At 63.3% G+C, this 57,671-nt stretch carries 51 protein-coding genes and 2 pseudogenes (1 of these 53 running past the window's edge); 26 read left to right on the forward strand and 27 right to left on the reverse strand.

Annotated features, from left to right (window positions below; genetic code table 11):
- The coding region (locus ACLBW1_RS12480) for a hypothetical protein (protein WP_447812176.1) at positions 1 to 206 on the reverse strand (206 nt) is incomplete at its 3' end.
- Between the two features lie 417 nt (positions 207 to 623).
- Between ACLBW1_RS12480 and ACLBW1_RS12485 the strand changes: the two genes are divergently transcribed.
- Complete coding sequence (locus tag ACLBW1_RS12485; protein WP_447812177.1) at positions 624 to 1,967, forward strand: LCP family protein; 1,344 nt, start codon at positions 624 to 626, stop codon at positions 1,965 to 1,967.
- Between the two features lie 18 nt (positions 1,968 to 1,985).
- Here ACLBW1_RS12485 and ACLBW1_RS12490 read toward each other — a convergent pair.
- The 4 genes and pseudogenes from ACLBW1_RS12490 to ACLBW1_RS12505 form a co-directional block, all read right to left on the reverse strand.
- Positions 1,986 to 2,207 (reverse strand): annotated as a pseudogene (locus tag ACLBW1_RS12490) (LuxR C-terminal-related transcriptional regulator); the annotation flags it as partial.
- Positions 2,208 to 2,373: 166 nt separating this feature from the next.
- Positions 2,374 to 3,456: a hypothetical protein gene (locus ACLBW1_RS12495; RefSeq protein ID WP_447812178.1), complete on the reverse strand. Its 1,083-nt coding sequence runs from the start codon at positions 3,454 to 3,456 to the stop codon at positions 2,374 to 2,376.
- Positions 3,453 to 4,667 carry a sensor histidine kinase gene (locus tag ACLBW1_RS12500; protein WP_447812179.1) on the reverse strand — a complete coding sequence of 405 codons (1,215 nt, stop codon included), beginning with the start codon at positions 4,665 to 4,667 and terminating at the stop codon, positions 3,453 to 3,455. The genes ACLBW1_RS12495 and ACLBW1_RS12500 overlap by 4 nt, the downstream gene beginning before the upstream one ends.
- Positions 4,634 to 5,311, reverse strand: a complete 678-nt coding sequence (locus tag ACLBW1_RS12505; protein WP_447812180.1) for a LuxR C-terminal-related transcriptional regulator — start codon at positions 5,309 to 5,311, stop codon at positions 4,634 to 4,636. The genes ACLBW1_RS12500 and ACLBW1_RS12505 overlap by 34 nt, the downstream gene beginning before the upstream one ends.
- A 309-nt stretch (positions 5,312 to 5,620) precedes the next feature.
- Between ACLBW1_RS12505 and ACLBW1_RS12510 the strand changes: the two genes are divergently transcribed.
- On the forward strand, positions 5,621 to 6,268 hold the full coding sequence (locus ACLBW1_RS12510; protein ID WP_447812181.1) for a nitroreductase family protein: 648 nt from the start codon (positions 5,621 to 5,623) through the stop codon (positions 6,266 to 6,268).
- A gap of 7 nt (positions 6,269 to 6,275) precedes the next feature.
- Here ACLBW1_RS12510 and ACLBW1_RS12515 read toward each other — a convergent pair whose 3' ends face one another.
- From ACLBW1_RS12515 to ACLBW1_RS12535, 5 genes are all read right to left on the reverse strand, one after another.
- Positions 6,276 to 6,794, reverse strand: coding sequence for a hypothetical protein (locus ACLBW1_RS12515; RefSeq protein WP_447812182.1), 519 nt, complete (start codon positions 6,792 to 6,794; stop codon positions 6,276 to 6,278).
- Positions 6,795 to 7,001: 207 nt separating this feature from the next.
- Positions 7,002 to 7,592, reverse strand: coding sequence for a DUF3618 domain-containing protein (locus ACLBW1_RS12520; protein ID WP_447812183.1), 591 nt, complete (start codon positions 7,590 to 7,592; stop codon positions 7,002 to 7,004).
- Positions 7,589 to 8,023, reverse strand: a complete 435-nt coding sequence (locus ACLBW1_RS12525; RefSeq protein ID WP_447812184.1) for a phage holin family protein — start codon at positions 8,021 to 8,023, stop codon at positions 7,589 to 7,591. Before ACLBW1_RS12525 ends, ACLBW1_RS12520 begins: the two co-directional genes overlap by 4 nt.
- Positions 8,020 to 8,808, reverse strand: a complete 789-nt coding sequence (locus ACLBW1_RS12530) for a hypothetical protein (protein ID WP_447812185.1) — start codon at positions 8,806 to 8,808, stop codon at positions 8,020 to 8,022. The genes ACLBW1_RS12525 and ACLBW1_RS12530 overlap by 4 nt, the downstream gene beginning before the upstream one ends.
- A 253-nt stretch (positions 8,809 to 9,061) precedes the next feature.
- On the reverse strand, positions 9,062 to 9,337 hold the full coding sequence (locus ACLBW1_RS12535; RefSeq protein WP_447812186.1) for a hypothetical protein: 276 nt from the start codon (positions 9,335 to 9,337) through the stop codon (positions 9,062 to 9,064).
- Between the two features lie 135 nt (positions 9,338 to 9,472).
- On the opposite strand from ACLBW1_RS12535, the gene ACLBW1_RS12540 reads away from it, so the two are divergent.
- Entirely contained in the window at positions 9,473 to 9,697 is a 225-nt protein-coding gene (locus tag ACLBW1_RS12540; RefSeq protein ID WP_447812187.1) for a hypothetical protein, read from the forward strand.
- A 21-nt stretch (positions 9,698 to 9,718) separates the two neighbouring features.
- On the opposite strand, the pseudogene ACLBW1_RS12545 reads toward ACLBW1_RS12540, so the two are convergent.
- Positions 9,719 to 10,274 (reverse strand): annotated as a pseudogene (locus ACLBW1_RS12545) (o-succinylbenzoate--CoA ligase); the annotation flags it as partial.
- A gap of 65 nt (positions 10,275 to 10,339) precedes the next feature.
- A complete protein-coding gene (locus tag ACLBW1_RS12550) occupies positions 10,340 to 11,719 on the reverse strand; it encodes a hypothetical protein (RefSeq protein ID WP_447812188.1) in 1,380 nt (459 codons plus the stop codon).
- 52 nt (positions 11,720 to 11,771) lie between these two features.
- Between ACLBW1_RS12550 and ACLBW1_RS12555 the strand changes: the two genes are divergently transcribed.
- A complete protein-coding gene (locus ACLBW1_RS12555) occupies positions 11,772 to 12,269 on the forward strand; it encodes a hypothetical protein (protein ID WP_447812189.1) in 498 nt (165 codons plus the stop codon).
- A gap of 135 nt (positions 12,270 to 12,404) precedes the next feature.
- Here the strand turns inward: ACLBW1_RS12555 and menE are convergent, their stop codons facing one another.
- The 3 genes from menE to ACLBW1_RS12570 form a co-directional block, all read right to left on the reverse strand.
- Positions 12,405 to 13,646, reverse strand: coding sequence for an o-succinylbenzoate--CoA ligase (gene menE / locus ACLBW1_RS12560; RefSeq protein WP_447812190.1), 1,242 nt, complete (start codon positions 13,644 to 13,646; stop codon positions 12,405 to 12,407).
- Positions 13,598 to 13,933, reverse strand: coding sequence for a DUF3349 domain-containing protein (locus tag ACLBW1_RS12565; RefSeq protein ID WP_447812191.1), 336 nt, complete (start codon positions 13,931 to 13,933; stop codon positions 13,598 to 13,600). Before ACLBW1_RS12565 ends, menE begins: the two co-directional genes overlap by 49 nt.
- A 115-nt stretch (positions 13,934 to 14,048) precedes the next feature.
- Positions 14,049 to 14,396 carry a hypothetical protein gene (locus ACLBW1_RS12570; protein WP_447812192.1) on the reverse strand — a complete coding sequence of 116 codons (348 nt, stop codon included), beginning with the start codon at positions 14,394 to 14,396 and terminating at the stop codon, positions 14,049 to 14,051.
- Positions 14,397 to 14,874: 478 nt separating this feature from the next.
- Here ACLBW1_RS12570 and ACLBW1_RS12575 point away from each other — a divergent pair, with 478 nt between their 5' ends.
- Genes ACLBW1_RS12575 through ACLBW1_RS12585 form a run of 3 tightly spaced genes read left to right on the forward strand, consistent with a single transcriptional unit; the run spans position 14,875 to position 17,551 of the window.
- Entirely contained in the window at positions 14,875 to 15,894 is a 1,020-nt protein-coding gene (locus ACLBW1_RS12575) for a sulfate ABC transporter substrate-binding protein (RefSeq protein WP_447812193.1), read from the forward strand.
- Positions 15,895 to 16,749: a sulfate ABC transporter permease subunit CysT gene (gene cysT, locus ACLBW1_RS12580; protein ID WP_447812194.1), complete on the forward strand. Its 855-nt coding sequence runs from the start codon at positions 15,895 to 15,897 to the stop codon at positions 16,747 to 16,749. It abuts the gene before it with no gap.
- Between the two features lie 10 nt (positions 16,750 to 16,759).
- Entirely contained in the window at positions 16,760 to 17,551 is a 792-nt protein-coding gene (locus ACLBW1_RS12585; RefSeq protein WP_447812954.1) for a sulfate ABC transporter permease, read from the forward strand.
- Between the two features lie 18 nt (positions 17,552 to 17,569).
- Here ACLBW1_RS12585 and ACLBW1_RS12590 read toward each other — a convergent pair whose 3' ends face one another.
- The 5 genes from ACLBW1_RS12590 to ACLBW1_RS12610 form a co-directional block, all read right to left on the reverse strand.
- On the reverse strand, positions 17,570 to 17,875 hold the full coding sequence (locus tag ACLBW1_RS12590) for a DUF3349 domain-containing protein (protein WP_447812195.1): 306 nt from the start codon (positions 17,873 to 17,875) through the stop codon (positions 17,570 to 17,572).
- A 7-nt stretch (positions 17,876 to 17,882) separates the two neighbouring features.
- A complete protein-coding gene (locus ACLBW1_RS12595) occupies positions 17,883 to 18,167 on the reverse strand; it encodes a hypothetical protein (RefSeq protein WP_447812196.1) in 285 nt (94 codons plus the stop codon).
- A gap of 27 nt (positions 18,168 to 18,194) precedes the next feature.
- Complete coding sequence (locus tag ACLBW1_RS12600; protein ID WP_447812197.1) at positions 18,195 to 19,430, reverse strand: anion permease; 1,236 nt, start codon at positions 19,428 to 19,430, stop codon at positions 18,195 to 18,197.
- A gap of 386 nt (positions 19,431 to 19,816) precedes the next feature.
- Positions 19,817 to 20,995, reverse strand: a complete 1,179-nt coding sequence (locus tag ACLBW1_RS12605) for an oxidoreductase (RefSeq protein ID WP_447812198.1) — start codon at positions 20,993 to 20,995, stop codon at positions 19,817 to 19,819.
- A gap of 185 nt (positions 20,996 to 21,180) precedes the next feature.
- Positions 21,181 to 21,579 carry a VOC family protein gene (locus tag ACLBW1_RS12610; RefSeq protein WP_447812199.1) on the reverse strand — a complete coding sequence of 133 codons (399 nt, stop codon included), beginning with the start codon at positions 21,577 to 21,579 and terminating at the stop codon, positions 21,181 to 21,183.
- Positions 21,580 to 21,702: 123 nt separating this feature from the next.
- Between ACLBW1_RS12610 and ACLBW1_RS12615 the strand changes: the two genes are divergently transcribed.
- Together ACLBW1_RS12615 and ACLBW1_RS12620 are read left to right on the forward strand one after the other, a co-directional pair.
- Complete coding sequence (locus tag ACLBW1_RS12615; RefSeq protein WP_447812200.1) at positions 21,703 to 22,755, forward strand: LLM class F420-dependent oxidoreductase; 1,053 nt, start codon at positions 21,703 to 21,705, stop codon at positions 22,753 to 22,755.
- 34 nt (positions 22,756 to 22,789) lie between these two features.
- Entirely contained in the window at positions 22,790 to 23,701 is a 912-nt protein-coding gene (locus tag ACLBW1_RS12620) for a sialate O-acetylesterase (RefSeq protein WP_447812201.1), read from the forward strand.
- A gap of 50 nt (positions 23,702 to 23,751) precedes the next feature.
- Here ACLBW1_RS12620 and ACLBW1_RS12625 read toward each other — a convergent pair whose 3' ends face one another.
- The gene (locus ACLBW1_RS12625) at positions 23,752 to 24,528 is read right to left on the reverse strand and encodes an SGNH/GDSL hydrolase family protein (RefSeq protein ID WP_447812202.1); all 777 of its coding nucleotides are present in this window, start codon (positions 24,526 to 24,528) and stop codon (positions 23,752 to 23,754) included.
- Positions 24,529 to 24,750: 222 nt separating this feature from the next.
- Between ACLBW1_RS12625 and ACLBW1_RS12630 the strand changes: the two genes are divergently transcribed.
- Positions 24,751 to 25,401 carry a class I SAM-dependent methyltransferase gene (locus ACLBW1_RS12630; protein ID WP_447812203.1) on the forward strand — a complete coding sequence of 217 codons (651 nt, stop codon included), beginning with the start codon at positions 24,751 to 24,753 and terminating at the stop codon, positions 25,399 to 25,401.
- A 12-nt stretch (positions 25,402 to 25,413) separates the two neighbouring features.
- Here ACLBW1_RS12630 and ACLBW1_RS12635 read toward each other — a convergent pair whose 3' ends face one another.
- Positions 25,414 to 26,646 (reverse strand): AAA family ATPase, encoded by a 1,233-nt coding sequence (locus ACLBW1_RS12635; protein WP_447812204.1) that lies wholly within the window; start codon positions 26,644 to 26,646, stop codon positions 25,414 to 25,416.
- A 134-nt stretch (positions 26,647 to 26,780) separates the two neighbouring features.
- On the opposite strand from ACLBW1_RS12635, the gene ACLBW1_RS12640 reads away from it, so the two are divergent.
- Complete coding sequence (locus ACLBW1_RS12640) at positions 26,781 to 27,299, forward strand: acyltransferase (RefSeq protein ID WP_447812205.1); 519 nt, start codon at positions 26,781 to 26,783, stop codon at positions 27,297 to 27,299.
- A gap of 35 nt (positions 27,300 to 27,334) precedes the next feature.
- Here the strand turns inward: ACLBW1_RS12640 and ACLBW1_RS12645 are convergent, their stop codons facing one another.
- Positions 27,335 to 28,657, reverse strand: a complete 1,323-nt coding sequence (locus ACLBW1_RS12645) for a hypothetical protein (RefSeq protein ID WP_447812206.1) — start codon at positions 28,655 to 28,657, stop codon at positions 27,335 to 27,337.
- 90 nt (positions 28,658 to 28,747) lie between these two features.
- Here ACLBW1_RS12645 and ACLBW1_RS12650 point away from each other — a divergent pair, with 90 nt between their 5' ends.
- The 4 genes from ACLBW1_RS12650 to ACLBW1_RS12665 all read left to right on the forward strand — a co-directional run bounded on the left by ACLBW1_RS12650 (position 28,748) and on the right by ACLBW1_RS12665 (position 32,217).
- Positions 28,748 to 29,560 carry a glycosyltransferase gene (locus ACLBW1_RS12650; RefSeq protein WP_447812207.1) on the forward strand — a complete coding sequence of 271 codons (813 nt, stop codon included), beginning with the start codon at positions 28,748 to 28,750 and terminating at the stop codon, positions 29,558 to 29,560.
- Positions 29,557 to 30,090 carry a serine O-acetyltransferase gene (locus ACLBW1_RS12655; protein ID WP_447812208.1) on the forward strand — a complete coding sequence of 178 codons (534 nt, stop codon included), beginning with the start codon at positions 29,557 to 29,559 and terminating at the stop codon, positions 30,088 to 30,090. Before ACLBW1_RS12650 ends, ACLBW1_RS12655 begins: the two co-directional genes overlap by 4 nt.
- An 88-nt stretch (positions 30,091 to 30,178) precedes the next feature.
- Complete coding sequence (locus ACLBW1_RS12660) at positions 30,179 to 31,420, forward strand: hypothetical protein (RefSeq protein WP_447812209.1); 1,242 nt, start codon at positions 30,179 to 30,181, stop codon at positions 31,418 to 31,420.
- Complete coding sequence (locus ACLBW1_RS12665; protein ID WP_447812210.1) at positions 31,417 to 32,217, forward strand: WecB/TagA/CpsF family glycosyltransferase; 801 nt, start codon at positions 31,417 to 31,419, stop codon at positions 32,215 to 32,217. Before ACLBW1_RS12660 ends, ACLBW1_RS12665 begins: the two co-directional genes overlap by 4 nt.
- Here the strand turns inward: ACLBW1_RS12665 and ACLBW1_RS12670 are convergent.
- The gene (locus ACLBW1_RS12670) at positions 32,143 to 33,012 is read right to left on the reverse strand and encodes a glycosyltransferase family 2 protein (RefSeq protein ID WP_447812211.1); all 870 of its coding nucleotides are present in this window, start codon (positions 33,010 to 33,012) and stop codon (positions 32,143 to 32,145) included. The genes ACLBW1_RS12665 and ACLBW1_RS12670 overlap by 75 nt on opposite strands.
- Before the next feature lie 157 nt (positions 33,013 to 33,169).
- Here ACLBW1_RS12670 and ACLBW1_RS12675 point away from each other — a divergent pair, with 157 nt between their 5' ends.
- A complete protein-coding gene (locus ACLBW1_RS12675) occupies positions 33,170 to 33,892 on the forward strand; it encodes a class I SAM-dependent methyltransferase (protein ID WP_447812212.1) in 723 nt (240 codons plus the stop codon).
- On the opposite strand, the gene ACLBW1_RS12680 is transcribed toward ACLBW1_RS12675, so the two are convergent.
- The 3 genes from ACLBW1_RS12680 to ACLBW1_RS12690 all read right to left on the reverse strand — a co-directional run bounded on the left by ACLBW1_RS12680 (position 33,858) and on the right by ACLBW1_RS12690 (position 37,537).
- Complete coding sequence (locus ACLBW1_RS12680) at positions 33,858 to 35,063, reverse strand: glycosyltransferase family 4 protein (protein WP_447812213.1); 1,206 nt, start codon at positions 35,061 to 35,063, stop codon at positions 33,858 to 33,860. The genes ACLBW1_RS12675 and ACLBW1_RS12680 overlap by 35 nt on opposite strands.
- Before the next feature lie 16 nt (positions 35,064 to 35,079).
- A complete protein-coding gene (locus ACLBW1_RS12685) occupies positions 35,080 to 36,051 on the reverse strand; it encodes a GDP-L-fucose synthase family protein (protein ID WP_447812214.1) in 972 nt (323 codons plus the stop codon).
- Between the two features lie 730 nt (positions 36,052 to 36,781).
- The gene (locus ACLBW1_RS12690; RefSeq protein WP_447812215.1) at positions 36,782 to 37,537 is read right to left on the reverse strand and encodes an SGNH/GDSL hydrolase family protein; all 756 of its coding nucleotides are present in this window, start codon (positions 37,535 to 37,537) and stop codon (positions 36,782 to 36,784) included.
- A gap of 1,097 nt (positions 37,538 to 38,634) precedes the next feature.
- On the opposite strand from ACLBW1_RS12690, the gene ACLBW1_RS12695 reads away from it, so the two are divergent.
- From ACLBW1_RS12695 to ACLBW1_RS12740, 10 genes are all read left to right on the forward strand, one after another.
- On the forward strand, positions 38,635 to 39,849 hold the full coding sequence (locus ACLBW1_RS12695; RefSeq protein WP_447812216.1) for a glycosyltransferase family 4 protein: 1,215 nt from the start codon (positions 38,635 to 38,637) through the stop codon (positions 39,847 to 39,849).
- 365 nt (positions 39,850 to 40,214) lie between these two features.
- Positions 40,215 to 40,955, forward strand: coding sequence for a glycosyltransferase family 4 protein (locus tag ACLBW1_RS12700; protein WP_447812955.1), 741 nt, complete (start codon positions 40,215 to 40,217; stop codon positions 40,953 to 40,955).
- Positions 40,948 to 41,634: an acyltransferase gene (locus ACLBW1_RS12705; RefSeq protein ID WP_447812217.1), complete on the forward strand. Its 687-nt coding sequence runs from the start codon at positions 40,948 to 40,950 to the stop codon at positions 41,632 to 41,634. The genes ACLBW1_RS12700 and ACLBW1_RS12705 overlap by 8 nt, the downstream gene beginning before the upstream one ends.
- Positions 41,635 to 41,707: 73 nt before the next feature.
- Positions 41,708 to 43,003, forward strand: a complete 1,296-nt coding sequence (locus ACLBW1_RS12710; protein WP_447812218.1) for an oligosaccharide flippase family protein — start codon at positions 41,708 to 41,710, stop codon at positions 43,001 to 43,003.
- Positions 43,000 to 44,964 carry a glycosyltransferase gene (locus tag ACLBW1_RS12715; protein WP_447812219.1) on the forward strand — a complete coding sequence of 655 codons (1,965 nt, stop codon included), beginning with the start codon at positions 43,000 to 43,002 and terminating at the stop codon, positions 44,962 to 44,964. Before ACLBW1_RS12710 ends, ACLBW1_RS12715 begins: the two co-directional genes overlap by 4 nt.
- Positions 44,965 to 44,985: 21 nt before the next feature.
- A complete protein-coding gene (locus ACLBW1_RS12720) occupies positions 44,986 to 46,458 on the forward strand; it encodes an O-antigen ligase family protein (RefSeq protein ID WP_447812220.1) in 1,473 nt (490 codons plus the stop codon).
- Positions 46,459 to 46,460: 2 nt separating this feature from the next.
- Positions 46,461 to 47,603 (forward strand): glycosyltransferase family 4 protein, encoded by a 1,143-nt coding sequence (locus ACLBW1_RS12725; protein WP_447812221.1) that lies wholly within the window; start codon positions 46,461 to 46,463, stop codon positions 47,601 to 47,603.
- A 796-nt stretch (positions 47,604 to 48,399) separates the two neighbouring features.
- Positions 48,400 to 49,455, forward strand: a complete 1,056-nt coding sequence (locus ACLBW1_RS12730; protein WP_447812222.1) for a glycosyltransferase — start codon at positions 48,400 to 48,402, stop codon at positions 49,453 to 49,455.
- Entirely contained in the window at positions 49,448 to 50,926 is a 1,479-nt protein-coding gene (locus ACLBW1_RS12735) for a polysaccharide biosynthesis tyrosine autokinase (RefSeq protein ID WP_447812223.1), read from the forward strand. Before ACLBW1_RS12730 ends, ACLBW1_RS12735 begins: the two co-directional genes overlap by 8 nt.
- Positions 50,927 to 50,937: 11 nt before the next feature.
- Positions 50,938 to 57,671, forward strand: the 5' end (the start) of a protein-coding gene (locus ACLBW1_RS12740; protein ID WP_447812224.1) for an amino acid adenylation domain-containing protein. 11,200 nt of this gene lie beyond the right edge of the window; the window shows 6,734 of its 17,934 coding nt (coding positions 1-6,734); its start codon is at positions 50,938 to 50,940; the stop codon falls past the right edge of the window.

Below are 57,671 nucleotides of genomic sequence, written 5' to 3' on the forward strand. Positions count from 1 at the left end.
AGCGACATCCCCGAACGCCGGGCGGCGCCGACACGGTCGGCCTGGGCGGTCAATCGTGCGAGCAGGTCGTCGGCCACCGCCCGCAAGGCCACGACGCCGCGGACGGCGGCCACGATCGCAGCGTCATCGTCGGCGACAACAGTCTGAAGTGTGCCGTAGTCGTCGATCAGTGAGTCGGCCAATGCAGTGAATGATCCCCCGGTCATGACTTAATCGTACATACGTGCGGACATCGACGCAAGGGTCAATCCACCGAATCCTGTTGAAAAATAATCGAATAACGCACGGGCGACGCCCCCGATCACCACGTTACCGCGCGGGTGCGACAGAACATGGCGTCAAAGACGCCGCCATCCACAAGCACGACAGCGGGATCCGCCCACTCGACGGAAACAACTGCCCATTCGATGGAAACAACTGCCCATTCGACGGAAACAACTGCCCGCTCGACGAACTGCGGGCGAGGCGCAAAGAGACCGCAGCGAATCGTCTGAAGCGTCTGTTTCGCAACGTATCCGGTGTTTGAGCGGGTCGCCGAGTGCCGATCCCTCCGCTACAGTCGGCGGTTCGCACGCGACCGACCCACCGGATCGGGCCACCTGATCGACAGTGGGACACCAACCATGCCACCCGAGCGCTCTCGCAGAAGCTCCGCACGCCGCCGCGCCGGCGCCCCTGACGCACCGACCGAGGTCATCGCCCGCATACCTCCACGACCCCGCATACCTCCACGACACAGTCGCCGGAAGAAACTGCGTCGAAGCCTGGTGCGCCCGCTGGTCGCGCTGGCTTCGTGTGCGGTGCTGATCGGGACGGGGCTCGCATGGGGCGAGGCGCGACACATCGGTGGGGGATTCCACACCTCCGACGTGCTCGCCGGGGCGCCGAGGTCGACGGGCAGCGCCGAGAACATCCTGCTGATCGGGCTCGACTCCCGCAAAGACCGCGACGGCAACGACCTGCCCGCGTCGGTGCTCGCCGCGCTGCACGCCGGCGACGGCGAGGAGGGCGGCTACAACACGAACACCTTGATCCTCGTGCACGTGCCCGCCGACGGACAGCACATCGTGGCGTTCTCGATCCCGCGTGACGACTACGTCGCTGTGCACGGCATCGACGGATACGACCACGCGAAGATCAAAGAGGCCTACGGGCTGATGAAGGCGCAGGCCGAACAGAAACTTGTCGACGAGGGCGTCACCGACCAGGCCACCCTCGAGACCGATGGCCGCGACGCGGGTCGGGCCGAGACGCTGCAGACGGTGCGTGAGCTCACCGGTGTGCCGATCGACCGGTTCGCCGAGGTCAGCCTCGTCGGCTTCTACGACATCGCCAAGGCGCTCGGCGGTGTGAAGGTGTGCCTCAACCACGCTGTGTCCGACAGCTATTCGGGTGCCCACTTCAGCGCCGGGGTGCACACCCTCAACGCGTCGCAGGCGTTGGCGTTCGTCCGGCAACGGCACGGACTCGACAACGGCGACCTCGATCGCACCCACCGCCAACAGGCGTTCCTGATCTCGGTGGCGCACTCGCTGCAGTCGTCGGGCATCTTCGGCGATCTCGACAAACTCAACGCACTGGTGACCGTGGCGCAGCGCGACATCGTGCTGTCGTCGGGATGGGACCTCGTCGACTACGCCCACCGCATCGGCCACATCCCCGAATCGGGTTCTGATGCACAGAACCTCGCGTTCTCGACGCTGCCCGTCGTCCGGTACGACACCGTCGACAACCAGGACGTGAACATCGTCGACCCGACCGCGATCCGCAGGCAGGTCCAGACCGCGTTCGGGGTCATCCCGCCGTCACCCCCGACCTCCGCCGCGCAACCACTCGGGTCGACCGCCGGCACCCCCGGCAGCGACACATCGGGCACCGACACCGCAGACCCCGCGTCGCAGGATCCGACTCCCGATCAGGGTTCGCCGGTCACCAGCACCGCGTCGGGAGTGCCCTGCGTCAACTGACCCCGGGCGGGAAGAGACTCAGAGCTCGGAGATGTCGACGATGCCGTCCTGCAGGGCGCGTGCCAGCAGCGACGCCTTCGACGACGCGGGCCGGCCCACGGCCGCGTACTTCGCCCGGATCCGGGTGATGTGGGTGTTCACCGTCGATTCGGAGATGTAGAGCCGCTTCCCGACACCGACCTTGCTGTCGGCCAGCACCCAGGCGCGGAGCACCTCTTTCTCACGATCGCTGAGGGCCGGCGGGGTCATGCTTCGCAGAGGCGGGGCATCGAGGACTGCAGTCATGGTGATGTCCGATCACGGGGGCGTCGACGATTCCGACGCGGTGAATTGACGGTATCTAGACGTACCGACACCGAACAGACACATCATCTGGTGTCCCCCAAACGGGGGTCACGCTTAGCGGTCACACCGATCTGGCGCCGACGTCGACCGACGAGCGCACGATCTCGGTGCCGTCGGTCCCGAAATCGCGGCGGTACATCTCGCCGTCATCGCGCACCACCACCGACGCCATCGCCGACCGGTTCGGCGGCAACAGGCGCACGCGCACGTCACCCGACGTCGCCGACTCCAGGACATCGACGATCACGGCTCGCACCCGCACCAGGGCGTCGATCGGTGCCGACCGCACGGGGTCGTCGTCGAGGAGGATCACCTCGACGCCCCGGCTGCGCGCCGCCCTCGCCGCGTCGGTCACCGCGGTCGTCGCGAGGCCGGGTGCGCGTAGCCGGTCGCGCAGGTGCGCCTCGAGTAGCCCGCACGACTCGCGTTCCGCGGCGGTCAGTTCGTCGCCGGCCGCGATGCGATCGAGCATGGGGCGCGCCAGTTTGTCGAGTTCGGCCAGCTGCGCGTCGCGTTCGGCCGCGGCGGCGGTCTGTGCGGCGAGTTCGGCACTGCGGCGCGCGCCACTCCGCCGGAGATCGAAGATCAGTGCTGCGCTGGGTCGTAACGTCAGACTGAACACCGTGGCCATCGACAGCGGTGCGACGTCGATGAGCGTCACCTGCGGTCCGACGCCGATGCGTGCCGGTCCCACGATCGCCGCCACCAGGAATGCGCCCAGCATGAGGGCCATGCCGAGCCAGGCGACGCTGGTGCGCCCACGTACGCAGAGGAAACACAGGATGGCAGTCCCCAGGGCGTGCATCCAGTTCATCCCGGCCGCCCGGGCCGACGGGTCGACGAAGGTCAAAGCGATCCCGCAGCTGAGCGCTCCCGCGGATGCCATCGGCACCGCGGCGCGCAGAGGCAGTGGATCGGTGGGGATGAGGATGATCCCGGTCGTGGCGACAACCAGGATGAGCAGCGACACCGCGGTGCTCGCGATCGAGGCTGCATCTGTCGGCGTGATCACGAGGATCGCGAACCCGGACAGGCCGAGATAGATCGCGACGACGATCTTCGCACCAGTGGTGTGCAGGCCGACGAGGGCCCGCGCGTCCTGGGGTGCCTCGGTGTCGAAGTGCGTCGCGTGCGAGGTCGTCATATCGGTTTCACCCATTCGAGAGTGACCTGCGTGCCCTGTCCGGGTACCGATCGGATCGTCGCGACACCGCCGGGGAGTTGCTCCATTCGTCCCCGCACACTGACCGCGATGCCGAGGCGATGTGGGGGTATCCGGGCGAGATCGAAGCCGACCCCGTCATCGGTGATCTCGATGGCCAGCCGGTCGGCGGAGACCGTCACCCTCACGGAGATGCCCGCCGTCGGTCCGGCATGGCGCAGGCTGTTGCGCAAGGCTTCGGCCATCGCTGCCGACATCGTGCGCAGCACCTCCTGGGGATAGGTGGTGAGGCCCACCGGTGGGTGGCGGGTGTCGGTGAACGCGATCGCGTCGTCGATGTCGGTGACGGCGCTCTGCAGCAGGGCGATCGCGGCGGTGGCCGGTACGGAATCGCTACCGATCTGCTCGGAACCGAGTTCGGCGATCGTGTCGGACGCCAACGCGCGCAACGACTTCGTCGGACCCTGCCGCGCAGCACCGAGCAACACGGTCATCACGCCGTCGTGGGTGAGCGCGTCGAAGCGTCGACGTTCGGAGTCGCGGGCCCGGGCAGCGGCCGCCCGCGCCGCGAGATGGAATGCTTCCATCCGTGTCTCGTCGAGCAACCGCGCGGTGCGCACACCGATGATGACGGCCGCGGTGAACGGCAGGCAGTAGGCGAAGGCGAAGGCGAGATCTGGCCCCAGGGGGACGATGAGCTCAGCGGGACGCACCACTCGGCTCATGAGCGTGGCGATCGTGGTGAGCACGGCGAGATACACCAGGGCTCGTGCCCGGGGCCAGGCACCGCCGATCGCGACACCGACGACGCCGGGGAATTGCGAGAACCACAGTCCGCGTTCGTCGCTGAGGGCGCCGTTCTTCCAGGCGATCGGCACCAGTAGCGCCACGATCACGTACGCCGCAACCGCGACGACGATGGCGGGTTTGATGAGGTCCTGCTTTCCCAGTGCGGCGACGACACCGATCGCCATGCCGCTGCCGAAGACGGCAATCGGACCGCCCAGGGCCCACCAGCTCGACATGTAGGAGAACGACTTCACGATGTTGCCGGCGCACAACAATCCATAGGCGATGTACCCCGCACTCGTGAAGATCGCGAACTGGCGCACGATCCGCTGTTCGGCGTCACCGGGGACGCGGGTCGCGGTGCGGTCGGTCAGTCGCGGGGCCGGCGGGGCATCGGTAGCCATCCGTCCTCCACTGCGCGTTTGTAGAGGTCGGTTTTCGTCGGTGCGGGGCGTCCGGCGGCGGCGTACTTGTTGCGGATGCGGCCGAGATACATGCTGACGGTGTCGCCCGAGAGGCCGGTCAGCTTCGCCACACGCGCCGCCGCTTCACCGGATGCGTACAGCTCCAGCACTTCTCGCTGTCGTGGACTGAGGTTGACCTCCACGAACTCCTCGTCGGCGTCGATCGCGGCGGCCCAGTCCATGGTCGCGATGGTCTCGCCGCGCACGGCGGCGCGGATCGCATCGAGGATCTCCACCGCCCGCGGCGACTTGCGCACCACGCCCAGAACCCCTGCGGCAGCGGCCGATCGCACGAGGTAGGCCTCCTCGGCCGAGGTGTACACCAGGCATTCGATGCCGTGCGCGCGGAGCTCCTCGACGTTCTTGCGTGGTGAGCTGCCGTCGTCGAGACGCAGATCGAGCACCACCAGATCGAGCTCGGTGGTGATCGCCAGCAGGTCTTTCACCGTGGCGCCACCGCCGACGAAGGCGAGGTCGCTGGTGGTTTCCATCATCGCCTTGAGCCCGAGAATCGCGATCTCGTGGTCATCGATGACTCCGATCCGGGCGGGCCGATCGGTACTGCCCGACGCGTGATCGGTCATCGGGTGCCGGCCTCGGCCGCTCCCGACGCCGTCCACCGAGAGTGGCAGCGGCGATGAGCAGTGACAATCGCGTGTTCAGAGGGCAGCCGCCCGCGGGTCCGCCGCGATCTCGACATCACCGGATGATTCTCACCCGCTGACCTGCGGAGAATCGCCTGTACCTGTCCACATCACCCTGGTGTGGTGAGAACGGACTACACGGCACCTGTGCTTCTTCACAAACCGGTGGGTCACTTGTGTGAAGTCGGCACAGGGGCGATCGGCGAGTTCCGCGGAGGACCACACAGGCCCGCCTGGCAGGGTGGATGCATGACGATCCTGGATCTCACCCCCGACGAATTGCTGACCACCACGCGCACCGTGCGCAAACGCCTCGACCTCGACCGCGAGGTGCCTCTCGCGTTGATCCGCGAATGCCTCGAGGTGGCGTTGCAGGCCCCGAGCGGGTCGAATCAGCAGGGCTGGCAGTGGATGGTGATCACCGATGCCGAGCAGCGCGCAAAGGTGGGGGAGATCTACCGCGAGGAGACCGAGAAGTACCTCGCGTCGAAGGCGTCGGCGGCGAAGCTGTTCGCCGATGATCCCGATCGGTCGCAGGTGCAGCGCCGGGTCGGCAGCAGTGTGGAGGTGCTGGGCGAGAACATGGGTCGGGTGCCGGTGCTGCTCATCCCGTGCATCCGAGCTGGAAAGGAACTCCCGGCCGGCAATCAGGCCGGGCTGTGGGGATCACTCCTGCCCGCGGCGTGGAGCTACGCGCTCGCCGCACGGGCGCGCGGGCTCGGGACCGCCTGGACCACACTGCATCTCAATCGTGAGGCCGAGGTGGCCGAGATCCTGGGCATCCCCGCCGGCTTCCACCAGGGCGCGCTGATCCCGACCGCTTTCTACACCGGCGACACTTTCAAGCCCGCCCCGCGCGGCGACCTCGACGACGTCCTGCACATCGACCGCTGGTGATCCGGCCCTAGGAGCTGCCGAAGCGGATCGGGCTCGCGGACGGCACCGTGAACTCGTCGAAATAAAAGGTGTTGGAAGGGACCAACTGGCCTGCGGAGTCGATGAGTTGGCACAACGAGACCGCGGTATACCTACCGTTGGCGAGGTGTGCGGTCACGGTCGCCGATGAGGGCTGAGCCGATGTCGGGAAAGCGATCACGTCCACGACCGACGGCGAGATGGAAGCGATCGCCTGCGGCCCCCGAATGCCGAGGTCTACAGGCTGTACGCCAGAGAAATTCGGCTCTTTCGGGATCAGATCAGCGGCTGTGCCTGCATAGACCCCCGTCAAGCATTCGGATCTGTCGAGAGCGGTGTCGGTCAGGGTCACGGTGTTGCCCTCCACCGTGGCTCGCGCGACCTTGCCGGAGTTGACGACGTTGACGAAGGCTTGGTCGGGCGCCGCGGATGCAGCGCCGGTCGGGACAGATGACATGGCCACCGCGGCTGCGGCAGCGGAAACGAGCACAGTGGCGAACGTACGCATAGGGGTTGCTCCTCCGAATGATTTGAGTGCAACGCTAACGACTTCGGGTTCGGGTTGTCATCAACCGATCGGCTTACTTCCGGGAATCGGTGCAGAGCCTGAGCAGTGATTCCTGCACTGTGGCGCCGTACCGCAGGGTTCGCCCGACAACGCCGACAGCGCCCGAGGCGATCCTCGGGCGCTGTCGGTGAAGCGGTGGTACGTGGGTCAGCGAGCCTGATCGGCCACGGCATCCGCGGCGTGCTTGGCCTGCGCCTGGGTGTCCTGGGCTGCCGATGAGCCCTCGTCCTTCACCGTCTGGGCAGCCTCGGTGGCGGTGTCCTTCACCGACTGCGCCGCCTCCTGGGCCGAACCCTGCAGGTTGCTCGCCACGTCCTTCGCGGCGGCCTGCACCTCATCGGCCAGCGGTTGGGCCTTCTCCTGCAGCGTGGCCGCAGCCTGCTGCTCGGCGTCGGTCGGCGGGAACATCGCCGAGACCAGCAGGCCGGCGCCGAAGGCGATGAGTCCGGCGGCGAGGGGGTTGCCCTTCGCCTGTGACTGCACCTTCTGCGGTGCCGAGGTCACGGCATCGGAGACCGACGACAACGTCGAATCGGCTGTGGCCGTGGCGCTGTCGGCGGTGTCGTGCGCGGCACCCATCACGCGGTCGCGAACACCCGAGAGGCTGCTCGTGACCCCGCTGACCTTGCGTTTGGCGATGGTCGCGGGATTGGCCTCGTGCGCGAGGGTGTCGATGTTCGCGCTGAGGTGTTCGCGGGTGCGATCGATGTCGTGGCGGATCTGATCGGGGTCGGTCATGAGGCACTCCTGGGGTGAGGTGTGACGGCGGGTGGGATGTTCTTCACCGTCTCGGTTGTTCGGGGAAGCCCGCGTGCCGTGTGCAGCGCGGCGCGGCCCAAAAGGGCGAGCACAGCGCCGATCACGGCCCAGACGGCGGTGACGATGAGGGCTGACCATCCGTGTCCGGTGGCGTTGCCGATCGACCACCACAGGGCGACGGACAGGAACAGCAGCACGAAGTAGCCGGCGACAGCGGCGCCGGCGAGCATGCCGGATCCCTTGCCGACACGCGAAACCGTCTGCGAGGCTTCCGCCTTCGCCAATTCCAGTTCCTGGCGCATCAGCAGCGACAGGTCCTGGGTGACGTCGGAGAGGAGCTCGCCGATCGACGGCTGGGCCGTGGTGGGCGCGGTGCCGGGCGCGAAGTCCGCGCCGTGGGCGCCGGTCACGGGAGGGGTCCGGTGCTGGGCTCGTGCGACACAGGCGCGGACGGCATCGACGGTGCCACCGAGGGGATCTCGTGCGTGCCGGTATCGGTCTGCGGACCGGGGGTGGTCGACAGCGAACCGGTGGCAGGTGACGACGCAGTGCTCCCCGACGCCCCGTTGCTCGACGATGCGTTGCCCGACGATGCGGTGCCCGACGATGCCGCGCCGCGTCCGAGACGGCCCACAGCCACGCCTGCTCCGGCCGCCAGCGCCAGGAACAGACCGGGCTTGCGACGTGCAAATCCCGAGACGTCGTCGAGAAGCTGGCCGGGCTCGCGGCGATCGAGCCACGAGGCCACGGTGTGTACCCGCTCGGCGGCCTGGCGGGTGAGGTCGGATGCCGGGCCCTGCTGGGCGTTGGAGGCCATCGAGTCGAACTCGTCGGCCAGGGCGCGCAGGCTGCTGGCCGCACGTTTCTGCTGCTTGGAGGCCTGATCGGTCAGCTCGGTGCGTGCCTGACCCAGGAGGTCCTTGGCCTGCCCGGTGACCTCGGAAGCCACCTGTTGGGCCTGGTCGCCGGCGACGGATGCGACGTGCTTGCCTGCGTCGGCGGCGCTGGACGCGACGTCTTTACCGGCGTCGGTGGCGGTGCCCGCGACGTCGGCGGCCTTGTCGGTCGCAGAGCCTGCCGCGGCGTGCGCACCGGAGGCGGGGGCCGACTCAGCGGGGGCGGGCACGTTGGGGGCGGTCTCGGCGGCGAGCGGGGTGATGGGGGCGCCCGCGGATGTGTTGTTCGGCGTGGTCATGAGCACGCTCCTTCGTGTGTGAGCGCGGAATGGGGATCGCGTATGTCGATAGCGAGAGTCACGAATCCTCCTCAGGGAGAACAGATTGACAACAAGTGCGCGATGCCACGGACTGAACATCGCGCACCGGACAGGACTACCCGTGGCGCGGGATGTCAAACCCGGACCCGCCTGGGGGAGAGCGCAGGCTCAGCGTTCGGTGGTCACATCGCGAGCTGCGAGTCGGGTCGAGGCGATCACGCCACCCGCCGGGTCAGCTACGGCTATTTCGCTGCGTCCGCACGATGCCGAGACCGGCGATGAGCACCGCGACAAGCGACAGCAGATCCGACTCGGTCACGCCGTGGTGCAGAGTGAAGCTGAGGATCACGTGGCCCTCGATGGGGCCGTTGGCCAGCAACCACAGCACGGCAATGCCCGCCAGAACGCCCGACGAGGCGTAGCTCGGCCGCGCGAGTGACCACGCACCGCTGACGAACAGCAAGTTCATAATCACCAGCGCGTAGAAGAAGTCGGGTGCGATCGGCATCAGACCAGTGTGATCGATGGTTGCCGACCCTGGTTCCGACGAGTGGGTGTCGACGAACGTTATGCCCCGATGACCGCTGTGGGTCGCGCTTCGTAGTGAGAGCAACTACCCTCGCCCGCGGGGAGAGGGGATTCGATGAATCATGCTCAATGGACCGTTTTGGTCGAAGAGACCGTCCGCGACATCGACCACCGGATCAGCCGGGGTGATCTGCCGCGCCATGTGCTGACATTCGACGATGCGGCCGAGCACGCAGCAACACCGTTCACGTGTTTCGATTCGCTCGCTAACTCGGATCGCAGCAACGTGATCGCCGGCGTCGACGAGGTTCTCCGCGTTCGTGCGGGTGGCGTCTACTGACGCACTCGCCCATAACGGGAACTATGGGCGGTCGCTGCAGAACGACAGTCTGAGCGCGGCGCGGTCGACCTTGCCGGGTCCGCGCAGCGGTAGTGAGTCGACGACATAGATCTCGCGTGGCGCAGCAGACCGACTCAACCGGTCCGCGACACCTGCCCGCACCTGTTCGGCGTCCACGGTCGAATCGACCGAAGCTACAACGGCGGCAACGAACGACTTGTGGGACCACGGGGAGTCCGCCGGTGGTGATGGCCTCGTCGGCGCGGCCGATGATCGACAGCAATGCGTCGTCGACACGGCCGAGGTCGTCTGTTCGGTACTCGCCGGCAACCACGAATGCGTCGTGCTGGGGCATGTTTCGGTAACCGCGGGCGACCATCGGTCCGCGCAACACCACCCGGCCCACGCCGTCGTCATTCGCTGCATCGAGAACGATCTGGACACCGTCGAGCGGTACGCCGTCGTAGACGCATCCGCCGCAGGTCTCACTCATCCCGTAGGTGCGCACGATGGGTATCCCGGCGTCGACGGCGCGCTGCTGCAGCAGGATCGGCGTCGCCGCGCCGCCGACCAGTACGGGCACCCTCCGCGACAAGAGTCGCAAAGGGTGCCCGTCGTAGCCTCGATCTCCGGTTGGCGAACTCAGTAACCGAAGAAGCGTGTGCCTTCATTAGCGAGTGTGAGTCCGATCCCGATCGCGCCACCGAGGGCGAGACCAGCGGCTGCGCCAACGGGGCCGCCGATCACGAAGCCGATCGCCAGTCCGGTCAGTGGCGCAGCCGCGGCGACCGTCGAAACCCCTGCGTGGAGCACCTCTGAATCGGATTTGGCTTTGCTCGACTCTTCGTAAGCCAGGTAGAGTCCGGCGACAGATCCGACCAAGCTCAGACCCTTCAGTCCTGTTTTCGCCCAGAAAGCCGCATCCTTGGGAGCGAGCGGCGGTGTGATTTTCCCATCGGCTACGTCGGAAAAGTACTTGAAGGCGTTCGACTTCTCCACGGTGGAGAGTCGATCAAAGATCGGCTTGGCGGATCGGGCGGTGAACCCGTCCTTGATCGCGTCAGCAATATCCCATGCGTATTCAATTACATCGGCACTCACGCCGGCGGCCTGGAGGTAATCAATGATGAACTTCAGGGGCCCCTCGGCGTAATGCTTGGTCGCGCCCGAAGGTGGGGAAACGCCAGCTGCAGCAAGGACCTTCGATGCCTCCACTACGACATCCGCAGTCGCCCCTGATGCTCCAGTGACGTACTCGAAAGACGTTGACGCTCCGGGCGCAATGTCGCCGATGTTGAAGAGAATCCCTATTGCATTATCTTCGCGGGTCGAATACCCCTTCGCCTGATCGAGCGAGTCGAAGCTGTAGGGGTCTGTGTTCTTGAATCCGCCGGTGTAGACCTCCGAACGTCCGTCGCGGGAGTAGTAGTACGCGACTATGGGTTGACCGGTGAGTTGGTTGTACGAGTCGCCGCTGAGGCTCGTTGCGGTGACAAGCGAATACCCATCGTCACCCCCCTGGGCCACGATTGTGTTGTCTGTGATGTTGCTTCCGCCCAGCAGACGCGTGTTGTCGGGGTCGAATGAACGCATGTATTCGACCCGTGTGAGAACTGCCGACGTCATGTTCGTCAAGGTGATGACAGTGGTGTAGCCCTTGCTGTCACTGTTGAAGCGATGCACTTGCACCACCTTCAATTGGCCACCCACGAGGGCGGTGAAGGTTGTCGAGAGGGCTGAACCGGCTGTCGTATCGGCCAGTGAAGTACCGGACAGGTAGAGGGTTCCGGTGCCACCGGCGAGCGAACTGTAGCTGCCAGCATCTCCGTTGATGCCGATCGACCACCGTTCCTCAGGGGTATCAGGCGTGTAAAAGTCGACGGCCGCGTCGTTGCCGGTGTCAAAACCGTCGACGTCGGCGGTAAAACCAATATTGCCGCCGTGAAACCCTGGCGGAGGCGGGCCCGGCGTGCCAAAGGATCCTTGGTCGCTGACTCCGAGCTCGACGTAATCGCCTCCCAAGTAGGCTTGTCCGTCATGTATCTCGTGTCTTGCAGGTGGACTGACCTCCGCCGTGACTGCCGAACGTAGCGCAGGTTCTCGGCTGGAGATCGGGACGGACGGGGAAAGCGCTGGAGCACTCGCCTTAGAGGTAGTGGAAGTGGTGGTCGTCGTCAGATCGGGCACCGCTCCACTCGACGCGGTCGTCGAACTGGGTGTCGACGATCTCGTGGTAGCGCCGGGCGTGCTCCCGGTCGATTCTTCTGAGGATGAGGATGAGGATGAGGATGAGGATGAGGCGGTGGACGCCGTCGAGACTTCGATGGAACTAGCCCCAGACCCCGACTCGGTAACCGATCGGCTGATTCCTGAACTTGTACCACTCGCCGGTGTACTCGTGTCGGCGTGCGCTGATGCGGCGCCCGAGAAGATGCCAAATCCAACTCCGGCAGTCACGAATCCGATTCCAAGAATCCGCGCGGGAGAGAAGGTGAATCCGCAGACGCAGCTGGGTACCGGTTGGGATGAGACGGACACTGGTCGAACCCCAATTTTACTTCTGGACATATGATTTGGTGCCTTCGCCATCCGTTGATCGTGAATGTGGTCGAGGACGAATGTAATTCAGCTGCGAGGATTCTGGTGCGCCAGATTGCCGCTCCGTGGAAATTTCACACGGATAGATGACAACGCGACGGCCGGCTAATTAGCGACGCGTTGAGGTCCGACCGCGGTTGCGGCTCTTGTTGGACATCCGAATGCGAAGCGCCGCGCGGTCGACCTTGCCCGGCCCGCGAAGCGGCAGTCTGTCGACCAAGAACACCTCGCGCGGGGCGGCAGATCGGCCCAGACGTTCGATGACCACGGCGCGAATATGTTTCAGGTCAATGGCCGCTCCGGCCGACAGCACCACTGCAGCAACGACTTTCTCGCCGAGACGCTCGTCGGGCAACCCGAAGACCGCGCATTCGGCAACCGCGGGGTCGGCGAGGATTGCCGCTTCGACGACTTGCGGGACCACGGTGAGACCTCCGGTCGTGATGGCTTCGTCGGCGCGGCCGATGATCGACAGCACTCCGTCATCGACACGGCCGAGGTCGTCGGTCCGGTACTCGCCGGCAACCACGAATGCGTTGTGCTGGGGCATGTTCCGGTAACCGCGGGCGACCATCGGTCCGCGCAACACAACCCGGCCCACGCCGTCGTCATTCGCCGCATCGAGAACGATCTCGACCCCGTCGAGCGGTACGCCGTCGTAGACGCACCCGCCGCAGGTCTCGCTCATCCCGTAGGTGCGCACGATCGGGATTCCGGCATCGACTGCGCGCTGCTGCAGCAGGATCGGCGTCGCCGCCCCGCCGACCAGCACCGCATCCACCTCGCGCAGTGCGGCGGTCGCGTCCGTGTCGTCGAGCACCTTGATGAGCTGCGTCGGCACCAGCGAGGTGTACCGCCGTGGGCCCTCGATCGCGTCGATGCCGCGGATCAGGTCGGCAGGGTTGAAGCCGGTGGACACATCGATCACCACCGGCCGGTAGCCGCCGCGCAGAGAACGCAACAACACCTGCAGTCCGGCGATGTGGTGCGGCGGCAAAGCGAGGAGCCAGCCGCCCGGTCCGCCGAGACGGGCGTCGGTCGCCGCGGCCGACGCCTCGAGGGTGGCTGCGGTGTGCAGCGCCCCCTTGGGTACACCCGTGGTGCCCGAGGTCGCGATGACGAGCGCGATGTCGTCGTCGATCTCCTCACCGGCCCCCAGGGCCGACTCGAGTCGTTCGATTTCTCGCAGGTCGCCCGCCGGGACGGGGAGCGCGGCGATCGACCCGTCGATTATGACGCGCAGGTCGTCGACGGCATCGAGAACTGCCGGCCCCGACGCCAGCGGGAGCGGGGTGAGGTTTCTCAGGACGGACCCGAGGTCTCGCCGGGGCGGCCGGTGTCGAACTGCCAACCGGCCTCTTCGAGCAGGCGCCGGACACGTTCGACATCGTCCTGCGACGGCATCTCGTCGGTCACCTTCGTGATGAGTACACCGACGTCGACCGGACTGATCGGCTCATGTGCGGGATCGGAGTCGACCTCGGCGACGAGCAGATCGGCGATCTCGTGCACCTCGTCGTCGGTGAGCTGTCGGCGTAGCAGGGCCATCAAGGGAACATAGTCCTGCTGCGGCACGCCATGGGGGTATCCGGCGCGCAGCCAGTTCATGATCGAGCGCATCAGTTGCGGTCGGTCCATGGGTCCCTCCCGGCATGCATGGACGAGGTGTCAGGCGGCGCTGCTCCCTGCACGCCGATCAGGGGCAATCGTCCCACATCGCGCTACATCGGCACAGCCCAGAGCAATCGCGCGGTCAGCCCTGCTGTGGCAGGTCGGAGCCGTCGTCGATGCCGATGTCCTGCGCGGGATCGGCGGCGGCGTCCCAGCGTTCGTGGAGCCCGCCGGTGAGTCGGTTGACTTCACGCAACTCGGCGAACAGGAATGCTCTCCGGTTCTGCGAGACGGCGTCGGGTCGACCCTGCAGCGCGGCGAGCTCCTGTCGCAGGGCCTCGGTGTGCTCGGCCAACAGACCGGAGAACTGCGCGGCCTGAGCGCGCTGGTTGTCGGTGATGCGGGCGGGCGCCACCTCGTCCTGCTCGTTGCCGGCGTGTCGATCCTCGGGTACGTTGCGAAAGTTCGCCAACCACAGGACTTTCCCCATCGTTGTTCCTCCTGTGATCGAGTTGCGGAGCATCAGGAGTATCACCAGCGGCGTGCGATCTCCAAGACTTCGCCGCGGCATGATTCGGACGATGTCCGATATGGGGCAATCGGTCTCGGTCGCGAAAACTTCTGCGCGACATGATTTTTAGTCTTCTCGCACCGCGCCTGATTTGCTTGACCGACCCCTCCGGCGGCATCGCAGGGGCGGTTTTCCTGGGCTTTTGTCCCCGGTGCTCCCTTGCAAACCCAGGCGATCGAGGGTGCCGGGGGCACGGCGCCATCGGGCACAGGGAAGCGACGCCGGCCGGCCGTTAATGTTCTCGACGAACAACGCGGGGGTCTGTTCGCGCAGCTGTCGAATTCGACGATCTGCGCCGGATGTCGTTGCGATGAGCGCAGTCTGCCTCGCGCCGTACACCGACCGGCGACCGCGGCGAGCACTCGCACCGTTCTGTCATCACAGCACCGGAGGAATGATGAGAGCACAATCCCTGATCGCGGCGGGCATCGTCGTTGCAGCCACCGTCGGGCTGTCCGCCTGCGGCGGCGGATCCAGCGACGTCAGCGGCGAGAGCGCCAAGCCCGAAGGCGGCACATCGCTGTCGCTCGTGGCGTACTCGGTGCCCAAACCGGGCTTCGCCAAGGTCATCCCGGCCTTCGAGAAGACCAGCGCCGGCTCCGGCATCGCGATCAACGAGAGCTACGGCGCCTCGGGCGATCAGTCCCGCAAGGTGGTCTCGGGTCTTGCCGCCGACGTCGTCTCCCTGTCGGTGGAGCCCGACGTGACCCGCCTGGTGAAAGCGGGCAAGGTCGACTCCTCGTGGAACACCGGCCAGTACAAGGGCATCGGCTTCACCTCGGTGGTCTCGCTGGTGGTCCGTAAGGGCAACCCCAAGAACATCCGCGACTGGAGCGATCTCCTCAAGCCCGGCGTCGAGGTCGTGACCCCCGACCCGCGCAGCTCCGGCTCGGCGAAGTGGAACCTCCTCGCGCCCTACGCGGCCGTCAGCAACGGTGGCGCCGACAAGCAGAAGGGTGTCGACTTCATCCAGAGCCTCGTGCGCGATCACGTGAAGACCCGCCCGGCATCGGGCTCCGACGCATCCGCGCTGTTCACCCAGGGCACGGGTGATGTGCTCATCTCCTACGAGAACGAGGCCATCAACCTGCAGCGTCAGGGCAAGGCCGTCGATTACGTCGATCCGCCGACCGATTTCAAGATCGAGAACCCGATCGCCGTGGTCAACGGATCGCACAAGGATCAGGCCAAAGCCTTCGTCGATTACGTCACGTCCGCCGATGCCCAGAAGCTGTGGGCTGAGGCCGGATTCCGTCCCGTCGATCCCACCGTGGCCGCCGCGACCGCAACGGACTTCCCGACCATCTCGAAGGTCTGGACCATCGCCGACCTCGGCGGCTGGACCTCGGTCGACACCGAACTGTTCGACAAGACCAACGGCCAGTTCACCAAGATCTACGCTCAGGCCACCGGCTAGATGACCCTCGCGACGAAGCCCCCGCGGGTGCGCCGAGCGCGCCGGCGGGGCTTCGGCATCACCTCGGCACTCGGCGTGGGGGCCGGCGGGCTGTGGCTGAGCGTCATCGTCCTTCTGCCCATCGCCGCGCTGGTCGCCAAGGCGCTCGGCACCGGATGGAAGCCGTTCTGGGACGCCATCACCACCGAATCCGCCATCTCGGCGTTCGAGGTCACGTTCCTCACCTCCGCCGTCGTCACGGTGATCAACGCTGTGGTGGGCCTGCAGATCGCGTGGACGCTCACCCGCGACAACTTCCCCGGCCGCCGATTCGTCGATGCGCTGATCGACCTGCCGTTCGCGCTGCCGACCATCGTGGCCAGCATCGTGCTCCTCGCTCTCTACGGCGCGACGAGCCCGGTCGGGATTCACGTGCAGCAGACCAAGTACGGGGTGATGGTGGCGCTGCTGTTCGTGACGCTGCCGTTCGTGGTGCGGTCGGTACAACCGGTCATCCTCGAACTGGAAAAGTCGGTGGAGGAGGCGGCCGCCACGCTGGGGGCACGTCCGTTCGTGATCGTCCGATCGATCATTTTGCCGGCGTTGGCGCCCGCGCTGCTCTCCGGTGCCGGGCTCGCGTTCTCCCGCGCGATCGGCGAGTTCGGCTCGGTCGTGCTGATCGGCGGCGGCATCCCGCGCAAGACCGAGGTCTCCTCGCAGTACATCCGTTCACTCATCGAGCAGGACAGTCCGGCCGCCGCGGCCGCCATATCGGTTGTGCTGTTGGCTGTCTCGTTCGTGGTGCTGTTCGTGCTGCGCATCGTGGCCTCGCGCCTGGCCCGGAAGGAGGCGCCCAGTGACACGTTCGTGGCTTAGGTACACCACGATCAGCCGGGTGTTCGTGCTGTTCTACATCGGGGTACTGCTGATCGTCCCGTTGGGGCTCATACTCTTTCGCACGTTCGAACCCGGTGTCGGTGCGTTCATCGACTCCGTGACCTCACCGGCGGCGATCGCCGCGCTCGACCTGTCGCTGCTGATCATCGCGATCGTCATCCCGCTCAACGCGATCTTCGGAGTGCTGCTCGCGCTGGCGTTGGCGCGCGGGAAGTGGCGCGGGCGGGCCCTCGTCGAGGCGGTCGTCGACCTGCCGTTCGCTCTGTCACCGGTGGTGGTGGGCGTGTCGCTCATCCTGGTGTGGGGAGTCGACGGGTGGCTCGGATTCTTGTCAGACTGGGGGATCCAGATCATCTTCGCCGTACCCGGGATGGTGCTCGCCACCGTGTTCGTGACGCTGCCGTTCGTGGTGCGCGAGGTGGAACCGGTGCTGCTCGAGATCGGGACGGAGCAGGAAGAGGCGGCGATGACGTTGGGCGCGAACGCCCTACAGATCTTCCGTCGCATCACCCTGCCGGCGATCCGCTGGGGTCTCGGCTACGGAATGGTCCTGACCGCCGCGCGCGGACTCGGCGAGTTCGGTGCCGTCATCCTCGTGTCGTCGAACCAACCGGGGATCTCCCAGTCGCTCACCCTGCTGGTGTACGGCCGATTCGAGCAGGGAAACGAATACGGCGCCTACGCCGCCTCGACGGTTCTGATGCTCGTCGCGATCGTGATCATCCTGGCGATGACACTGCTCGCCCGCCGGGTGGAGAACGGCGAGCGGGAAGCCGAGTAACTCAGCCGAGAGCCGGTGCTATCGCGCGGGAGCCGCAAGCGGCCACCCGACGGAAGCCAGGCGGGACGCCACCTGGTTGATCTCCTCGGGATTCGGCTCGATCTCGATCACCTTGTGGATCGCTCCACGGATCTGATCCTCGGTCACCGGGTCGTCGGTGCCGTGCTCCTTGAAGACGGTGAGGATCGCGCGGGTGACCTGCTCCTCGTCGAGCGAGCGCTTCAGCAGCGCCAGCAGCGGGAAGTAGTCCTTGGGCGGCACCCCTTCGGGGTAGCCGTCGCGCAGCCAGCCGAGGATGGAATCGAAGGTCTTGCTGTCAGCCATGATCAGCTCACTTCACCGGCGCGAACGGGAAGAGGTTCACGCCGAAGTGGTAGTTGATGGTGGTGCGGGTGATCCAGAGGATCCCGACCACGATCACCGCGGCGATGAGCAGGAACAGGAACGCGCCTGCGGCCTTCAATGCCGGGTTGGGGGCGGTGGTGGAGCCGTCCTCATCGAGGCCGCCTGAGCCCGCGGCGTAGAGCCGCAGGCCGATGGCGAACACGGCGGGCAGTCCGGCGCCGAGGATCAGTCCGATCACCAGCACCTTGAGAATCGCTTCGAAGGTTTCCATCTCGAGTTCCCTGTTCTTTCGTCGCGGTCAGCGCGAGCCGACGGTGGACGGCGACTCGGCGGCGATCTCGGCCGGGATCACGGTGTTCGACGACTCGTCCCACTCGGCGTTGACGTTGTTGTGGTCGACCTTCTGCTGCTGCGCACGCCAGTACATGTAGGCCGAGAGAACGACCAGCACCGCGAAGATCACGATGGCGCCGGCGGCACCGCCGATCGCGTTGGCGATGAAGAAGCATGCGGCACCGACCAATCCGGCCAGCGGGAGCGTGGTGACCCATGCGACCACCATGCGACCGGCGACACTCCAGCGCACCGAGGCGCCGGGCTTGCCGACACCGGAACCGAGGATGGAGCCGGTCGCCACATGGGTGGTCGACAGCGCCATGCCCGCGACACTCGAGGTGAGGATGATCGCGGCAGAGGAGGCCTCGGCGGCCAGGCCCTGCGGCGCCTTGATCTCCACCAGGCCCTTGCCGAGGGTGCGGATGATGCGCCAGCCACCGAGGTAGGTGCCGGCGGCGATGGCGATGGCGCACGAGAACACGATCCAGACCGGCAGGCCTTCGCTCACCGAGCCGGCTGAGAGGTGGCCGGTGGCGATGAGGGCGAGGGCGATGACGCCCATGGTCTTCTGCGCGTCACCGGTGCCGTGGGCGAGCGAGACCAGCGAGGCGGTCGCGATCTGGCCGGCGCGGAAGCCGCTGTCCTTCTTGTTCTCGGCGATCTTGGCGGTGATCGCGTAGATCAGCCAGGTGCCCAGGGCGGCGACCGCGAGCGCGATCACCGGGGCGAGCAGCGCCGGGATGATGATCTTCTGGGTGATGCCCTCCCAGTTGACGCCCGAGGTGCCGATGGCGGCGAGACCCGAGCCGATGAGGCCACCGAACAGGGCGTGGGAGCTGCTCGAGGGAAGACCGAACAGCCAGGTGAAGAGGTTCCACAGAATGCCGCCGATGAGGCCGGCGAAGATGATGACCAGTGCCTTCTGCGCGTCGAGGCCGCTCACGAGGTCGCCCGCGCTCGCGCCCTTGGTCTGCTGGATCTTGAGGACGTCCTTGGTGATGGTGGCTGCGACCTGCACCGAGAGGAATGCACCCACCAGGTTCAGGACTGCCGCGATGGTCACCGCGACCTTGGGCTTCAGTGCACCGGTCGCGATCGAGGTCGCCATCGCGTTTCCGGTGTCGTGGAAGCCGTTCGTGAAATCGAATCCCAGTGCCGTGACGACCAGCAACACCAAGATCAGCATCTCTGCGCTCATGCGCTCATTGTGGGGCCACGATCGTTCAATTGTCTAAGCGATCGTGACTGTTACTCACGGTCTGACCTGGTATTTTGTGCTTGCTACAACCGCCGTTTACCGATTGTTCATCTGCCTGGCCTCGGTGGGCATTGTCGATCGTGGCGGCACGGCAACTTAAGGATGCCTGTGAGTCCGATTTGTTACTCGCAATTGTCGTCTGGTCGGAGGATATTGAGGGGATGAGTCTTCGCGGAATTGTCGCCACCGCGGTCGCGCTCGTCATCCCCCGCGGTGGCGGTGGCGGTCAGACGCCGCGACGACGCCGCCGACCCCCGGAGCCCGAGTGCACCTGCGCAGCCTGCAGGTGGACCCGGGACTGACCGCCGCAAGGATTCTCCTGGCCCTCAGGCAGCTGACTCCTGGTCAAGCTCAGTGTTGGCTGCAGCCGGCAGCCCGATGCTCGGCTCATGGCCGCGGAAGTTCTCCAGCCACCAGCGCCAGTCGTCGGGAACCAGCTCGAAGGGGTTGTCGTAGCCGAGTTCGCGCGCGGCCCACACCGGCCAGTGCGGGTTCGACAGCGCGGGACGGCCGAGAAACGCCAGGTCGATGATCCCGCTCTGGATGACCTCGTCGGCCTTCTCCGGCACACCGAGATTCCAGCTCGTCGCGATCGGGATGTCGACAGCCGCCTTCAACTGTTCGGCCCGCGAGAGCATGAACGCCTGCCGACCCATCGGGTTGTCGCGCATGTCGTCGGTGTTGAACCCGAGCGAGATGTCGGCGAGATCGAGGCCGTGCTCCTTCATCCAGCCGATGGCGGTGATCGCATCTTCGAACTGGGTGCCGTCGGGGTTGAGGTCGTCGGAGCCCAGACGCATCGTCAGCGGGTACTCGTCGGGCCACACCTCACGGACGGCGTCGAGGGCCTCGAGGTGGAATCGCGCCCGGTTCTCGAGGCTGCCGCCGTACTCGTCGGTGCGCTGGTTCGCCAGCGGTGAAAAGAAGCTGGCGCCGAGATAGCCGTGCGCGTAATGCATCTCGAGCCATTCGTAGCCGGCATCGACCGCGCGCCGGGCGGCGTCGGCGTAGCTCTTGTAGAGGTCTTTGATCTCGTCGCGGGTCAGCTCGTGGACGGGGAAGGAGTGGTCGCCGCCGTAGGGGATGGCCGAGGGTGCGCGACACGTCCAGCCCTGCGGATGATCCGGCGGCAGCTGCGACCCGCCGGGGTACCCGTCGATGGTCTTGTACTTCGGGACCTCACTGCCCTTACGGCCGGTGTGGCCGAGCTGAATGGCCGCTACGCCGCCGAACATCTTGATGGTGTCGGTGACACGCTTGTGGCCCTCGATCTGACCGTCGTCCCAGATGCCGGAGCATGTGGTCGAGGTGCGTCCGTCGGGGGTGATCGCGACCTGCTCGGGGAACACCAGCCCGAACCCGCCGGCCGCGCGGGCGCCGAGGTAGCTGACGTGGAAGTCGTCCATCTTCCCGTCGGTAGAGCGGTACATCGTCATGGGCGACATGACGATTCGGTTGCGAAGAGTGACGCCCTTGAGCGTGTAGGGCGAGAACAGATTGGGCACGGGATCCCCCTTGGATCGGCACGGCGAGCACGAACCGCGGCTCACGACTTCGGGAGACTGCGATGAGGAGAGTTCACCAGCAGATTTCTGCGCTCGTGTTACGCGGTTCGATGGCACGCGGTAACTCTTTGCTCACTGCCGCGACTCGCGGTCCGTGAGGCAGCGGCGTCCCCGCCGGAGCACCCTTACCCCTGCGAATCAGACTGTGCACGTTGGTCACTGCGCAGGGGGTGGCCCGCAGGGATCTCGACGAAGATGAGCCGCCGCCCGTCGGGATCGAGAACGTGCATCTCCTTCAGGCCCCAGGGCTCGGTACGAGACCCGCGCGCGATGGCTACGCCCTTGGCAGCCAGGTCCTGTTCGGTCCCCTCGATATCGCGGACCTGAAGCCACAGCGAAGTGGCTGACTCTGCGGATTCAGCGGTCAGGTGCGCGGCCACCTCGATGAGCGTCGACCCCGCGAAGAAGACGACCCCGCCCGGGTATGTGCGAGCGATCGCGAGGCCGAGGGTGTCGCGATAGAACGTCAATGTCGCGTCGGGGTGTCGCGGACGAAGCAGCACGCGGGCACTCAGGATCTCCATGTGGCCTGTCTACCAACCCAACCTCGCGACACTCGGAATAAGTCAGGTTATGGTCGCGGGTGACGATCGGCGCCAACGGAGCGTCGGGCATCATCGACCTCAACGTCGAGGAAGGGCAGTCGCATGAGAATCGGTATGGGCATCAACTACGCCGGAGACTTCAGCGAGACCATCAACAACCTGCTCGAGTTCGAGGCCGCCGGTCTCGACCGCGTGGCCGTTCCGGAGGCCTACAGCTACGACGCGGTGAGCCAGCTCGGTTACATCGCCGCGAAGACCGAAACCCTCGAACTGGCGACCGGCATCCTGCCCCTGTTCACCCGCACACCCACCAACATCGCGATGACCGCCGCCGGCCTCGACTACATCTCGGGCGGCCGCGCCGTACTGGGTATCGGAGCCTCGGGACCGCAGGTCATCGAGGGTTTCCATGGCGTGAAGTACGACGCCCCGCTGGGCCGCGCCCGCGAGTACGCCGACATCTGCCGCAAGGTGTGGAAGCGCGAACGCGTCGAGTACGAGGGCAAGTACTACAAGCTCCCGCTCACCAAGGAAGACGGCGGCACCGGTCTCGGTAAGCCGCTCAAGCTGATCAACCACCCCATCCGCGATCGCATCCCCATGGCGCTGGCCGCGATCGGTCCGAAGAACGTCGCTCTGGCCGCCGAGCTCTTCGAGGAGTGGCAGCCGATCTTCTTCCACCCCGATCACGTCGACGCCGCATTCGGTGAGCCGCTGAAGAACGGCAAGGCCAAGCGTGACGCCGAACTCGGCGATCTGCAGATCTCGGTGACCACCGCGCTGCTGATCTCCGATGACGAGACCGCGAAGGACAACGCCCGCGCCCTCGTCTCCCACCAGGTGGCGCTCTACGTGGGTGGCATGGGTGCCCGCGGCAAGAACTTCTACAACGACCTCGCCGTGCGCTACGGCTACGTCGACGAGGCCAAGACCATCCAGGATCTCTACCTCGACGGCAAGAAGCAGGAAGCCGCCGAGGCCGTGCCGGACGATCTGGTGCGTCAGATCTCGCTGATCGGCTCGGCGTCGGAGGTGAAGGACCGCGTGCAGGCGTTCGAGGCAGGCGGCGTCACCATGGCGCTTGCGACCCCGATGGATGTCGACCATGCGGCGAACGTTCAGCAGATTCGTCTGCTGAAAGAGATGATCAGCTAGTCACGTCAGCCGCACCACCTCGCGAAGGAACTCGATGCCGTCACCGTTCGATCCCGAACTGCGCACCTACGACGAGGATCGCGCCATCCACGGCGACTATCCGCTGAAGCTGCAGATGCTGATGCGGGCGAAGACCATCGTGAAGAAGGCCATTGCGACCGGCACGCCGGTCGAGCCGTTCGACGAGCCGTACACGGTGATCGCGATCCTCGGGCAGTCGAACGCGGCCGGTGCCGGTATCGAGGTTGGGGGCACCACGCCCACGCCTCCGAACCCGCGGGTGCATCAGTGGCCCGGGTGCGGGCGCTATCGCGGACGCAAGCCGCTTGCCGCGGTCGATCCGCTCATCCACGAAGTGCCCACCAACGGTGTGGGTTTCGCGACCGAGTTCGGTTCGCTGCTCGCTGACGCCTCGGGCAAGCCGGTGTTGCTGGTGCCGACGGCGCGGGGTGATACGTCGTTCTGGCCGAAGAACGGCTACTCATGGAACCCTGCGAACACCGACGTCCGCGTGAACCTGTTCAAGTACGCGTGCAAGCAGATCGACTCGGCCCTGAAGTTCAGCGGCCAGCCGTTGAGCGGAATCCTCTGGCACCAAGGTGAATCCGACGGACCGCTGACCCCGCCCGAGCTCTATCAGGAGCAGTTCGACCTGCTGATCGCCACACTGCGGGTCCGCTACGGACCAGTCCCGTTCATCCTCGGTGGGCTGAGCCCGGAATACATGCGCTTCGGTCCGCCCAAGCTCGCGGGTATCGACGCGGTCCACAAGGACACCCCGAACCGGCACCCAAATGCCGCGTTCGTCTCCGCCCCCGACGGCATGCTCAACGGGTCACCGGGTGTCCCCGGCGTTGCCGAGGACCCGCACTTCACGGCTGAGGCCGGTCGGATCATCGGGCGGCGCATGTTCGAGACTTATCAGGTGATGACCGAGCCCGAGTGACAACCGTCGGGCACACCGCTCGCCCGACATACCCCAGTGTGTGAGAGAGATCAGCGAGTACTGCGCACGTGCCTGACCCCGGCTCGTTCGAGCGCTCCGACGAGCATCGACGCCAACCTTTGATGCCCATCGAGCGTTGGGTGCAGTCGGTCCGGGCCGATGATCGCCGGTGCTGTTGTCGGCGTGATGAATCGGCGCATGTCGACGAAAGTCCACCGGGCCGCGAGCGCGGCCTCGTGGATCGCGGTGTCGATCGTGGCGCGGGATCTATGTAGCCGTCCTGTGTTGTCGGGTGGTACGCCGAGCACGATGTGCTTGGCGAGCGGGTAGCGGTCGCGAAGGGTGGTCATCACCCACGTCGCGTTGGTTCGAATCAGGTCGGCGGAGACCGCGCTCAACGCGTCATTCACCCCGCCCTCAAGAAGAAGGACCGAGATGGGGGGCTCAGGCAGCCCATCGAGGGCGGGATCGCTGATCTGGGTCACGTAATTGGGCCAGCCATCGACGCGTGATCCGACGACGTAGCCGGTTCCGCCGTGGCCGGACTGTGTGACGCTGTAACCGAGCTCGTTGAGGGCGATCCGGCCGAACGTCTGCGAGCGGTTCACTCCCTCGGAGCCGGTGAAATACGAGTCACCGAAAGCCAACGCGTTTACCTGCCCGGCCCGCGGGTCGGTGAGCTCGCCGATCTGCGCTGCCGAGAGTGATGTATCAGGTCGACTCGAATCTCGATCCTCCGCAATCACGACCCCGGCGCACATTGCCAGGGCGCAGGCGATCACGGCGAGGTGTGATGCCCATACCCTCGCGGGAAAGCCGAATCGCATGGATGAATCGTCACCTATTTCGAGTACATCGTCATCCCGACTCGTGTCCGCCGGACAGACCACACAACCGCTTGATGCCATGTGAGGTCGCCGAGGCCGCCGCGGATGAGAACTGGTCATTTGACGCTCAGGGCGTGCTGATTTCGTTGGCAACCACTTCTGCGGCCGAGCGATGGTGCCCGATTCAGCGCTTGCGCGCTCCGGATACGGCAGGATCGGCGTATGGATCGGTTGAGTTCGCGCCTGGTCGACGCAAACAACCCACGTTCCCTGTCGTATCGGGCAAGGAAACGGCGGTGGCTGAAATTCGCCGAGACGTTTCCTGATGTTGCGGACATGCGTGTGCTCGACCTCGGAGGAACACCGGATTTCTGGCGTAACGCCCCGTCGCGGCCGGGACACCTGACCCTTGTGAACATGGTGCCCGCGACCGCTGGTGCCGGCGAGGTCGTCGTGCTGGGCGACGCTTGTGACCCTCCGTCCGCTGTGTTGTCCGAGCGCTACGACCTGGTGGTGTCCAACAGCCTGATCGAACATGTTGGGGGCCATTCACGCCGACAGGAGTTGTCCGACGTGATCAGAAGCGTCGGCGACTCCTACTGGGTACAGACCCCGTATCGCTACTTCCCGATCGAGCCGCATTGGATGTTCCCCGGACTGCAGTTCTTACCTTTCGAGGCGCGTGTTCGCGTTACTCAACAATGGAAGATCGGAAATATGCAGACCGCGGATCGCCAGACCGCAATCGACAATGTGGCCGAGGTTGAACTACTGGGGATCACACAAATGCGCGACTACTTTCCGGACGGCGATATCTGGGCTGAGCGTGCCGCCGGGTTGATCAAGTCGATGGTGTCGATTCGCCGTCAGTGACAGGCGGCCTGGTCAGAACTCACCGAGCACGACGCCGGGAACTGATCGACCGGCCGCACGCAGCGTTGCGTACGCCTCGGCGAATGCAGCCCTCTTGGTCCGCCCTGCTCGCGCCACGAGCACGAAGCAGTCTGCGGAATCGATGAGACCCCGCGAAGCGGCGAAGCCTGACAATGGTGGGCAGTCGACGACGATGACGTCGAACAGATCACGCAGGTGGGTCAGCGACAGTTTGACTTCCGCAGACGACAAAAGGGCGGAGGCCGCGGACGCGGGGCGCCCGGACGCCAAGACGTACAGGCGCGACACCGCGGTCGCCTGTACGTAATCTTCGATGGGCGTAGTTGTCCCGAACCAATCAGTCAGTCCCACGTCCCATTCGGCGCTGTCGGCCTCCTTCGCTCGTACATCTGCATCGATCAACAGAGCTCGGAATCCGGCGTCGGCGAAGGCCGCAGCGAGAAAGATCGCGGCGGTCGATACTCCTTCGTCGCCTTGTGACCCGGCGACGGCGACCACCGATCTCGCGCCAGAACCCTCCTGGAAGGACACGGCCAATCGCAGCCGACGAAACGCCTCTGCCTGCGACGAGTCGTCGCCGGCGAAACCCGCGACCGACCTCAGATCGCCGCGGCCTCGGGAAGCGATGTCGACCACCAGACCATCCGTGATCGCCTCGACGTCTGCGGTCGACTCGATCCGCCGGTTTCCGCGACGGGCGAGGTGATCGATGACGGCCGTGATGCCGCCGCCGATCAATGCGCTGACGGCGACCCATAGCGAAAGTGGAGGACCGGCTCGGGTTGGCGGCACCTGCGCTTGTTGCACCAGCCGCAGTCGTCCCGAATCGTCAGGGCCGTTCGATGCACCGCTGAGCCGAGCCACCACCGAGATAAGGGCTCTTGCGCCTTCATTGGCGAGGCGAGCAGCCATCACGGGTGAGCGGTCATTCGCCATCACAGTGATGAGCAAGGTGCCCGCGCGTGCGTCGGCGCCGAGGGATCCTCTGATCTCGTCGGTGCTCCGTTCGCCACCGATCGCTTCGTGCACGATGCCTGCGACCATCCCGGAGGTGATCAGTCGGGCAAACGTGACCGCCCGCTGTTGAGAATCGAGCAGCCCCACATAGTCACCGAAGGTGTCGCCCGCCTGGGCTGGGGCCACGGCGACATAGGTCAGCGAGTCCGCGGTGTAGTCGGGTTGCTCGGCTACCGCGATCGCGGCACCCCCAACACCGAAGATCACCGCCCCGGTTATGAAGAGGCCGGCCCGTCGCGGAAGGCGATTCGACGACTTTTTTCGGGACCGCCTCACCGCAGCGGCTTCTGTTCCCGCGGAGAACACACGTTCGCGCTCGCGCGATGCCACATAATCGGCCGATGAGAAAGTTCGTTCGCTTCGTCGTCGACTCGGTCCTCGCGGTGTTCGCCAATTCGTTCATCGGCAGCCACATGATCCCGGTTCGCCTTCGCCCCCGTCTGTACAACCTTCTCGGCCACCGGATTCATCCGACCACCACGATCAACACCGGCGTCTTCCTCGGGGCGCGCACCGGGCTGACCACTGGCCCGAACTGCTACATCAACCACCGGTGCTTCTTCGATCTCGGCGGCGAGGTGATCCTGGAGGAGAATGTGGGATTGAGCTACGAAGTGATGGTCGTGACGTACGACCACGCGATCGCCGGTTCCGACAGCCGTGTGGGATTCGCCGATCCAACCCGTCACACCACCGTGATCGAGAAGGGGACGTGGATTGGAGCACGGGCGATCATCATGCCCGGTGTTCGTATCGGCGCGGGGGTTGTCATCGCCGCGGGCAGCGTCGTCACGTCCGACTGTGAGCCCAACACTCTCTACGCAGGGGTGCCCGCGGTCGCCAAGCGGTCGATCGTCTAGAGCCTCTGAAATCACCCCTACGCGTTTATTGTTCGTCACGTGACGGTCGACGGACCCAACGGGGCGCGCCGTCGCCGCAGAAAAAGAGCGAGAGCAACGGCCAGCGCGAAGGACGAATAGTTGGCTATGAGCGGCGAGAACGCCAGATCCCACAGCGCCTGCCCGGCCACATAGACCACCACGGCGGGTCCCACATCGGCTCGAAGGATCGCGAAATCAGCCAGTGCCGCAACGATGACGAGTCCGGCGACCACGGCGACAGCGAGACCGAAGAGGCCGCACTGAACCCAGAGGTCTGCAGCTATCGAGTGAAGTTCGATGTTGCCCCCGAAGAGGTAATCATCGACGTATGCGCCGCCTGCACCGTTCGCGTACTGATCGAGACCCGACTTACCGATCTCGATGTCCTTCATCGACGGAAAGACCCCGAGCCCGTAGCCCATGGGTTGGTGCAAGAACATCGAGAAAAAAGCGCCGTACTCCGTGCGCCCACCCAGGGCGCCGAAGGCTCGTTGTTGAATCTCCTGGCGGGTTGCAATCGCTTCACCGAACCACCCCGTTGCAATTGCCCAGGAGATCGATGTGAACGCGCCGTACGCAACGACCGTGAAACCCACGACGCTGACGATGGACTTCGTGGCGGTCGCTCGCCAGTCCCGCATGAGGGGACTCACTGCTGTGGCTGCGGCGGCGAGCACGAGAACTCCGGTGATGTTTCTCGTGTCGTTGAATGCCGAGATCGCGGCCAGGGCAAGGCAGGCGATCACCTGGAGACCTACTTGCGCTCGCGGAATGACGGCAAGAACGGCGACGACCACCGCTAATCCGAGCCCGTACTTCCAGAGGTTCTCCACCTGGCCTACGCGGACTCGACCGACGTTGACGGCAAAACCCAGTGCGAACATCGTGAGCGTCCACCGCACTCCAGTGGTTTCGACACACCAATATGTTGCGACGACGATCAGGCCGAAACTGACCAGAACGATCGCTTGACCCAACGCATTCCACTGATCGACTCGGCGGAATGACGCGGGCGCTCCCGAAATCAACGCGAGAACGCCGCCCGAAGCCACGCACCCGTAGACCGCGATTCCGACAGGGGCGAGAAGCTTGGGCCTGGGACGACCGCGCGAGATGAGTACCGGCCACAGTAGGCCGGCCAGCAGCGGGCCCGCAGTGAGGGTGAACAGTCCCGGGACGGTGACAGGCAGTCCGAGAGCGATGATTCGGGCAACAACGGGGAGCGGGACCCATCCTCGAGAGACGCGGGCAGCATCAAGGCCGGTGCGCTCGATTCGCGACCGCAATTTTCTTGCCCGCGCCATCTCGGCAGGCGTTGCGGTGGCGGTCGAATCCATGACGGAAAGGGTTTCACATTTCACGCGCCGACGGCGTCGATGTGACACGCTTGATCATCGCGTTGAGCGTCGTGACGGAGAGGAGTCGGCGTGCCCGACGGGTTGCCTTTGGTGCGAATCTCCGTGGTCACCATAGTGCGCGAAGATCCCATCGGACTTGCCAAGACCATTGCGAGTGTCCGGGATCAGACAGCCGTCGATGTGATCGATCATGTGGTGATCGACGCGGCATCCGGGCCAGTTACGACCGAGCTCCTCGATCGTGCGCAGCGGACTCAGCATGGCGGGGCCTTCCGCTGGGTTTCTGAGCCCGACGGCGGCCGGTATGACGCCATGAACAAGGGCATAGCAATGGCTGGAGCAAACTTGCTGTGGTTGCTCCACGCTGGTGACACATTCGGCTCGCCTCAAGCGGTCGAGTGGGTGCTGGCTGCGACCGGCGACAGCTTTCGAGGTTGGGGCTACGGATTCGCCCGGAAGGTCGACGGAGCCGGCGATGTCGTCGGGGTCTTCGGTTATGCCCCGTTCAGCCTTCGCCGATTCGCGTTGGGTGGAAAATCTCTCCCGCACCAGGCGTGCTTCTTTTCGGTGGACCTGAATCGTCGAGTCGGCGAATACGATGTCGATTTCGGTTTGGCTGCCGACCAGTTGCACCTTCTCCGGTGTGCAACCGTGACGCCCCCCTTGCTCGTGCCCGAATTCATCTGCAATTTTGACACCACAGGTGCAGGCACATCCATGTCGATCCGAGATCATTACCTGGCGATGCGTGCAGCGCGGATTTCTACGAACCGCGTCGAGGGGTCGCTGATACGGGATAGAGCAATCACCGAGGTCATGATTGCGACGTCCACAGCAGCCAACCGCGTGTCCCGTCTCGTGACGCGAACCGGCGCCTCGTGACGGCGCGTCTGACACTGCGCGACACTGTGGTCTGCCTCAGGTCGGACTTCGCGGCCAATCGACGTGACCCGCGGGCGAAACTCGTACTGATGAGCCTCCGCTTATGCCAATGGTTGATGGGAGACCGCGAGTCGCCGCGCCCGGTCTCATGGGCTCCCATCGCCTGCCACCGACTCCTGACCGAGTTCATTCTGGGAATGGAGATCCGGCCGAAGGTGACCATAGGTCCCGGGCTGGCGATCTATCACGGCTTCGGAATCGTGATCAACAATGATGCGGTGATCGGGAGCGGTGTCACGTTACGCAACGCGGTGACGATCGGGCATCAGCGTCCGGGCGGTCCGTCTCCGCGTATCGGTGACGGTGTTTCCATCGGTGCCGGCGCAATCATCCTGGGCGGCATAGTGCTCGGAGAGGGAGCCACAGTCGCGGCGGGTGCCGTCGTGGTTCACGATGTCGCACCCGGCGCAACCGTCGCGGGGAACCCCGCCCGCGAGATCGCTCTCCGGAATCACGATGACGACGGGTAACGAGCTACCGCCCGTGGCTGCCGGCGCCCCCACTCGACTCGTCTCGAGTGCGGCCAAATCTAGCGGCTTCCGTGTGATCAGTCTCGCGGTGAACGCCGCAGTGGCGACGGTCGCGCTGTGGCTGATCGTCACCCGTTTCGGCGCCGACTCCTACGGGCTCTATTCGTTGCTTGCGACGCTGATCCTCGCGGTGTCGTTTGCTGACCTCGGGCTGGGGGCTGTCCTGATCAACGCGACAACAGACTTCCGATCCGGTGCGATCGATCGTGCTGCCTTCGTCGCCGTGCACGATTCGATTCGGCGGATCCTCTGGCTGATCGCGACCGCGATCGTGTTGATTGCGGCTGGGTTGTGCGTGAGCGGGCAGTGGCCGGCGATTCTGGGCGGGGTGGTCGATGGGAGATCTGGGCAGATCGCGGCGTCACTCGTCGTCGCCGTGATCGGCCTCTCGATCCCCTTCGGGGTCGGCCCCAGGATCTTGCAGGGTGACGGTCGTATGAGTGATGTCGTGAAGTACTCGGTATTCGGGCCGATCGTGCAACTTGTCATCTTCTTGCCGCTTGTCTTCACACTCGACGGCCCTGCGCTCCTGGCGGTGGCACCTGCGATCGGCGCCTTCGCGGTGGCGTGGTGGACCGATCGTCGCGCCCGCGCCGACCTGGGCGTCCGGTTGTTGAGGGCCGCTACCAGGGCAGGCAGGCAACGGTTGGGTAGGGGAGTGCTCTCGTCATCGCTGTCGTACCTGGTCATCTCAGTAGGGTTGGCTCTTGCGTTTCAGTCGCAGCGAGTCGTGTTGTCCCACAACTCCTCGGCCGCGGAGTTGAGTCAGTACGCGGTGGTCGCTCAATACCTGATCCCGGTGTACTCGATCGCAACCGTCGCAGGGCAGGCGATGTGGCCGGAGTATCGCGCCGCAGACTCGTCGCTGACAGGAAGGACACTTCGGCGCCACATCGCTGTGTTCGCGCTGCTCGGAGTCGCCGGCGCGGCCACCCTGGTGTGCACCGTCACCGTCATCGGACGCTGGCTGCTCGGCGGTGCGATCAGCCTTCCGGGGACGACGCTCGTGGCGGCGTGCGTCTACCTGATCGCGCTGTTTGCGCATCAACCATCGGCAATGGTTCTCACCGACTCTCGCGGACTCGCAGCACAGGCCGTGCTTGTCACCATGGCCGGCGCTCTGACTGTCGGCGGAACAGTGTGGTTTGCCGGTTCCTATGGCGCTGCGGGTGCCTTTGCGGTGGCGGGTGTGGTGGTCGGTGTCGTGCAGCTGGTGCCGACATACCTACTCGCGCGCCGCCATCTTGCCAACAGGCGGGACGCACGATGATCTCACCGGGTGTGCAGCCCCCGCGCCGGATCGCCGTCGGCGGTGTTGAATTCACGGTTTCGACCCGCGCCCGAGCGGTCGCGGACGTCGTGGCGGCGGCGCAGGCGAGGACTGCCGTTGCTGTTCGCTTCGCGAACGCATACACGGTGGTGGCGGCGTCGAGGATCCCCGGTTATCGCGAGCTGCTCAATTCCTCGGGCGTGACGTACCCGGACGGACGGCCTGTTTGGTGGTGCATGCGTGCGCACGGTGCGGCTGTGGCCGGAGACCAGATACGTGGCCCTTCGATGTTCTTCGATGTCCTGGACGCAGGTCGGCAAGCAGGTTTGTCGCATTTCCTGTTGGGTACGACGCCGACGACGTTGGCGGCGCTGTGCGAGCAAATCGAACGCCGTCTGCCCGGCGTCGAGATTTCTGGTGCGTTCTCGCCGCCCTTCGGCGACGTCACCGATCAGTTCGTACAGCGCTGCGTGGCCGAAATCCTCCGTGCACAACCAGATCTGGTGTGGATCGCGCTCGGAACCCCTAAACAGGACTTCGCGGCGGCTCGGATCAGTGCTGAGACCGGAGTGATGTGCCTCGCCGTCGGTGCGGCATTCGACTTCGTGGCGGGGACGGTACGGGAGGCGCCGCCGGTACTCACCCATCTCGGACTCGAATGGGCGTTTCGATTGGCTACTGAACCCCGCCGGTTGTGGCGGCGTTACCTCATCGGCATTCCCTTATTCGTCACTCTCGTCGCGCGCGAGGCTTTGGTGAATGCGTGTCGAGAGCTGGGTAGGCGCCGATCGAGATGACGCTTCATGGCGCCTGCGGGCCACCCAGGCGACCATTGCGCTCACGGTGGTCATCAGCTTGGTGCGGGCGGTGAGCGGCGCAGGCGTGGAGCGAGCGGACCCGACTGTATTCCTCGAGCGGGCCAACGTCGCATACTGCAGTTCCTTCAAGACGTAGGAGAACTGCACGGGCCGCGTTGTTCGGTACATCACGAGAGCCTCGTCAAGGCATGCGAAGTGGCGATCGGCAAGCTTGATGAACAACGCGAGATCTTGGCAGCGAAGGCACCCGCTGTCGTATCCGCCGACTCCCCGCACGACTTCCGTTCGCAGCATTGCTGAAGGATGTGCGATCGGCATCAGGAGTCTTTGCTGGCGGCGGCGGATCGTCTCGGAATCCGTCGGCCATCGCGACAGCTGGGGACCGCCCCACGATCCGAATTCGAGTAGATGCGAGCCCACCCCAGCTGTGTCTGCGGAGATCTCGAGTACCGCAGCCTGACGCTCGAGCCGACCCGGCAATGCCACGTCGTCCGCGTCGAGAACGGCGAGATACTTTCCGCGTGCCATCTCCAACGCCGCATTGGCTGCGGCGCCCGGCCCGCGGTTCGTCGGCAGGCGACGGTAGATGAATCGAGGATCGGACAGGTAGTCGGCGACCAGACGTTCGGTGCCATCCGTCGACCCGTCGTCGACGACGATGTGCTCCCAGTCGGAATGTGTTTGTCCGACGCTTGATTCGAGGCATTCGGAGATCACACGCGCGGCGTTGTAGGCCGGTGTGATGATCGAGATGAGTGGGGTGCGAGGAATCATCGAGTGCTAGCATTTCCCTTCTGCGGGGGCGTCGCTAGAGGAGGTCGTGGTGATGTCGTCAGACGCGAATCAATCCGTGGAGAAGTCGCAGGACAGTTTTCACGGTGAAGGACACGACTACGTTGTAGGGAGTCCACACCTTCGGCACGGTTCACTGATGCAGACCATCTCGAGTCAGATCACGGACGTGATAACTGAACGTGTCGCTCGAGCAGGTTCGTGTCGCGTTCTCGAGATCGGGGCCGGTCACGGAACTTTTACCGAAACGAGTCTTAACGCAGGCGCCGAGGTCACCGTGACCGAGATGTCTGCACCCAGCTACAAGCACCTTGCGGACCGCTACCGTGACGACGATCGGGTAACGGTGATCCATGACTCCGATGGGCGGGGTGTTTTCCAGACGGGCACCACATTTGATGTGATTCTGCTGATTTCGGTGATCCACCACATTCCTGATTACGAGGATGTGCTCGCGGCGTTGATGCGGGACGTGGTGGCTGCCGACGGCGATCTCCTTACTTTCCAGGACCCGCTCTGGTACCCACGCCAGCGAAAAAGTGCACGCGCACTGGCCGTCGGATCGTATTTCGTCTGGAGACTCGCCCAGGGGAACCTGCGACAGGGGCTGAGAACTCGATTGCGGCGCCTTCGCGGAACCTATGACGACACTGAGATCGCAGACCTCGTCGAGTATCACGTTGTCCGCCAGGGTGTCGATGAGCAGGCAATCGTGCGCTTGGCCGAGCCTCTGTTCGAGACCATCGAGTTGACCACGTACTTTTCTACGCAGTCGACGGTGATGCAGCGAATCGGTGAGACCAGGTTCCCGCACAACACGTTCGCGATCACGGCGCGTCATCGACGCGATCGGCGGAGGTAGCTCTTTCGTTGCGCTGCTGAATCTCTGAGTAGAGAGCGTTGATCTGCTTCAACCAGACCTTCTCGCTGAAGCTGTCCTCGAAGGTTACGCGGGCGCAGCGACCGAACTTTTCCCGGTCGCGGGTGATCTGGGCCATCGACACCGAAAGTCCGTAAGAACCCTTCGCGGGGTCGAACTGCACACCTCCACCGGCGTGGGTCAGTTCGTCTGCACTTGCGCATTTGTCCGAGACCAGGACGGGCGTGCCACACGCTTGGGCTTCGAGGGCGACCGTCGGCAGGCCCTCTGCCCAAAGGCTAGGGATGATGACTCCCGTGCTGGATCTCATGTAACCGTCGAGTTCTGCGCGAGAAAGCTTGCCCAGGTAGGTGACGAGACTCCCCGGGCGCCGAGCGTGGTCCTCGACCACAGGTCGATCGGGCCCGTCGCCCGCCACGAACAAAAGTGTTCTAGATGGCAGATTGTCCAGCAACCAGGTGATCCCCTTCTCCGGGGTGAGGCGCCCGGCGAACAGCCAGGCCTGCGGTTCGGGCACCAAGCTCGGTGTGCTCACCCCGAACTGTGTTGGTGCAACGAAGTTCGGTATCACGCTGAACGACTTCCCGGGAAAGTATTTGCGGAATGTTGAGAGCGCTTGGGTGTTCAATACGATGCTGTGCGCAGATTTGGCGACAGCACGCGAGTGCCTCCCCTGAGCGCGAGACGCGATGGCCAGTGGAAGGGTGGCGATACGAGAATCGTGATAGCAACGGTGACGCACCGCATGGAGCGAAGTGGATTCTGGGCACTGAAAGCAGTCATGCCCGTTCCGCCACAGGGTTCCACTGGCACAGAGGTTTCTGTAGTTGTGCAACGTGCTCACTACTCGACTGGAGTAGTTGTCGATCCAGGTGTCGCCGAAATTGGGATGCAGGTTGTGGACATGGACGATGTCCGGGTTGATCTCGGCGAGGTCGGGCGAGACGCTGACACCCCTCACCGAGAGTGTGTTGGCAGCCGCTCTTGCGGCGTAGGTCCTGGGATGCCGTTCGAGCTCGTGGTCGGTGTGTCGCGAGAGAAGGTGCACCTCGTGGCCGGCACGCCGGAGGGCTGCAACCTGCAGTCGAACCGCGGCATTCTCTCCACTCGGGACGCCGCTTCCGTAGAAGGAATGAACGACGGCGACCCTCACGGGACCATTGAAGGTGTCACGTGCGCAGTGCGTTCTCGTTTTCGCGGAACCAGTCGACGGTCGACCGCAGTCCCTCGCGCAATTCGATCGTCGGCTCCCAACCGCTGCCGAGGAGAGTGCTGACGTCGATCAGCTTCCGCGGTGTGCCATCGGGCTTGCTGGTGTCCCATTCGGTGGCGCCCACGTAGCCGACCGCCTCGGCGACCATGGTGGCGATGTCTTTGATGGGGAGGTCTTTCCCGCTTCCCACGTTCACCTGCTGCGGTCCGTCGTAGGTGTCGAGGAGATGCAGGCAGGCGGCGGCCATGTCGTCGACGTGGAGGAACTCGCGCATGGGGGTGCCGGTGCCCCAGTTGACGACCTTCTTGGCGTTGGACAGCCGTGCTTCCTCGTATCGGCGGATGAGTGCGGGGAGTACGTGGGAGGTGGTGGTCGAGAAGTTGTCACCCGGGCCGTAAAGGTTGGTGGGCATGGCCGAGATCCACGGACGTCCGTACTGGCGACGCACGGCCTGTACTTGGAGGATGCCGGCGATCTTGGCGATCGCGTAAGCATCGTTGGTGGGCTCGAGCAGCCCGGTGAGTAGAGCATCCTCGCGGATCGGCTGTTCGGCATACTTCGGGTAGATGCAGGTGGAGCCGAGAAACAGGAGCCGTTCGACCCCGTATTCGAGAGCGGCGTCGAGGACGTTCACCTGCACCTGCAGATTCTGGCTGATGAAGTCGACGGGGAACGTGCTGTTGGCCATGATGCCGCCGACCTTCGCCGCGGCGAGCACGACCACGTCGGGCTTCTCGGTGGCGAAGAAGGCGAACACTGCCGCCCTGTCGGTGAGCTCGAGCTCGGCATGCGTTCGACCGATGACGTCTGTGAAGCCGGCTTGGGTGAGCTTTCGCCAGACGGCAGACCCGACGAGTCCTCGGTGGCCGGCGACGTAGACCTTTGCGTCGCGGCGAATAGTTCGTTCTGCAAACAGTGCGGAGTCCATGGCTCGGCTTTCGATGCACCTGATCCGTGCGACTCACGGAAACATTGCGGAAAGTGTATTACGAAGTTTGCCAGCCTATGCGGGAAAGCGTCGGTCAGTCTACGAAAATCGTGGGAACGGACGTCTCTATTCTGAACCTCACTATCGTTCTGCCTCAAAAACAAGGAGCAACTTCGCGCGACGCAGAGATCGAGGCGGAATGGAGTTGACGCGCCCTTAACGCCGACGCATCCAACGTGCGCACGCGGAAGGCCCGCAGCTGACACCGCTTCGGTTGATCTCTCTGCGCACGCGGCCAATACCCATCCCGCGTTGATGGCGACGCCCAGAATTTGACCACCGAGGCTAAGGTTGCGGATCCCGCCAGGATAAGAATGGCGCGCCCGCAAGACGTGAGCGGCGTCAGCGGTTAGCCGGCGGCAAGCAGCTTCTCTGGTCACGAACTCGACGGCGCCGCGCTGTCGACCGCCGCGACTGGTTCCGGCTCGGGCGATGATCGCATTACTCACGATCAACTCGCGCGATGAGCCCTTATCCACTCTGGTTTGGCAGTCTGATTCCCCCAACGCTTCGTGTCGATCAGCTTGTCCTCTGCCTCTATTCGTCCTCGACGGAGGCGACGTACCGGCCCGGTCCTGAGATCGGTCCGATCAGCGTGCCGGTCAGCGGCCTCGCAGGTTCGCTGACGCGATCAGGCACGGCGCCGATCTGAATCAGGCTGAGGTCGATGTTAGGACGACGGCGGAACCGGTGCCGCGGGTGACGTCACGGGGACCGCGACTGGCTTCTGATCGATCGCGCCCAGGACCGCGTTCGCGATGACGGCGTGGCCGCGGTCGTTGGGGCGGAAGTCGTCGCTGGTGCCGCGCTCGACCCGGACGCCAGCGGGTCCGCGGTTCTTCTGATCGCGGTAAAGCCGGGCGAGCGGGACGAAGATGCCGTCCGCCGCCAGACATGACTGCTCGATCTGGGCGTCGTAGCCGTTCGTGTTGTCCCGCCACACTCCGAGACAGACGAGAGCGGTTTTGGGCGACGCCATCCGGATGCGCTTAACCAGCAAGTCGTATTGGGTTCGGAACCTGTTGAGTGGCGTTGCGTCCCAATCGTTCGTCCCCAGTTCGACGACCGCGAGGTCCAGACCAGCGGGCATCGTGGTGGCGCTGACTGTCGACAGGGTCTCATTGGCGCGCTCCGCCGTCTGCTGAGGAACGGAATTGATAGCGTTCGATACCAGCTTCGCGAAACCGAGCGCGGAGCGCGTCGCGAAGTATCCGCCCGTCAAAGAACCACCGACGAACAGCAGGGACGCAGCGCGTCCAGCGGGCTTGCGAAATTGGACGGATGACGGTGCGTCGCTGTAGAAGCGAAGGTCGGTCTGGTTAGCCGCATCTAGCTGCGCCGAGACGTCCACCCTCGGTGACGCGTCGCGTTGTGAACGGCCGGCCAGCACGGTGCCTGCCGCCAGTACGGCGACCAGAATCAGCACCGCAAATATCGAAAGACGCCGGATAGCCATAGGTCACATTCAACCCGAAATCAGTTCCGCGGCGCACGTCCAGTGTGGGCGATGTCGTGCAATCGGGCTACGACCCGTTTGGTCACACACCCTCTTGAGTTGGCCCAGTTGCTAGTACCTTAATGGAAAGGGCGTCAAGCCTGTAAGAACGCGGCACTATCCGGCTTTCGTCGGGTGGTCGACCCAACGAGCACGGCCGACCCAACCGGAGTCAGCGAGAAACCGTGATCACAGGCCGCTCGCAGAGCGGCTGCCGATTCGCGTCAAAGCAGGAGGTTAAGCCCAGCGACTAGACCAGCATGGCTCCCGATCAACGCCAAAACCGCTTGCAACACATGTTGAGTCTGGTCAATCTTGCAACACACACGCAGCAAAGCAGCCCATCTGCTGTCGATCGTTCACTCGATATTCGAACGGAACTCTGCAAGTGAACATCAACGAATTAGACGGAGAAGGGCACATAAGTCTCCGACGTCATACGTAGCCCTCACCTGGCAACTTGCTTAAGTCGGATCTACCGACTGCATGACGGAACTGTCTTCGGAGGGCTGGACAGGCACCAACACATCGACACTAGGGTCACCTGCAGCACCAACTCGACTCAAAGATGGCAGGACGACGGTGGGGGTCCTAGCGACGGATCGCCTTCGCGGCGATTTCGAACGTCATGGCGCGCGTTGTGGCGATGACGGAGGGCAAGTCTGCGGCTGGCACAACTAGTGCAGCTCCCGCTCTGTTGGGTCGCGCACCACGGGGACCTCGTCTAGGCTATTCGACAGCAGAGCGAGAAACCCCAACGCTGCACTGAAGCATCTTTAATCTCACCTCGGTGAACCTTAGGATTGTCGTAGCGGACAGAGGGAGGCGTTCATAAATCGATCGGACGTAAGCTTTGACTATTTGGTGACCGCACAATCGTAGTGGTTCCGGTTCGCGCCGGGAAGAGTCGGCTAATGCAAACTGACGATGGTGGAAACATGGGTGGCATAGCCGCTATTTCTGCGCAGCGAGGGACGGGTACCTGTCTCTCGGACTACCCAGGAATCGAATGAAGGAATCGAACCGAGTTGAACCGGAAGCAAAATTGCTCTAAAGATTTGGGCGGCAATACTACCGACTCGCCGGCGCTTGCCAAAGCGATCTTGGTCCATTCGTCGGCGGACATGTACGGTAGCGATCGAATGGCGCTAGAGAGCGCTGTGGCCCTCACCCGCATGGGCCTAGACGTCACAATCGTGCTTCCCTGTTCAGGTCCACTGGTCAAGCATTGCGAAAATCACGGAATCCAGGTCAGAATTCTGCCAGTTCCAATCCTTCGCAAGTCGATCATGAATCCTAAGGGGGTCTTCAAGTACGCGATTCAGAATTTGGGAGGAATTGTTCGCGCTTATCGCTACATGAAAAGCGTCCGCCCACGATTCGTCTATGTGAACACAATGACGCAGAGCGCCTGGCTAATCGCGGCAACTTTGGCCCGTTATCCGACGCTGCTACATGTTCGGGAATCGGAACACGAGCAACCCACGTGGGTGCGCCATGCGCTAGTAGCACCAGCGTATCTCGCTTCAAGTGTAGTGGCCAACAGCAACGATACAAGAAGATTCATTCAAAAATCTCTCGTGTTCGGAAGAAAAGAAGTAAGAGTGATTTACAACGGGAAAAGATGGGAGACGCTGCCGGAGCAAAGCAAAGCAACACCAATAGGCGATGGCCAAGACGCAAAAATCGCGCTAGTGGGTCGAGTAAGCCCTCGAAAAGGCCAAGACATCGCGATCCGCGCTTTGTCGAAGGTGGTGGACGCAGGCTGGGATATTGAGTTGGTCTTGGTTGGGGATGTTTTTCCGGGCTACGAGTGGTATGCCGAAGAGCTAAGAAGCCTGGCCAAAGCCCTTGGTGTCGAGGCCCGCGTAACGTGGACCGGTTTTGTTCACGACGTCCGGCAGATTTTGGACATTGCGATCATCGCGATTGTTCCATCTCGAATAGAGCCTTTCGGTACCGTGGCGGTTGAGGCAATGGCACGTCGCAAACCGACAATTGTCAGTAACGTTGGAGGGTTAACCGAAATCGTTTCCCATGAAAACACAGGGCTAGTTTTTGACACAGAAAGCGCAGATTCCTTAGCGCAAATGATCCTAGCGCTGCTCCAATCCGTCTCGCTCCGCACGAGGCTAGCTGACGCCGCCTATCGCTCCGTTCTTTTTCGCTTTTCACAGGAAACATATCGAGAGCAAGTGCGATCCGCCGTCGAGCCTCTGTTGGCCGAAGGACTACACGCATGACCACGAGGACAGCAATCACCAGTTACGGCAATCCTTACGGACCGAGTCATGGCGGTCGTATGCGTACGCGATCCTTCATCGAAGCCCTTGAAAGCTCTGATAATCGAGTTGGCGCAGTCTTCGGTGATGACTGGGTCGGGTCATCCATGCGTCCCAGTGGAACTGCACGAGCCCGAATGGGCGACTTGAAACGCCAATATCTTCCACTGCCTACGCAGACAGGCGGACGATCCAAAAATATCTCAAGTCAACTTAGGTCAATGGCGCCAGATGTGCTCGTGGCAGCAAGCCTTCAACACGCGAGATGGTCAAAAACCGTGCCTCGGTCGGCGCTGTGGATTGACTTTATGGACCTGTGGAGCCGTATGTGCTCGCGTGAAGCCGCCGCAAGAAAAGGAGGTGCCGCCGTTTCTGCTGCCGCTCAGGCACACCTGTTGGCCGAACTCGAGAGGTACTACATCTCAAGGGCCGCCGTCGTTACCACGGCAGGGTGGGGGGACGCATTGGCGCTGCAAAACCGAGGCATTGCAGCCACCTGGATTCCCGTTCCAATCGAAGTCTCGAAAGAACGGTCTACTGCGAACCCGGACCGCGGGAAGCCAACAGCTGGGTTCATTGGAAACTTTGACTATTGGCCTAATAGGCACGCCCTTGAGACTTTATATGTAGATTGGCTCCCTTTCCTGAGGAACGCTGGGTGGGACGTCCTGGTGGCGGGCCGAGGCAGCGGCAGGTTGCAGCACCCTCCCGATGGAGTGCGAATTGTTGGTGAGGTAGATACTGTTAGCGAATTCTATTCGTCGGTTGACCTCTCTTTGGCGCCAATCAATCTTGGCGGCGGAATGAAAGTAAAGGTTATTGAATCGCTAATGCACGGAACGATGGTTGCCGCGACGAGTTTTGCGCTAGATGGTTTTCCGCCGGCCGTGCGAAACTTGTGTCACGTAATTAGTCGTCCCATCGCCGACCTGCCCGATATAGAAGCTTTAGCACCAATAACGGCGACTGAAATCAACTGGCTCGCAGAGATGTTCTCATACGATAGCGTTGCAGCCCGGCTGCGCCAGACGTTCGATCTCGTCCTTTCGAAAGCGCCAAATGTCTAGCTTGTCCGGAGCAAAATTGATTTCAAAACTGGCAGCTGTCGTTGGGAAAGAAATCATAGTCGACGGAAGGCTTACGCCCAGAGATGTTTTTGGCGAAATAGGCATTCGTTCTTTAGATTTGGTTCGCGGTGTTGTCCGCCTGCGAGGCGTCGTTTTCCTGGGATCGCGCGTAAGAATTCGGCGCGCCCGATCGCTTGCGATCGGACGCGGCTCATCTGTGGGGCCAGGCTGCTATCTCGACTGCAGAGCGGTAGCGGGCGTGAGGCTAGGCCGTCAGGTCAAGTTGGGTCGCAATGGAACACTGACCTGCACTAGCAGTCTGCGCTTGGTTGGGAAGGGTGTCACGATCGGAGACCACACCGGGATCGGGGAAGGGTTTCACCTTGGATGTTCGGGGGGCATCCAGATTGGTTCCGACGTCATCGTTGGACCGGGTCTCTTTATTCACTCCCAAAACCATGTCTATTCGGACCCCGATACTCTCATTCGCGAACAAGGCACAATTGAGAGTAGCGTCGTCATCTCGGACAACTGCTGGATCGGTTCGAGGGTGACAATCCTCGCGGGTACATCAATTGGACCTCGAACGGTCGTTGCTTCTGGTGCGGTAGTCAGCGGTCATTTCGACGGCAACGAGATTCTGGCTGGCGTGCCGGCTCGAGTAGTGAAAAAGATATGAGCGGAAGAGAATTCTTCGGTAAATGTTGTCCATGGACATCGCCATTCCGCCGTGGCCAAAAGGCTAGAATGTGATGCTAGCAACCAAAGCCGTTAGATTTGTCCGCTATGCAACTCCGCAATTGGTACAGTTGGGCCTTAGATCAGCGGGACTACTTAGCTCCGTATTGACAGTTGCAGTATTGGCGCGGTATTTGGGCCCGGAAAGATACGCTGTGCTCGCAACAGGTTTCACGTGCGCGTCAATCCTGTTTGCCCTGTCTGATTCGGGAGTCTACATTTTAGGAGTAAAGGCACTTACCGAGAACGGTGTTAGTGGACAACAGGCGAGGCACATAGTGTACGCGCGTCTAGCACTGTTATTGCCAGTTGCAGCAGTCCTCTTCGCGGTGGTGTTTGCGGTGGCAGAACTTGATGACGCCTTGATAATTAATACTTGCATTCTTGCGGCGATCCCGTACGCATTTACAGCGTTCCGAGCAGTTCCGGAGAGTCGGGTAGAGGCCGTGAGGGTGGGGTTGATCCTGGTAAGCCAGAACGTGGTGTGGCTTGGATGGGTCTTGGGCACTGCTTTCTTAGGTCTGTCAACAGAGGTCTTCGCGGTCGGGAGCGTGGTGGCATGTGCTGTACAAGCTGCGCTTGCATACCTGGCGGCGAGACAAGCGATTCAGAGACACCAAGCAGACCAGGAGAAATGCACGAGCGTCAGACATGCAGGTTTACAACGATGGAGCGATCTCATTCGACGTGGTGTGCCATTATTTTTCTCGAACGGCGCATCCACAGCATATTACCGCGGGCATCAACTTATAGTCGCCGCAGTCTTTGGTGGAGAAATCGCGGCCAGTTACCTAGCGGCGATGCGGATCCTTGATTCGGCTCAAGTTTTGCCCGCAACGGTTAATTCAGTTGCGTTTCCACGTATCGTCGCCATTCAATCAGATCCTTTTCACCGAAGGCGCGTAGTTGCCCGATACTTCTGGCTAATAACTGGCGCGGCCATAATCGTAGCGATCTTGGTGCAAATTTTTGCGACACCGCTGTGCAAATTGCTTCTAGGGTCGGAATTCATGAGCGCACCAGAACTGCTTCGCATATTAATCTGTGCTTTTGTTCCGATATGTGGAGCGTTCATCCTATCCTCGGCCCTAGTTGCGCAAGACCGGCAGAGGGCATCCGCATGGGTCTCGATTGTCGGAAGCCTTGCAGGGATCTTGACTATTTGGCTATTCGCGCTCTTGGGTTCTGTGCAGCTTGTCGCAACAACGTTGATCGTCATAGAGACAGCGATCACCGCAGCCCTTGGAGGACTTGTGTTTCTAAGTATCAAAAGGGTCCCCGAATCGCACACGGAAGCGGTCAAAATATGAACAATTACTCACCAAAACAGGATCCAGAGCATTTGCTCGGAAGAGAAACGTGCACGCTCGTCTGCGCGACACACGACCGATTAGCTGCGCTTCAGCATACGATCAAGAATAAGCTCGAAATTAATGGTGTGACAAACTTGCTTTTCGTACTTGACGGGTGCACGGACGGCACTGAGGAATTCTTAAGGGAAGTGTCTAAAATTGATTCCCGAGTGTCGTTCATCAAACAAGACCGTGGGGGTGCGCAAGCCGCAAGAAACCGTGGAATTCAGTTGGCAGTTACTGACTGGATACTCCTTGTGGATGACGACGATCTTGTCCCAGCCGACTACGCCCAGACGCTTAAGGCTGCAGCTGTAGCCCACGGAGCTGTTCTTGCGGGAGCACCGTGGTTTAACGCGACCTCGGAATCGATCGAGGAAGTTCGCCGGCGCTTCACAGACGCTCCGCGAAGACACATCGGCCTCCGCGACGGCCCGTCGACCGTAACATTACGAGAAATCGTCACACCATACCTATTCTCCGCGATATTGATTGATGCGGCGATTGCGAAGGCCTATTTGTATGATTCGAATTATCGCGGAAATAGTTGGCGCGAGGAAACTGACTTGTTTTTGCGAGTTTGGGCTGACGGCCACAAAATTGTCCGATCCTGCGCAACGCACTCTTGGCAAGATCGGCGTTTCGGCGGTGGACATAGCAGGAGCGCCATCCGATACGAAGCCTGGGTATTGCGGAACGAGTTATTCTTTGGCAAAAGGCACGATAAAACTCTAAGGCAGTTAGAGACAAGCTGGAAAGGTTGGAAGCGCGAAGGATTTAAGACGAGTTTCGAACGGATACGAGTTCGTGCAAAAGCGTCGGTAATAGCGCGTTCTCGCCGTGTTTATCTTTCGAACCGACCCCGCATACAGCTTTCGAGATATGTCGACGAGTTTGCGGACAGACAGGTCGTGATTGTAACGCCGAGCGTCGATCCTCGCGCCGGAGGTGTTGAACGGTTTTGCGTGGACCTGGCAGCGGTGCTTGGCGATAGTGGTTGGCGAATCCGGACGGTAGCCCCGCGCAAAGAAGAACATAGGTGGTTGCGGCGCCTTGGACTGGAAGCAGTCAGAGAAGCAGTCAGTCTTCGTCGGGAAATTCGAGAGTTGCGTCCGTCCGTTCTCATAACAAATGGTCAACTTGGATTTTTCCCGGCTATGGGCTGTCCGCGGGTTCACGTATTCCACGGCACGATGGTGCAAAATTCTCTGTGCACACGGCGCGGACGAAGATTTCGCGACTGGGCAGTTGCCTCGGCTTTGGGTGGCGGGCTCGCGGAATTTCTATCAGGGCTGGGGACGGCACGCGTCGCGGTATCTAAGTCCAGCGCAAGGGAGGTTCGGCGTTGGTACCGAATGGGTTTGCCGTCAGTAGTTGGCAATGCGGTGCCGGTATCGCATTACGCCTCGCCCACAAAACCACCGTCCGGTCTTGTTTTTGCGGGAAGGCGAGAAAATAGGAAGGGATACGAGACTGCAGTCGAAGTTGCCAACCTGGCTGGCAAAAGGTTGAAAGTTGCTGGCCCGGGCAGTGATTCGCGTACCCAAGATTTGGGTGTCTTGGATCGGGATGAGTTGTTAACGTTGCTGGCCCAGTCCAGTGCACTGCTATTGCCTTCTCTTTACGAGGCTTGTAGTTATCTCATTCTGGAGTCGCTGTCGGTTGGGTGTCCAGTTATTACAACAAGAACGGGTTGGATCGAAGAGCTACTTGAAGTAGTGCCGGGTTACGCGCTACTGGTTGTCGATCCGAATGACATTGCGGCAATGGTCAAGCTACTGGCTCTTTGCGAGTCTCGTGATTCCGAGGTTGTGAAGGTAGTGGCACAGGCACGCGTATTTGTCGAAAACCACAACTCGATGTCAACGTTCGCTGAAGCGTGGTCCACTTTGATTGCAGATATTACTCAGGTCGCGTGAGTTAAGAACGGTAGGATTGACATGACATTCCATAAAGCTGCCCTGACGGGTGATCGCCAGGCGCTTCAGAATACCTTGAGTGGAAGCCTCCCGCGTCGCCCACTCGCGCGGTTCTTAGAAACGCCCATCCATCTGGGCCATGCGTTCATAGTTCTTATCTTGTTGAGCGAAAATACGGTGGGCGGTGTTCAGGTCTCCGCACTCTATTTGATTTCTATCCCTTTAGCGATCGGCCTTGCTCGCCGGCCCGTTGCAGCATTGGTCGTCTTGGTGTTTCTCTCCGTAATTAACTACCCTATAGCCGGATCGGACTGGATTTCCGGGACGAGCGATCTGGTATTGCTTGCGGTAACGCCCTGTTACTTCTTCTGTATGCTGAGTAGCCAGCGGAAAAACAGCTACTTCTTGGCACTGACTAGTATCAGCGTACTATCTGCGCTAATTGCCGCGCTCAGTAACAACTACCAACAGAGTTGGTTTGGGTTCGCGCGTTGGTTGCTCATCCTGGTTGTAGTCGGTGGCATAGCAGCGACCGTTCGAAGCGTCAGCAGGAGGCGTTTGGCAGCGTCGTTTTACTTGGCGCTAGCAGCGGCGGCGTCGTTGGCGGCAATCTTCGGAATCCTGCAGCGATCTGGATTTTATCGATTCGTGGGACCTCCCTATCATCCGCCGGATATCGACTCTACGTTCGGATACTATTCGAATTACTCGGCTTTTTTGGCGTTTGCAGTGGTAATTCTTTTAAATGCCGCGTTCGATATAGCCAATCTGCAGGGTTGTGGTAGGGCGTTATGCGCCGTAGCGTCGCTTCTATGCCTCACCCAGGTTGGGCAGGGGTTCTCCCGAGGAGCGATCATCTACGTCGGAGTAGGCATAGGAATTCTTCTGTTGGGTTCTCTGCGAACGCCCAAACTTGCAATTGCTCAGCTGGCAGCTGTGGTGGGTTCCATTATTTTGTTGGTTTTGACTGTGCCGAACTCTGCATTGAAGTCAACATACGAAAGATTTTTCAGCGCGCAGGGTGGTGATGTGTTTCGCCGAGGTGAGCAGCAGGCTGGCAATCTACTGTTGCGCGAGCATCCTCTGGGACTCGGATTTGGAGGTTTTTACAGAGAGCTTTCTACAAACGTAGGTATCTTCCCTGTTCCGCTAGCCCACCCACATCGTCTGTGGCTGGCGGTGGGGCTAGAGATCGGCTTCGTCGGAGTCATTTGTATGTGTCTGATGGTTGCAATCATTTGTTTCAGGTTGATCCGCTCTTGGCTGCATTCGCCGTCTGTGTTGGCCGTGGGTTGCATCGCCGCTCTGGTGGCCACATTCGTTCAGGGCTATAACGATTACTTCTTCATCGAGACATCAAATCTATCCATCTTCGCTGTGCTTCTTGGAATAGCGTTATGTGCTCAACAGGACAGGCGCCAGTTGGTGTTGGAAATTGCTACGGTTCCGTATAGCCTGCGAGATCGGTCGAGTGGAATGCGAGGTCGGGGGTGAGGGTGGCAGTTGTCATGCCGCATTCGGTGCTGCCGGCCGATAGTGCCGACCGAATACGTGCGGTGAACATGGCGAGTTACTATGTTGAATTGGGGAACGAAGTCGATATTGTTTACCCAGTCTGGGGCAAATCCGATGTGGCCCAATATGGCCCGTTCGGATTAAAGGAGATCGAGGTCGGACCGATACCGCTTCAACGAGTCTTCTGGCGAATCAAATTGGCTCTTCTCCGGTTGATTGATATCCACGCTCTTCACCATTCGAGCAGGGTCCGAGAGGCTATTGAGGAGACCATAAATAGTGGCGGCTATGACGTTGTTGACGTTCAGCACTCGTTCTTCGCGCTCAGGTTAGCGGCACCGTCGGTACTCACCGTACATAATGCAATGTCCAACCCTGCTTTCATCAAGAATTCCTTAAAGCGGGCCGTTGCTTGTATGTGGGAGCGCCGTGCACTGTCTACATCGGAGCGGATCGTCGTATTTAGCCCGGAGGAACGTTCGCGCGTTCTAACCGTGGCGCCTTCCCGGGCAACTGATGTGGTGGTTGTGCCTCTGGCGCATCCGCATCCTGCTCCTACGGTGACGGCTCCCGTGCGTGGGGCGCCCACGTCCATGAGTGGTTTGTTCATCGGCTCGATGGACTACCGTCCGAACGTAGAGGCGGCTCGGGAAATAATAACCCATTGCAAGGCTTGGAATAGCGATCTTGGGGTTCGTTTCGCGATCGTCGGTCGCAGGGCGGCGCTCGAGTTGGGAAATACTGGTCTGCACGATGCGGTTTTGAAGATTCACAGCGACGTGCCTGACGTTAGAGAATTCTACGAGAATGCGGATTTCGTGCTTCTACCTATTCGTTCTGGTGGGGGTGTTCGGGTTAAAGCGTTGGAGGCATTGGCTTTTGGCATTCCAGTTGTCGCAACGGCGCTGGCGGTGGATGGCCTGGGTCTAAAGGACGGTGAGTCTGTTCTCATCTTCGACGGCCGCGAGTCGCTAACTCGTTGCTTGGCCGTTTTGAAGCAGGAGAGTGTAAGAAATCGGCTGGCGCGCAACGGTCGTCACCACTGGGAACGTCATTTTCAATTGTCGATTGTCGCGCGGCAGATGTTTGAGGTCTACTCCGCGGCCCAAAGCGCAAATTTGTGATTTACTTGAGTGCTTTCTCTAAGGAATACTCGATAAACGCGGGTAACACGAGAAACTAGTATTCAAACTTTCTGATGCAGTGGTTATTGAAGCCGGCTGGTTCGGTGGGCTTAGGTCGGCCGTTGGCTGCGCCGTCGTTTCGGCGGAAAGTTCATACGATCGCGTGACTTGCCTTCGTATGAGTAGTCGGTTTGCAGGTGTCGGTTCATGACCGGAACTGAGAAGATAGCGTGACCTGGGCTGCGGGATCGGAGGCGGCGTCCAGCTCAAGTTGCGGCTTGCAGTGGCGCTGTATATATTTCGTTATGTTACGTTCTGCGATAGTTGGAGACGGACGTAGTTGCGGCGCGCAAATTGTGTTTTAGCTAGCTCAAATTTTCCGGTAGCCGATAAGGGGTGCTCAATCCGTGTATGTTTTCGCTTCCGAGGGTTATTCGTGCCGGCCCCGTAAATTGGGCATTGCAAGTTCGTTGCCGTCTCGTATCCTGGGCTTTTAAATCCGAGGGGCCAGCTTTCGAGCGCAACGTGGCGTGATCATCTTGCGGCTGCCTGACGGGTTGAACAACGTCGAGCGCCGTTCTAGCTAGTTTCTCCGGCGACAGTGGGAGTTTGAGTAGTGAGGCCGAGCGGGCAAGGTGGTTGGAGGCTCTTTCCGGGCTCTCGAGCAGCGTATTCGCCGCTGAAAAGCCGCGGCAGAGCGGTCGTTATCGGTACTCGTGGGTACCCGAGCTACTACGGCGGTTTTGAGACCCTGGTTCGGCGGCTCGCTCCGTACCTGGTCAACGACAGCTGGCATGTGACGGTCTACGGCCGTCCGGGTGCAGTTAGGTCGGATGACCCGAACCTGGACGAGCGAGTCAGGGTCAAGACCACGCGTGGCCTCGAGAGCAAGTCGCTAAGCACAATCTCGTACGGACTGAGCGCCGCGATCGATGCGGCGCTGACCGGCGTCGAAGTTGCTCTTATCATGAACGTCGCGAACGGCTTCTGGTTGCCAATCTTGAAGGCACGCGGCATTCGTACAGTTGTCAATGTCGACGGTGTCGAGTGGGAGCGCGCGAAGTGGGGCCCTTTAGCTCGCCGGGTGTTCAAGCTCGGTGCGAGTATGACCGCACGCTACGCTGACGAACTCGTCTTCGACGCCGAGGCGATCAAGGACTACTGGATTCAGGAGTTCGGGCGCTCGGGTACGTTCATCCCGTACGGTGGCGATCCTGATTACCCGACCCTCGATTCGCCGCGATTCGAACGCGGGACCTACGCGCTCATGGTGGCGCGTTTCGTTCCGGAAAACTCAATTCGAGAGTTCATCCACGCGGTGGAGATGCTGAAAGAGCAACCGGTGGTGGTAGTCGGATCATCGGGCTATGGGGGGGCCTTCGATGAGGATCTGCAGCGGCTTCACGACAGCCGCGACAATGTTCACTGGCTCGGCCACGTCAAGGACGACGCGTTACTATTCTCACTCTGGGAAAATTGCGGGGCGTACTTTCATGGGCACAGCGTGGGTGGAACCAACCCGGCGCTCGTGCAGGCTATGGCGTGCGGGGCTCCCACCATTGCTCGCGACACGTCCTACAATCGTGAAGTCCTCGGCGAGGCAGGACGGTTCGTCCAGCCCACCCCGCGAGCGATCGCAGATTCGATCGCAACGCTGATTGCAGATCCTGCGGCGCAGAGCCATATGGCCGAGGCTTCTCGGGCCCGCGCAAAGCAGTACTACAGCTGGGAAGCGGTGTGCCGCAGCTACAGCGACTTGATGTACGGGGCGGCGCCCAGTAAGCGCGAGTTCGACGGAGCAGCAGAGAGCCTGCGCGCCAGTGACGAGGGTGGTTCCATAAGCTATGACTGATTCGTTGGCTATGACGGACTCTCGATCGTTCACCACTGAAGGTGAGTCGATCCGCGATGTAATCGGCGCACTGCGGCGTGGGTGGCTGCCGATCGTGGCCTGCGCGGTCGTCGTAGGACTGCTGGCATTGGGGTACTGCCTTCTCCAGACGCCGATCTATCGAGCGACCGCGACGCTCTACGTCACTTCGGGCACAGATGACAATTCGCAGACCGCTTACCAGGGTTCGTTGGCGTCACAACAACGTGTCACCTCTTATACCAAGCTGGTGAACTCCGACGCTGTGGTCCGGCAAGCGCTTCAGACGGCAAAACTCGGCATCAGCGTCGAGGATGCGAAGTCTGATGTCTCTGGCACAGCGACCACGGAGACTGTTTTGCTCAACATCTCCGCAGTGAACAAAGACCGCGGAGAAGCCGAGAAGCTCGCGAACGCGATCTCGACCGCCATGACGTCCTATGTGTCGCGTCTCGAGACGCCGAGCGGCGGCGGTCAGCCTTTGGCGAAACTGACACTCGTGACGCCCGCGGACGCGAGCGATTCTCCGGTCACACCGAAGACCACCCGGAATGTGGGTCTCGGCGTGGTGGTGGGTCTTCTGTTGGGCGTTCTTGGTGTTCTGGCGCGGGCTCGGTTCAGCAACAAGATTCGGGATGAGTCGGATATCGCAGGTGTCAGTGACACGCCCGTCCTCGGTTCGATCCCGACCGATGAGTTGTTGAAGAAGCGGGGATTGATCGATTTCAAGGGCGGTGCCACGCCCTCGGCCGAGGCGTTCCGCAAGATCCGCACCAACCTGGCGTTCGCCAACGTCGACAGTCCGCCCAAGATCATCCTGGTGACCAGTCCCATCGCGGTGGAGGGCAAGACCACCACCGCTATGAATCTCGCGGCGGCTCTGGTGGAGGCCGGCAATCGAGTCGTACTGGTTGACGCCGATCTGCGCCGCCCCCAGGTCGACACCCGCAGCGGTTTGCTCGGCGACATCGGACTCACCAACGCGTTGCGCGGTGACGGCGACCTCTCCGATCTGGTTCAGCCCAGTGCCGTCGACGGGCTGTGGGTTCTGGCTTCCGGACCGCGCCCGCCGAACCCGGCAGAACTTCTGGCCTCGAAGAGAGCCGGCGTGACGCTTTCCGAGCTTGGTTCTTCGTTCGATTACGTCATCGTCGACTCTGCGCCGGTTTTGCCGGTCACCGACGCTGCCGTCCTCGCGCAATGGGTGGATGGAATTCTGCTCGTGGCCCGCTCGGGAAGTACCAAGTTCGGCGACCTGTCGGATGCCTATGACCAGCTGACCAACAGCGGCACGCCGATCATCGGGTTCGTTCTCACCGAAGCGCCCACCTCGAAGGGGCGGTACGGCTATTACGCAGTCAACCCGACGCAGAAGAAGTCGCTCTTCGGTCGGAACCGCGAGCCCAAGGCCATCGAGCAGGTCCTCGAGCCGAGACGCAAGCCCAAGCACTGAGGAGAACGAGTGTGCCTGGAGCGCAGCGACAGCCGCTGACCCGGGCCCAGCAGGCACTGTGGGATCTGCAGGAGTCACTGCCTGACGGTCCTGTCAACGTCGCGCAATATCTGGACCTGAAGGGTCCCGCCGACATCGCTGTCATCGACCGTGTCGGCCGTCGGTACTTCGAACGCATGCTCGTCATGTCGGCGCGCTTCGAGCAATCGGCTGAGGGGCCGATGCTCGTCCACGACCCCGACCTGTGGATGGGCGCCGACCACCTCGACTTCCGGGATGCCGAGGATCCCGAACGTGCGGCGTGGGAGTGGATGGTCGCCGACGCCGCAACCCGTCCCGATCTCTTCACCGACCGCCTCGTTCGATTCGCGTACCTGCAGATCGCCGACGATCGACTCTTCGTCTACACGCGCAGTCACCACACGCTCGCCGACGGCGTCACCGGCATCGCCGCGTTCAACACCTGGGCATCCATCTACAGCGAAGCCCTCGCCGGCGGCGATCCCGATTACCCCCCGCCCGTAGACCTGTCCGAAGCGCGCACCGCCGACGTCGAGTACCAGCAGTCCGCGCGCCGCGAACGCGACGGTGCCTACTGGCGTGAACTGCTGGCGGACCTGCCCGCGGCGGTGAGCCTGTCGCGGCGCAGTGCACGGCCGGCCCCGACCACACGCCACGTCAGCGGCATCATCGACCGCTCCACACTCGCCACCCTGCGCGAGGCGGAGAACCTCCATCGCACCTCGCTGCCGGCGGTGATCGCGACCGCGCTCTCGATCTACGTGGCTCGGATGACCGCGCAGGACGATGTGATCGTCGCGCTGCCCGTGGCCGCTCGTACCACCGCCGCACTGCGGACCACCACGCTGCCGGTCTCGAACGTGACACCCATCCGCACCCGCATCGCCCCAGGCGACAGCATTCTCGACGTGCTCGCCGCGACGCAGTCGTCGATGATCGGCGCGCTACGCCACCAGCGGTACCGCTACGAGGACATGATCCGCGACCAGCAACCGGATTCCTCCACCGCCGGTCTCGCGCCCGGGGTCAGCGGACCGGTGCTCAATCTCATGCTGTTCGAACCGTCGATCCGCTTCGGCGACGCCATCGGGACCATCCAGATCGTCACCACCGGCCCGGTCGACGACATCGCCCTCACGCTCTACTACCGCGTGGCTCCCGACACCACCATCGACATCCAGCTCGACCTCGACACCAACCCGCGCCGCTACACCGCAGCCGAAACCGCGGACCACCATCGACGGATCCTCGCGATGATCGACACCATCGCCGAGGCCCTCGTGCACGCGCCGGACCGCACCGTTGCCGGCCTGCCGCTGATGAGCGACGCCGAGTGCGATCGGCTCACCACCATGGTCGGAGCTACCGCCCCGCAGCCGCAGACCCTTCCGCAACTGCTCGCCGATGCTGTTGCCGCACAACCCACAACGACAGCGCTGATCGATCATCGGCGCAGCTGGTCCTACGCCGAACTCGCTTACGACACCGAACGGCTGGCATCTGTGCTGGCCGGCAGGGGAGCGCGGCCCGGCACGGTGATCGCCGTGGCGACCGGCCGCGGAACCGCCCAGACCCGCGCACTGTGGGCCATCGCTCGCACCGGCGCGACGGTGCTTCTTCTCGATCCCGATCTGCCACCCGCCCGCGTCGCCGCGATCGTCGCCGATGCAGAACCGCTGCTCACGCTGTCGGCCGACGACGTCGAGCAGTGGTCGGTCGACACCGACGATAAACGGGCGATAACGGCCTTCGAGGCGCCTCAGATCGACGACGTGGCGTACATCGTCTACACCTCGGGAACCACCGGGGTGCCGAAAGGTGTTGCTGTCACTCATCGGGGACTCGCCGCACTACACGCAGATCTCCGCACACGGTTCGGCGACGAAACCGGCGACGCCACCGTCGCGCAACTCTCGGCGCCCACGTTCGATGCCACCTACTTCGAGCACCTGCTCGCCGTCGCCCTGGGTGGAAGCCTGGCTCCCGCACCGCAGGGCACCGTGATCGGCACCGACCTCGTCGATCACTTCGCCGCCCAGCAGGTGACGCATGCGGTCGTCACCCCGAGTGTGCTGGCCACTCTGTCGCCGGGCTCGGTGCCGCCAGGCGTTCTCCGGGTTCTGCTCACCGCGGGGGAGGCGCTGTCGAATTCGCTGGTGCGACAGTGGGCGCCGGGCCGCGCGATGTACAACCTGTACGGCCCAGCCGAGGCGACGGTGATGGCCACCGCGGGCCACCGGCTGTCGGCCGACGATGCGCCATACGACATCGACGTCCCCGCGGATGCGCCGACCATCGGCGCCCCCATCACGGGGATCCGCGCGCTGGTCCTCGACAACGCCCTGCAACCGGCGCCGCCCGGTGCGACCGGTGAGCTGTACCTCGTCGGACCCGCACTCGCACAGGGCTACCGTTCCGACCACGCGCTCACCTCGACCCGATTCGTCGCGTGCCCGTGGGGTACTGCAGGTGCGCGGATGTACCGCACCGGCGACATCGCCGCCTGGGACGGCGACGAGCTCCGCTACGTGGGCCGCGCCGACGATCAGATCCAGGTCCGCGGCATCCGCGTGGAACCGGCCGAGATCGAGATGGCTGCAACCGAACTCCCGGGCGTGACCGCCGCGGCCGCCACCGTCACCGACGGCACGATCACGCTGTATGTCGCGACCGCAACGCGCGATGCACTCGCGCGGTCGCGCCTGCGTCGTCACCTCGGTGAGCGACTGCCGCCCGCGATGTGGCCGACCCGCATCGTGACCATCGACCACCTGCCGGTCACCGTGGCCGGGAAAGTCGACCGCGCGCAACTGCCCGCGGTCGTCGTGTCGAACCGTGGTGACGAGTTCCGCGCCGCGAACGGACTCGTCGAGACCGCGGTGGCCGACGCCATCGCCGACACCCTCGACCTACCGACACCGTCGATGTCCGCCGACATCATCGAACTCGGCGCGACATCGCTGAACGCGACACAGATCGCCGCCGCGATATCCGAACGCCTCGGACGGCCCGTGACCGTGCGCGACGTACTGACGGCGACCACCCCCGCCGAACTCGCTACGGCCATTGCCGATCACGAGCGCAGCGACCCGTCGCCCGGTCAGCCCCGACCGCACCGACCGCCGGCGTCACCCCAGCAGGCCGCACTGGTGATCGAGAGTCGCCTCGATCCGCAGTCGACCGCGAACATCCTGCGCGGAAACGTCGAGATCGCCGGTCCATCGGTCGATGTGGACCTGGTGCACAGCGTGATGGCCGACCTCCTCGGTCGCCACGAAGCGTTGCGCACCATCATCCGCGTGACACCCGACGCCGCACTCTGGCAGGACGTGATCGGCACCGACGAGGCGGTCGACACCGTGGTGTCGCTCGGGGCGCAGTCAGCGTTATTCGAGAACCTCGACCCGACGGCCACGATCCCGGCTCGCGTCGCCGTCACCGACATCGGTGGCCCCAGCCATCCGCGGGTCCGCATCGATCTCGCGATCCACCACATCCTGATCGACGACCTGTCCGTCGATGTCGTGACCGCGGACCTCGCCGACGCGTTCGCGGCGCGCATCGCGGGACACGTCCCCGCCTTCGCGACCGAACCACTGCCTTACGCCGACGCCACCGCCATGTTGGCCCGCGCCCTGGGATCGCCGGACGATCCGGAGTCGCTCCACGCGCGCGAGGTGGCCTGGTGGACAGAACACCTGGCCGGCCGTGACGCACGACCACAGCTGCCCGTCGACGTCACTGCACCGAAGGTCGATGCTGCAGAACCACATCGGCGCCCGGCGAGGACAGTGGAGGACAACCTCCCCGGCGACCTGGTGGAACGAATCGTTGGAGGGGCCACCGCGTCGGGGACCACCGTGTACGCGCACCTGCATGCCGCGGCGGCAGCGGTGATCGCCCGCTTCACCGGCTCTGACGACGTGTGGATCGCGACTGCGCACGCTGGGCGCGACCTGCTGCCCGCCCGTCCGGCGGTGGGGATGTTCGTCAACCCGGTGGTCGTCCGGACACGCCTCGACGCCGACACCACGATGGCGTCCCTCGCCGCCCACACCGCGGGCGAGATCCGCTCGGCACTGCGCAGGAGCACCATCGCGTTCGCCGAGGTCGCGCGCGCAGTGGAACCCGGCCGCGACGTGACCGAGTCGCCCCTGACCGATGTCATGATCAGCTACCGCGAGACACCGCGCGACGTGATCGACCTCGGCGGGGTGTCGGTGACCGTGACCGAGGAGCCGACGCGTGACGCGCGGGTTCCGCTGCAGTGGAACCTCGATCGCCGCGCCGATGGCATCCGGGTGTCGCTCACCTACCGGTCGGACCTGTTCGGCGCCGGACTGGCCGAGGCGATGGTCGCTGCCTTCGTCGGGGTGCTCGAGCGAGGCGTGGGCCATCCCGATCTGCGTGTGCTCGACCTGCTGCCGGGTGTACCGGCCGATGCGCGGGCAGAGGCGCCGCCGTCGCGAAGTCTGGTCGCGTTGGTGTGGGAGACGGTGCAGCGATATCCCGATCACGTCGCGCTGGTGTCGTCGGGGCGTTCTCTCACCTACGCGGAGATGTGGAGCGAGGCCACGAGGCTCGCCGAGCGTTTCGGTGAGGCCGGGGCGGGTCCGGGCGCCACCGTCGCGGTGGCCATCCCCCGGAGCGACCTCGCCATCATCGCCCAGTTCGCGGTCCTGCTGGCCGGTGCCGCCTACGTCCCGATCGACACCGCCTACCCGCAGGCCCGCATCGACATGATGCTCACCGACAGCGCTCCGGTCTTCGTCGCCGCGATCAGCGAGACCGCCGCCGTGGCCGGGGATCGTCCGATCGTGCTGTGCGACACAACGGACGACGACCCTGCGCTCGCACTTCCTGATCGTGACATCCCCCCGGAATCACCTGCGTACGTCATCTTCACCTCGGGATCGACCGGCAGACCCAAGGGTGTGCAGGTGAGCCACGGCAGCGTGGCGTCGATGCTCGACTCCGTCGATGCAGAGTTCGGCTGGGCGGCCACCGATGTCGTCGCGTGCACCCACTCGCTGTCGTTCGACTTCTCGGTGTTCGAGGTCTTCGCGGCGTGGCGGGCGGGTGCCGCGGTCGCGTTGGTGGATTCGGCCACCGCGGCCGATCCCGTCGCACTGGCCGATGAACTCCGCGACCGGGGCGTCACCGTGCTCTCGCAGACCCCCTCGGCCTTCTCGCCCCTGGCGCGGCAGATGGTCGGCTCGGGTGACACAGGAGCACTGCGACACATCGTGTTCGGCGGCGAAGCGCTGTATCCCGAACGTCTTCGCGAGTTCGCGGACCACTTTCCCGCGGTCGGCCTGACGAACATGTACGGCATCACCGAGGGTGCGGTGCACGTCACCACCGCCGACGTCGACACCGACGACGCGCGGTCGATCATCGCCGGCCACGCGCTCGGTGACATGACCGTGAACGTCCTCGACCGGTGGCTGCGCCCGGTTCCCGCGGGAGCGTGGGGCGAGTTGTACATCGCCGGATCGCATGTGGCTCAGGGTTACCGGGCGCGACACGGGCTCACCGCCGAACGGTTCGTGGCCTCACCGTTCGGTCCCCCGGGTGAGCGGATGTACCGGACCGGTGACATCGTGCGCCGCACCGTGGACGGGTACGTCGAGTATCGCGGCCGCTCCGACGACCAGGTGCAGGTACGTGGGTACCGCGTGGAACTCGGCGAGGTGGGCACAGCGCTGCGCTCGCTGCCCGGCGTGACCGAGGCGGTCGCCCTGTTCGGCGACGGGCAGCGTGGTGGTGGCGATGCACTCACGGCCTACGTCCAGCTCGCCGACGAGAACTCGACGACCGACGATCTGCGCCGCGCCCTGACGCAGCTGCTGCCCGCCTATGCCGTGCCGACCACCATCGTGCCGCTGACCGCGTGGCCGCTGACGGCGTCGGGAAAGCTCGACAGGTCGAGGTTGCCCGTGACGGCGGAGCACCCGGCACCTGTCCGGCCATCGAACGACGACCTCATGGGCGTGGTGATCGACGTTGTCGCGGCGGTCCTGGAAATCGACGCCTCCGCCGTCGACATCGACCGGCCGCTGGCGGATCAGGGCGCACACTCGTTGTCGTACATGCACATCGCGGTGTCGCTGTCGCAGGCGACGGGGCGCGCACTGCCCGTCGCCCAGATCGCCTCGGCGCCGTCGGTGGTGGCCATCGCGGACGCGGTGGCCGCGCAGCCACTCGATGCCGATCCGGGCGCCGAGACCCCCGATGCGGTGGGGGAGTACACGCCGAGCCCGCAGCAGCAGGGCCTGTGGATTCTCAACCGACTCGATCCGACCTCGACCGTGTACCACCTGCCTGCCCTCATCGAACTCGACGGTGAGCTCGATCCGGCGGTGCTGGCCGCGGCGATGGGCGATCTGGTGGCACGCCACGACATTCTGCGCACCACCTTCGATGTGCGAGACGGTGCGCCGGTCGCGCGGGTAATGCCGGCGGCATCCATCGCCCCGGAGATCGACGCGATGGTGGCGCCGCGTGCCGTCGCCGAGACCGACCTGGAGACGGCCGCCGCGACCGAGGCGATCAGACCGTTCGACCTGACCGGCAATCTCGGGTGGCGGGTCGCGGTGTTCGCCGTCGGTGCCAGCACAGTCGGCGACGCCGCATCGACACGAACCGCGGTGGTTCTGGTGGCCCACCACGTGGTGGCCGACGGGTGGTCGCTCGACATCGTAACCGCTGATTTCCGTGACGC

The organism is Williamsia sp. M5A3_1d, assembly GCF_053345315.1.

Bases quoted from the DNA above. Each gene is read 5' to 3' on its own strand.
- ACLBW1_RS12485 (WP_447812177.1), top strand. From the start codon at position 624: ATGCCACCCGAGCGCTCTCGCAGAAGCTCCGCACGCCGCCGCGCCGGC.
- ACLBW1_RS12495 (WP_447812178.1), bottom strand. From the start codon at position 3,456: ATGACGACCTCGCACGCGACGCACTTCGACACCGAGGCACCCCAGGAC.
- ACLBW1_RS12500 (WP_447812179.1), bottom strand. From the start codon at position 4,667: ATGGCTACCGATGCCCCGCCGGCCCCGCGACTGACCGACCGCACCGCG.
- ACLBW1_RS12505 (WP_447812180.1), bottom strand. From the start codon at position 5,311: ATGACCGATCACGCGTCGGGCAGTACCGATCGGCCCGCCCGGATCGGA.
- ACLBW1_RS12510 (WP_447812181.1), top strand. From the start codon at position 5,621: ATGACGATCCTGGATCTCACCCCCGACGAATTGCTGACCACCACGCGC.
- ACLBW1_RS12515 (WP_447812182.1), bottom strand. From the start codon at position 6,794: ATGCGTACGTTCGCCACTGTGCTCGTTTCCGCTGCCGCAGCCGCGGTG.
- ACLBW1_RS12520 (WP_447812183.1), bottom strand. From the start codon at position 7,592: ATGACCGACCCCGATCAGATCCGCCACGACATCGATCGCACCCGCGAA.
- ACLBW1_RS12530 (WP_447812185.1), bottom strand. From the start codon at position 8,808: ATGACCACGCCGAACAACACATCCGCGGGCGCCCCCATCACCCCGCTC.
- ACLBW1_RS12535 (WP_447812186.1), bottom strand. From the start codon at position 9,337: ATGCCGATCGCACCCGACTTCTTCTACGCGCTGGTGATTATGAACTTG.
- ACLBW1_RS12540 (WP_447812187.1), top strand. From the start codon at position 9,473: ATGAATCATGCTCAATGGACCGTTTTGGTCGAAGAGACCGTCCGCGAC.
- ACLBW1_RS12565 (WP_447812191.1), bottom strand. From the start codon at position 13,933: ATGGACCGACCGCAACTGATGCGCTCGATCATGAACTGGCTGCGCGCC.
- ACLBW1_RS12570 (WP_447812192.1), bottom strand. From the start codon at position 14,396: ATGGGGAAAGTCCTGTGGTTGGCGAACTTTCGCAACGTACCCGAGGAT.
- ACLBW1_RS12575 (WP_447812193.1), top strand. From the start codon at position 14,875: ATGAGAGCACAATCCCTGATCGCGGCGGGCATCGTCGTTGCAGCCACC.
- cysT (WP_447812194.1), top strand. From the start codon at position 15,895: ATGACCCTCGCGACGAAGCCCCCGCGGGTGCGCCGAGCGCGCCGGCGG.
- ACLBW1_RS12590 (WP_447812195.1), bottom strand. From the start codon at position 17,875: ATGGCTGACAGCAAGACCTTCGATTCCATCCTCGGCTGGCTGCGCGAC.
- ACLBW1_RS12595 (WP_447812196.1), bottom strand. From the start codon at position 18,167: ATGGAAACCTTCGAAGCGATTCTCAAGGTGCTGGTGATCGGACTGATC.
- ACLBW1_RS12600 (WP_447812197.1), bottom strand. From the start codon at position 19,430: ATGAGCGCAGAGATGCTGATCTTGGTGTTGCTGGTCGTCACGGCACTG.
- ACLBW1_RS12610 (WP_447812199.1), bottom strand. From the start codon at position 21,579: ATGGAGATCCTGAGTGCCCGCGTGCTGCTTCGTCCGCGACACCCCGAC.
- ACLBW1_RS12615 (WP_447812200.1), top strand. From the start codon at position 21,703: ATGAGAATCGGTATGGGCATCAACTACGCCGGAGACTTCAGCGAGACC.
- ACLBW1_RS12620 (WP_447812201.1), top strand. From the start codon at position 22,790: ATGCCGTCACCGTTCGATCCCGAACTGCGCACCTACGACGAGGATCGC.
- ACLBW1_RS12625 (WP_447812202.1), bottom strand. From the start codon at position 24,528: ATGCGATTCGGCTTTCCCGCGAGGGTATGGGCATCACACCTCGCCGTG.
- ACLBW1_RS12630 (WP_447812203.1), top strand. From the start codon at position 24,751: ATGGATCGGTTGAGTTCGCGCCTGGTCGACGCAAACAACCCACGTTCC.
- ACLBW1_RS12640 (WP_447812205.1), top strand. From the start codon at position 26,781: ATGAGAAAGTTCGTTCGCTTCGTCGTCGACTCGGTCCTCGCGGTGTTC.
- ACLBW1_RS12645 (WP_447812206.1), bottom strand. From the start codon at position 28,657: ATGGATTCGACCGCCACCGCAACGCCTGCCGAGATGGCGCGGGCAAGA.
- ACLBW1_RS12665 (WP_447812210.1), top strand. From the start codon at position 31,417: ATGATCTCACCGGGTGTGCAGCCCCCGCGCCGGATCGCCGTCGGCGGT.
- ACLBW1_RS12670 (WP_447812211.1), bottom strand. From the start codon at position 33,012: ATGATTCCTCGCACCCCACTCATCTCGATCATCACACCGGCCTACAAC.
- ACLBW1_RS12675 (WP_447812212.1), top strand. From the start codon at position 33,170: ATGCAGACCATCTCGAGTCAGATCACGGACGTGATAACTGAACGTGTC.
- ACLBW1_RS12685 (WP_447812214.1), bottom strand. From the start codon at position 36,051: ATGGACTCCGCACTGTTTGCAGAACGAACTATTCGCCGCGACGCAAAG.
- ACLBW1_RS12700 (WP_447812955.1), top strand. From the start codon at position 40,215: ATGTGCTCGCGTGAAGCCGCCGCAAGAAAAGGAGGTGCCGCCGTTTCT.
- ACLBW1_RS12705 (WP_447812217.1), top strand. From the start codon at position 40,948: ATGTCTAGCTTGTCCGGAGCAAAATTGATTTCAAAACTGGCAGCTGTC.
- ACLBW1_RS12710 (WP_447812218.1), top strand. From the start codon at position 41,708: ATGCTAGCAACCAAAGCCGTTAGATTTGTCCGCTATGCAACTCCGCAA.
- ACLBW1_RS12715 (WP_447812219.1), top strand. From the start codon at position 43,000: ATGAACAATTACTCACCAAAACAGGATCCAGAGCATTTGCTCGGAAGA.
- ACLBW1_RS12720 (WP_447812220.1), top strand. From the start codon at position 44,986: ATGACATTCCATAAAGCTGCCCTGACGGGTGATCGCCAGGCGCTTCAG.
- ACLBW1_RS12735 (WP_447812223.1), top strand. From the start codon at position 49,448: ATGACTGATTCGTTGGCTATGACGGACTCTCGATCGTTCACCACTGAA.